At 34.0% G+C, this 57,671-nt stretch carries 58 protein-coding genes and 1 riboswitch (1 of these 59 running past the window's edge); of the genes, 46 read left to right on the top strand and 12 right to left on the bottom strand.

What is annotated here, in order from left to right:
* Window positions 1–175 precede the first annotated feature (175 nt).
* Window positions 176–1,066, top strand: coding sequence for a DUF1002 domain-containing protein (locus J2Z80_RS08600; RefSeq protein WP_209454018.1), 891 nt, complete (start codon window positions 176–178; stop codon window positions 1,064–1,066).
* A 46-nt stretch (window positions 1,067–1,112) separates the two neighbouring features.
* Here J2Z80_RS08600 and J2Z80_RS08605 read toward each other — a convergent pair whose 3' ends face one another.
* The gene (locus J2Z80_RS08605) at window positions 1,113–2,339 is read right to left on the bottom strand and encodes a M48 family metallopeptidase (protein WP_245301234.1); all 1,227 of its coding nucleotides are present in this window, start codon (window positions 2,337–2,339) and stop codon (window positions 1,113–1,115) included.
* 134 nt (window positions 2,340–2,473) lie between these two features.
* Here J2Z80_RS08605 and J2Z80_RS08610 point away from each other — a divergent pair, with 134 nt between their 5' ends.
* From J2Z80_RS08610 to J2Z80_RS08625, 4 genes are all read left to right on the top strand, one after another.
* The gene (locus J2Z80_RS08610) at window positions 2,474–4,153 is read left to right on the top strand and encodes a B12-binding domain-containing radical SAM protein (RefSeq protein WP_209454019.1); all 1,680 of its coding nucleotides are present in this window, start codon (window positions 2,474–2,476) and stop codon (window positions 4,151–4,153) included.
* A gap of 13 nt (window positions 4,154–4,166) precedes the next feature.
* Complete coding sequence (locus J2Z80_RS08615; protein ID WP_209454020.1) at window positions 4,167–4,901, top strand: glycerophosphodiester phosphodiesterase; 735 nt, start codon at window positions 4,167–4,169, stop codon at window positions 4,899–4,901.
* 30 nt (window positions 4,902–4,931) lie between these two features.
* Window positions 4,932–5,582: an ABC transporter substrate-binding protein gene (locus J2Z80_RS08620; protein ID WP_209454021.1), complete on the top strand. Its 651-nt coding sequence runs from the start codon at window positions 4,932–4,934 to the stop codon at window positions 5,580–5,582.
* 67 nt (window positions 5,583–5,649) lie between these two features.
* Window positions 5,650–6,171, top strand: a complete 522-nt coding sequence (locus J2Z80_RS08625) for an O-acetyl-ADP-ribose deacetylase (protein ID WP_209454022.1) — start codon at window positions 5,650–5,652, stop codon at window positions 6,169–6,171.
* A 49-nt stretch (window positions 6,172–6,220) separates the two neighbouring features.
* Here J2Z80_RS08625 and J2Z80_RS08630 read toward each other — a convergent pair whose 3' ends face one another.
* Window positions 6,221–7,027 (bottom strand): undecaprenyl-diphosphate phosphatase, encoded by an 807-nt coding sequence (locus J2Z80_RS08630; RefSeq protein ID WP_209454023.1) that lies wholly within the window; start codon window positions 7,025–7,027, stop codon window positions 6,221–6,223.
* Window positions 7,028–7,170: 143 nt separating this feature from the next.
* On the opposite strand from J2Z80_RS08630, the gene J2Z80_RS08635 reads away from it, so the two are divergent.
* The gene (locus tag J2Z80_RS08635; protein WP_209454024.1) at window positions 7,171–7,443 is read left to right on the top strand and encodes a pro-sigmaK processing inhibitor BofA family protein; all 273 of its coding nucleotides are present in this window, start codon (window positions 7,171–7,173) and stop codon (window positions 7,441–7,443) included.
* A gap of 83 nt (window positions 7,444–7,526) precedes the next feature.
* Window positions 7,527–7,727 carry a small acid-soluble spore protein SspI gene (gene sspI / locus J2Z80_RS08640; RefSeq protein ID WP_013298120.1) on the top strand — a complete coding sequence of 67 codons (201 nt, stop codon included), beginning with the start codon at window positions 7,527–7,529 and terminating at the stop codon, window positions 7,725–7,727.
* Between the two features lie 25 nt (window positions 7,728–7,752).
* On the opposite strand, the gene J2Z80_RS08645 is transcribed toward sspI, so the two are convergent.
* Entirely contained in the window at window positions 7,753–9,105 is a 1,353-nt protein-coding gene (locus tag J2Z80_RS08645) for a hypothetical protein (RefSeq protein ID WP_209454025.1), read from the bottom strand.
* A 136-nt stretch (window positions 9,106–9,241) separates the two neighbouring features.
* On the opposite strand from J2Z80_RS08645, the gene J2Z80_RS08650 reads away from it, so the two are divergent.
* From J2Z80_RS08650 to J2Z80_RS08765, 24 genes are all read left to right on the top strand, one after another.
* Entirely contained in the window at window positions 9,242–10,420 is a 1,179-nt protein-coding gene (locus J2Z80_RS08650) for an FprA family A-type flavoprotein (RefSeq protein WP_209454026.1), read from the top strand.
* A gap of 54 nt (window positions 10,421–10,474) precedes the next feature.
* Window positions 10,475–11,920: a menaquinone biosynthesis decarboxylase gene (locus J2Z80_RS08655; RefSeq protein ID WP_209454027.1), complete on the top strand. Its 1,446-nt coding sequence runs from the start codon at window positions 10,475–10,477 to the stop codon at window positions 11,918–11,920.
* Window positions 11,910–12,770: a UbiA-like polyprenyltransferase gene (locus J2Z80_RS08660; RefSeq protein ID WP_209454028.1), complete on the top strand. Its 861-nt coding sequence runs from the start codon at window positions 11,910–11,912 to the stop codon at window positions 12,768–12,770. Before J2Z80_RS08655 ends, J2Z80_RS08660 begins: the two co-directional genes overlap by 11 nt.
* A 4-nt stretch (window positions 12,771–12,774) precedes the next feature.
* Window positions 12,775–13,347 (top strand): UbiX family flavin prenyltransferase, encoded by a 573-nt coding sequence (locus J2Z80_RS08665; protein WP_209454029.1) that lies wholly within the window; start codon window positions 12,775–12,777, stop codon window positions 13,345–13,347.
* Between the two features lie 25 nt (window positions 13,348–13,372).
* A complete protein-coding gene (locus J2Z80_RS08670; protein ID WP_209454030.1) occupies window positions 13,373–14,314 on the top strand; it encodes an ABC transporter substrate-binding protein in 942 nt (313 codons plus the stop codon).
* Between the two features lie 32 nt (window positions 14,315–14,346).
* The gene (locus J2Z80_RS08675) at window positions 14,347–15,099 is read left to right on the top strand and encodes an ABC transporter ATP-binding protein (RefSeq protein ID WP_209454031.1); all 753 of its coding nucleotides are present in this window, start codon (window positions 14,347–14,349) and stop codon (window positions 15,097–15,099) included.
* Between the two features lie 77 nt (window positions 15,100–15,176).
* Window positions 15,177–15,833: an ABC transporter permease gene (locus tag J2Z80_RS08680; protein ID WP_432422711.1), complete on the top strand. Its 657-nt coding sequence runs from the start codon at window positions 15,177–15,179 to the stop codon at window positions 15,831–15,833.
* 77 nt (window positions 15,834–15,910) lie between these two features.
* A complete protein-coding gene (locus J2Z80_RS08685; RefSeq protein WP_209454033.1) occupies window positions 15,911–16,222 on the top strand; it encodes a hypothetical protein in 312 nt (103 codons plus the stop codon).
* A 302-nt stretch (window positions 16,223–16,524) separates the two neighbouring features.
* Window positions 16,525–18,003 carry a glucose-6-phosphate dehydrogenase gene (gene zwf, locus J2Z80_RS08690; protein WP_209454077.1) on the top strand — a complete coding sequence of 493 codons (1,479 nt, stop codon included), beginning with the start codon at window positions 16,525–16,527 and terminating at the stop codon, window positions 18,001–18,003.
* Window positions 17,990–18,619, top strand: coding sequence for a cyclase family protein (locus J2Z80_RS08695; protein WP_209454034.1), 630 nt, complete (start codon window positions 17,990–17,992; stop codon window positions 18,617–18,619). The genes zwf and J2Z80_RS08695 overlap by 14 nt, the downstream gene beginning before the upstream one ends.
* Window positions 18,616–18,843 carry a hypothetical protein gene (locus J2Z80_RS08700; RefSeq protein ID WP_209454035.1) on the top strand — a complete coding sequence of 76 codons (228 nt, stop codon included), beginning with the start codon at window positions 18,616–18,618 and terminating at the stop codon, window positions 18,841–18,843. Before J2Z80_RS08695 ends, J2Z80_RS08700 begins: the two co-directional genes overlap by 4 nt.
* A gap of 12 nt (window positions 18,844–18,855) precedes the next feature.
* Window positions 18,856–20,655 (top strand): oligoendopeptidase F, encoded by a 1,800-nt coding sequence (gene pepF / locus J2Z80_RS08705; protein ID WP_209454036.1) that lies wholly within the window; start codon window positions 18,856–18,858, stop codon window positions 20,653–20,655.
* Window positions 20,655–21,341 (top strand): L-serine ammonia-lyase, iron-sulfur-dependent subunit beta, encoded by a 687-nt coding sequence (gene sdaAB / locus J2Z80_RS08710; protein ID WP_245301235.1) that lies wholly within the window; start codon window positions 20,655–20,657, stop codon window positions 21,339–21,341. The genes pepF and sdaAB overlap by 1 nt, the downstream gene beginning before the upstream one ends.
* 10 nt (window positions 21,342–21,351) lie before the next feature.
* Window positions 21,352–22,230: an L-serine ammonia-lyase, iron-sulfur-dependent, subunit alpha gene (sdaAA, locus tag J2Z80_RS08715; protein WP_209454079.1), complete on the top strand. Its 879-nt coding sequence runs from the start codon at window positions 21,352–21,354 to the stop codon at window positions 22,228–22,230.
* A gap of 167 nt (window positions 22,231–22,397) precedes the next feature.
* A complete protein-coding gene (aroB, locus tag J2Z80_RS08720; protein WP_209454037.1) occupies window positions 22,398–23,468 on the top strand; it encodes a 3-dehydroquinate synthase in 1,071 nt (356 codons plus the stop codon).
* Between the two features lie 87 nt (window positions 23,469–23,555).
* Complete coding sequence (locus J2Z80_RS08725; protein ID WP_209454038.1) at window positions 23,556–25,247, top strand: AMP-binding protein; 1,692 nt, start codon at window positions 23,556–23,558, stop codon at window positions 25,245–25,247.
* A 52-nt stretch (window positions 25,248–25,299) separates the two neighbouring features.
* Window positions 25,300–26,124 (top strand): prephenate dehydratase, encoded by an 825-nt coding sequence (pheA, locus tag J2Z80_RS08730; RefSeq protein WP_209454039.1) that lies wholly within the window; start codon window positions 25,300–25,302, stop codon window positions 26,122–26,124.
* Between the two features lie 24 nt (window positions 26,125–26,148).
* Window positions 26,149–27,165 carry a 3-deoxy-7-phosphoheptulonate synthase gene (gene aroF, locus J2Z80_RS08735; RefSeq protein ID WP_209454040.1) on the top strand — a complete coding sequence of 339 codons (1,017 nt, stop codon included), beginning with the start codon at window positions 26,149–26,151 and terminating at the stop codon, window positions 27,163–27,165.
* Complete coding sequence (locus tag J2Z80_RS08740) at window positions 27,162–28,007, top strand: prephenate dehydrogenase (RefSeq protein ID WP_209454041.1); 846 nt, start codon at window positions 27,162–27,164, stop codon at window positions 28,005–28,007. The genes aroF and J2Z80_RS08740 overlap by 4 nt, the downstream gene beginning before the upstream one ends.
* A gap of 26 nt (window positions 28,008–28,033) precedes the next feature.
* Complete coding sequence (gene aroA / locus J2Z80_RS08745; protein ID WP_209454042.1) at window positions 28,034–29,305, top strand: 3-phosphoshikimate 1-carboxyvinyltransferase; 1,272 nt, start codon at window positions 28,034–28,036, stop codon at window positions 29,303–29,305.
* An 18-nt stretch (window positions 29,306–29,323) separates the two neighbouring features.
* Window positions 29,324–30,010, top strand: a complete 687-nt coding sequence (locus J2Z80_RS08750; protein WP_209454043.1) for a response regulator transcription factor — start codon at window positions 29,324–29,326, stop codon at window positions 30,008–30,010.
* Window positions 30,000–31,370: a sensor histidine kinase gene (locus J2Z80_RS08755; protein ID WP_209454044.1), complete on the top strand. Its 1,371-nt coding sequence runs from the start codon at window positions 30,000–30,002 to the stop codon at window positions 31,368–31,370. Before J2Z80_RS08750 ends, J2Z80_RS08755 begins: the two co-directional genes overlap by 11 nt.
* Window positions 31,371–31,461: 91 nt before the next feature.
* Window positions 31,462–31,608: a hypothetical protein gene (locus J2Z80_RS08760; protein ID WP_209454045.1), complete on the top strand. Its 147-nt coding sequence runs from the start codon at window positions 31,462–31,464 to the stop codon at window positions 31,606–31,608.
* A gap of 59 nt (window positions 31,609–31,667) precedes the next feature.
* Window positions 31,668–31,794: riboswitch (cyclic di-AMP (ydaO/yuaA leader) on the top strand.
* Window positions 31,794–32,612: a cell wall hydrolase gene (locus tag J2Z80_RS08765; protein WP_209454046.1), complete on the top strand. Its 819-nt coding sequence runs from the start codon at window positions 31,794–31,796 to the stop codon at window positions 32,610–32,612. It overlaps the preceding riboswitch by 1 nt.
* Before the next feature lie 64 nt (window positions 32,613–32,676).
* Here J2Z80_RS08765 and J2Z80_RS08770 read toward each other — a convergent pair whose 3' ends face one another.
* Window positions 32,677–33,240 carry a TMEM165/GDT1 family protein gene (locus J2Z80_RS08770; protein ID WP_209454047.1) on the bottom strand — a complete coding sequence of 188 codons (564 nt, stop codon included), beginning with the start codon at window positions 33,238–33,240 and terminating at the stop codon, window positions 32,677–32,679.
* Between the two features lie 392 nt (window positions 33,241–33,632).
* Window positions 33,633–34,544, bottom strand: a complete 912-nt coding sequence (locus J2Z80_RS08775) for a LysR family transcriptional regulator (protein WP_209454048.1) — start codon at window positions 34,542–34,544, stop codon at window positions 33,633–33,635.
* A gap of 245 nt (window positions 34,545–34,789) precedes the next feature.
* Here J2Z80_RS08775 and J2Z80_RS08780 point away from each other — a divergent pair, with 245 nt between their 5' ends.
* Both J2Z80_RS08780 and J2Z80_RS08785 read left to right on the top strand, forming a co-directional pair.
* On the top strand, window positions 34,790–36,754 hold the full coding sequence (locus tag J2Z80_RS08780) for an oxidoreductase (RefSeq protein WP_209454049.1): 1,965 nt from the start codon (window positions 34,790–34,792) through the stop codon (window positions 36,752–36,754).
* Window positions 36,687–37,925 (top strand): iron-containing alcohol dehydrogenase, encoded by a 1,239-nt coding sequence (locus tag J2Z80_RS08785; protein ID WP_245301236.1) that lies wholly within the window; start codon window positions 36,687–36,689, stop codon window positions 37,923–37,925. Before J2Z80_RS08780 ends, J2Z80_RS08785 begins: the two co-directional genes overlap by 68 nt.
* A gap of 150 nt (window positions 37,926–38,075) precedes the next feature.
* On the opposite strand, the gene J2Z80_RS08790 is transcribed toward J2Z80_RS08785, so the two are convergent.
* The 4 genes from J2Z80_RS08790 to J2Z80_RS08805 form a co-directional block, all read right to left on the bottom strand.
* Window positions 38,076–38,405 (bottom strand): hypothetical protein, encoded by a 330-nt coding sequence (locus tag J2Z80_RS08790; protein ID WP_209454050.1) that lies wholly within the window; start codon window positions 38,403–38,405, stop codon window positions 38,076–38,078.
* Between the two features lie 86 nt (window positions 38,406–38,491).
* On the bottom strand, window positions 38,492–39,157 hold the full coding sequence (locus J2Z80_RS08795; RefSeq protein WP_209454051.1) for a hypothetical protein: 666 nt from the start codon (window positions 39,155–39,157) through the stop codon (window positions 38,492–38,494).
* 56 nt (window positions 39,158–39,213) lie between these two features.
* Window positions 39,214–39,639 carry a hypothetical protein gene (locus J2Z80_RS08800; RefSeq protein ID WP_209454052.1) on the bottom strand — a complete coding sequence of 142 codons (426 nt, stop codon included), beginning with the start codon at window positions 39,637–39,639 and terminating at the stop codon, window positions 39,214–39,216.
* A gap of 91 nt (window positions 39,640–39,730) precedes the next feature.
* Window positions 39,731–40,159 carry a hypothetical protein gene (locus tag J2Z80_RS08805; protein WP_245301237.1) on the bottom strand — a complete coding sequence of 143 codons (429 nt, stop codon included), beginning with the start codon at window positions 40,157–40,159 and terminating at the stop codon, window positions 39,731–39,733.
* A gap of 163 nt (window positions 40,160–40,322) precedes the next feature.
* On the opposite strand from J2Z80_RS08805, the gene J2Z80_RS08810 reads away from it, so the two are divergent.
* The 8 genes from J2Z80_RS08810 to J2Z80_RS08845 all read left to right on the top strand — a co-directional run bounded on the left by J2Z80_RS08810 (window position 40,323) and on the right by J2Z80_RS08845 (window position 46,461).
* Window positions 40,323–41,471 (top strand): ROK family transcriptional regulator, encoded by a 1,149-nt coding sequence (locus J2Z80_RS08810; protein WP_209454053.1) that lies wholly within the window; start codon window positions 40,323–40,325, stop codon window positions 41,469–41,471.
* Between the two features lie 19 nt (window positions 41,472–41,490).
* A complete protein-coding gene (gene nagB, locus J2Z80_RS08815) occupies window positions 41,491–42,261 on the top strand; it encodes a glucosamine-6-phosphate deaminase (protein ID WP_209454054.1) in 771 nt (256 codons plus the stop codon).
* A 90-nt stretch (window positions 42,262–42,351) separates the two neighbouring features.
* Entirely contained in the window at window positions 42,352–43,014 is a 663-nt protein-coding gene (locus J2Z80_RS08820) for a cytochrome c biogenesis CcdA family protein (protein ID WP_209454055.1), read from the top strand.
* 5 nt (window positions 43,015–43,019) lie between these two features.
* A complete protein-coding gene (locus J2Z80_RS08825) occupies window positions 43,020–43,610 on the top strand; it encodes a peroxiredoxin family protein (RefSeq protein WP_209454056.1) in 591 nt (196 codons plus the stop codon).
* 84 nt (window positions 43,611–43,694) lie between these two features.
* Window positions 43,695–44,027: a thioredoxin gene (trxA, locus tag J2Z80_RS08830; RefSeq protein WP_085112110.1), complete on the top strand. Its 333-nt coding sequence runs from the start codon at window positions 43,695–43,697 to the stop codon at window positions 44,025–44,027.
* 103 nt (window positions 44,028–44,130) lie between these two features.
* Complete coding sequence (locus J2Z80_RS08835; protein WP_209454057.1) at window positions 44,131–44,820, top strand: response regulator transcription factor; 690 nt, start codon at window positions 44,131–44,133, stop codon at window positions 44,818–44,820.
* Window positions 44,813–46,171 carry a sensor histidine kinase gene (locus J2Z80_RS08840; RefSeq protein WP_432422712.1) on the top strand — a complete coding sequence of 453 codons (1,359 nt, stop codon included), beginning with the start codon at window positions 44,813–44,815 and terminating at the stop codon, window positions 46,169–46,171. Before J2Z80_RS08835 ends, J2Z80_RS08840 begins: the two co-directional genes overlap by 8 nt.
* 47 nt (window positions 46,172–46,218) lie before the next feature.
* The gene (locus tag J2Z80_RS08845; RefSeq protein ID WP_209454059.1) at window positions 46,219–46,461 is read left to right on the top strand and encodes an SHOCT domain-containing protein; all 243 of its coding nucleotides are present in this window, start codon (window positions 46,219–46,221) and stop codon (window positions 46,459–46,461) included.
* Between the two features lie 35 nt (window positions 46,462–46,496).
* Here J2Z80_RS08845 and J2Z80_RS08850 read toward each other — a convergent pair whose 3' ends face one another.
* Window positions 46,497–47,984, bottom strand: a complete 1,488-nt coding sequence (locus tag J2Z80_RS08850) for an aminotransferase class I/II-fold pyridoxal phosphate-dependent enzyme (protein WP_209454060.1) — start codon at window positions 47,982–47,984, stop codon at window positions 46,497–46,499.
* Between the two features lie 346 nt (window positions 47,985–48,330).
* Here J2Z80_RS08850 and J2Z80_RS08855 point away from each other — a divergent pair, with 346 nt between their 5' ends.
* The gene (locus tag J2Z80_RS08855; RefSeq protein ID WP_209454061.1) at window positions 48,331–52,098 is read left to right on the top strand and encodes a phosphoribosylformylglycinamidine synthase; all 3,768 of its coding nucleotides are present in this window, start codon (window positions 48,331–48,333) and stop codon (window positions 52,096–52,098) included.
* A 31-nt stretch (window positions 52,099–52,129) separates the two neighbouring features.
* On the opposite strand, the gene J2Z80_RS08860 is transcribed toward J2Z80_RS08855, so the two are convergent.
* Both J2Z80_RS08860 and J2Z80_RS08865 read right to left on the bottom strand, forming a co-directional pair.
* Window positions 52,130–53,584: an MFS transporter gene (locus J2Z80_RS08860; protein ID WP_209454062.1), complete on the bottom strand. Its 1,455-nt coding sequence runs from the start codon at window positions 53,582–53,584 to the stop codon at window positions 52,130–52,132.
* Complete coding sequence (locus tag J2Z80_RS08865) at window positions 53,581–54,003, bottom strand: MerR family transcriptional regulator (protein WP_209454063.1); 423 nt, start codon at window positions 54,001–54,003, stop codon at window positions 53,581–53,583. Before J2Z80_RS08865 ends, J2Z80_RS08860 begins: the two co-directional genes overlap by 4 nt.
* Window positions 54,004–54,162: 159 nt before the next feature.
* On the opposite strand from J2Z80_RS08865, the gene amrA reads away from it, so the two are divergent.
* The 4 genes from amrA to J2Z80_RS08885 all read left to right on the top strand — a co-directional run.
* On the top strand, window positions 54,163–55,569 hold the full coding sequence (gene amrA, locus J2Z80_RS08870; RefSeq protein WP_209454064.1) for an AmmeMemoRadiSam system protein A: 1,407 nt from the start codon (window positions 54,163–54,165) through the stop codon (window positions 55,567–55,569).
* Window positions 55,566–56,546: an AmmeMemoRadiSam system radical SAM enzyme gene (gene amrS, locus J2Z80_RS08875; RefSeq protein WP_209454065.1), complete on the top strand. Its 981-nt coding sequence runs from the start codon at window positions 55,566–55,568 to the stop codon at window positions 56,544–56,546. Before amrA ends, amrS begins: the two co-directional genes overlap by 4 nt.
* Window positions 56,547–56,925: 379 nt before the next feature.
* Window positions 56,926–57,246, top strand: a complete 321-nt coding sequence (locus J2Z80_RS08880) for a PadR family transcriptional regulator (RefSeq protein ID WP_015311792.1) — start codon at window positions 56,926–56,928, stop codon at window positions 57,244–57,246.
* A 5-nt stretch (window positions 57,247–57,251) separates the two neighbouring features.
* On the top strand, window positions 57,252–57,671 hold the 5' portion of the coding sequence (locus J2Z80_RS08885; protein WP_209454066.1) for a DUF2812 domain-containing protein. Its footprint extends 168 nt past the window's final position; only the first 420 of its 588 coding nucleotides appear in the window; the start codon lies at window positions 57,252–57,254; its stop codon lies off the right edge, out of view.

A 57,671-nucleotide genomic window follows, 5' to 3' on the forward strand; every position in this document is an offset into this window, starting at 1 on the left:
GAGTAAAAACAATTGCATGAAAATTCACAATACATTAAACATTATGTGAATAAAATTTGAAGAAAAAAATTTGCCAACAACTACTTGACACAAACTTGTTTTAGATTAAATTTGAAAAAAATAAATAAAATGATTATAATTTTAGGGAAGTAAAATTTAGGAGGAGATGTAGCTGATGTTGAAATTTATGAAGCATCTTAAGATCACAGTAACAATATTACTAGTTTTTACAACATTTTTCACCGTCGCATTTGCTGATACAAGTCCAGGTACTCGGTATTTGACTTTTGGACATGATCTTACAAATGACCAGAGAAATCAGATTCTTAAAGATTTTAATCTAAGTGACACAAATGGATTACATATTATAGAAGTTACTAATCAGGAGGAATATAAATATTTAGGTGGTAGTTTGCCTGCAAATGTTATAGGTTCTAAAGCAATATCATCGTCATTAATCACATTTAGAGAAAAAGGTTCGGGTTTAAGCGTGACTACACATAATATAACATGGGTTACTAGTGATATGTACAAAAATGCTCTGATAACAGCAGGTGTAGAAGATGCAGATATAAAAGTTTCAGCTCCATATCCTGTTTCAGGAACAGCAGCCCTTACGGGGATAATCAAAGCTTATGAGGAAGCAACAGGAAAACCTATAAGCGATGATGTCAAGAAAATTGCGAATGCAGAGATGGTAACTACAGGGCAGATTGGGGATAAGATTGGCGATAAAGAAAAGGCAGTAGAGCTTTTAAAAAGGCTAAAAGAAGAAATGGCTAATCAGACTAGCAAGCTTTCTGATGATGAGCTTAAAAGCTTAATACAGAATACTGCAAATAGTCTAGGAATAACTTTGACGCAAGACGAAATAAACAGTTTGGTTTCACTGCTTCGAAAATTACAAAATGCCAATATAAATTGGGATAAAGTCAAAAGTGGACTTGACAATCTTACTACATCATTTAAAGACTTTGTAAATAAAAATCCCGAATCAAAGTCCATAATAAAGGTAATTCTTCAGTTTTTTCAAAATATCATTAATAAACTGTTAAGCTTGCTGTAAATATTGATTAAAGTAAAATAAGGATGATGACCATCCTTATTTTACTTTATAGCTTTGACTTTTCGATGGCTCTTATCCTATTTATAGTGCTGGGATGGGTGTAAGAAAACCACTCTATAAATTTTGGTGGTTCAATGTCAGACAAGCTTTTTTCCGCAAGGTCAACTTGAAGCTTAATGACGACATCTTTATCATGCAGATATTGGACTGAAAGCAGATCTGCCTGTCTTTCCATTTGACGAGAGATATAATTTTGAATTGGATTTGTATCAAAGTTAATCAAAAGCAAAAATAGATAAAGTAAGGATATGATAAAAGGTCCGTACTTGCTGTTGTGTGTTTGTACTACACTTGTTTTCAATAAGATGTTAAACATGAAAAACATTATGAAAATTCCTATTGAGCCTATTAAGATGCTTTTTAAAACGTGATTTTCTTTCCAGTGAGCGGCTTCATGGGCTATTACAGCTTTTATCTCATCTTGAGGATATTTTTTCAATAATGTATCATAAAGAACGATCTTGCTTGTGCTGCCAAAACCATAGAAATATGCATTTGCTAGTGTAGTCCTCCTGCTAGCATCCATTTCTTCAACTCTGTCTATTTTTATTCCTGCGTTTTTTGATACATCATTTACCATATTTAAAATAACAGGATCAGTAACAGGTGTAAATTTATTAAACATAGGAGCGATAAATGATGGCCATATAAAGTTTTGCAAAAAAAGCATTGCTGTAAGAAAGATAGATGCTAATATCCACCAGGTTCTGTAATATTTATTTATCGCAAAGAATAATAGTATTATTCCGATTCCAGATAGTACAATATCGATGGCTGAGCTTTTTATATAATCCATCCACCAAGATTGAACCGTTTGTACTGAAAATCCCCATTTTACCTGTAGCTTAAATGAATACAAACTGAAAGGCAATGATAAAACTTTTAAGATCGCCCACAATACAATGAAGAACATGAAGATGCCTACATAGTAATTTCCTCCGCTAAGTCTTTCACACGTTTTTGAAAGCCGCAAAGCAAATCCTCCAAAGACGAACCATAATAGAAATATTAATTGGACTAAAAATGAAGTGATATTTATTATTCTATTTGCTTTGTGATATGGTATAGATTTTTCTACTGTGTAATGAGAAAAAAACTTGTAAACATCAGGTGAAACAGTGTTTGGTGATAATGTGTAATATAGGTATAATGAAGAAAACAACAATGCTATAAAAGTTAGCAAAAACCATATTTTGTTAAACTTTACGCTCAATATTATCTCATCCCTTCTTCAAAAATTACTATGAATATATTATATTATATGCGTATCGAAAATTAAATTATTTATTGCTTTATTTTGATTTCCATATGCTATAATTATATTAGATTATTGGTAGAGGTGTAGAAATGAAGACATTATTAGTTGGGCTAAATGCTAAATACTATCATACAAATTTGGCCATAAGAAATATCAAGTGGTACTGTAAGCCAATGGAGATAGAGATATTAGAAATGACAATAAATGATGACACTGATTATGTATTATATGAAATATTAAAAAAGATGCCTGATGTGGTTGGCTTTTCATGCTATATATGGAACATAGAAAAGGTTTTAAAGCTATGTGAATATATAAAAAAAGTAAAAAAAGAAATAATCGTAGTTCTGGGCGGACCAGAAGTATCATATGACGCAGAGAACTTACTGAAATCTGGCTATATAGATTTTGTTGTCTTAGGTGAGGGTGAAATAACTTTTAAAAGGCTTTTAGAAAGAATTTATAATAGTAGAAGTATAGATGATTTAGATGGCATAGTTTATAGGAAGAATGAAGATATAATAGTTAAGATAAAAACTGATTATGTTAGTTTGGATGATATTCCATTTCCTTATATAGATGAAGAAATTTCAGACAAGCTTGTATACTATGAGACGTCAAGGGGATGCCCTTTTAGATGTTCATATTGTCTGTCATCGCTTGACAATAAACTGAGATATGCAACAATTGAAAAAGTAAAAGCTGACTTGAATGAATTATCAAAAATGGGTGCAAAGATTGTAAAGCTTATTGATAGGTCTTTTGACAGCAATATAAAGAGGGCGATAGAGATATTGAACATAATAAGAGGATTGAAAGGCGATACAGTATTTCACTGTGAAGTTAATCCCGAATTAATTAATAAAGAGTTTATAGACAGCTTAAAAGGCATAAAGGATAGGATTCAATTTGAAGTTGGCATTCAAACGACAAATAGAAATACGCTTATAAATGTATCGAGAAATCCAGATGTAGATGGTGCATTAAAGGGTATAAAGCTTATTGTGGACGCCGGTATAAAGGTACATGTTGATTTGATTGCGGGACTGCCAGGTGACAGCTTTAAATCAGTTGCGAATTCATTTAATGATGTTTACAAATTAAATCCAGATGAGATTCAGTTGGGATTTTTAAAGCTTTTAAAAGGAACTGATTTAAGAAAAAATGCAGATAAATACTGTATAGAATTTAGAAGTGATACACCATATGAGGTTTTAAAGACGAGTACAATGTCGTATTATGAACTTTACGAATTAAAAAGTATAGCTTTTTTAGTAGATAAGTATTACAACTCTGGAAGGTTTAACAAAACATTGAATTTCTTATTAAGCTTTTATGATGAACCTTTTGACTTATATAAATCGATGTACGATTATTGGGAGAGTTACAATTTATTTAACAGAAGACATTCTTTAAATGATTTATTTGACATAATGTACAAATTCGCTGTTTCTAAAAGAATAGATTCTGAACTGTTAGAGGACTATTTGCGATATGATTACATGTACTCAACAAACAATAAAGCTTATCCGGATTGTTTAAAAGATTTGCATCAGAAAATACCTGACAATGTAAAATCGCTATTACACAATGATGAATGGTTGCAAAATAATTTGCCTTTGGCGAAAAATATGTCTAGCATAGAGAAAGGCAAAAGTATCTCAATAGGTTTTTTTAAACATGATATTTTGGGGGAAAGCAATAAAAGCGTATATATTGTTTTTTTGCATTTGAAAGACAGAACGTATTGTGCAAAAATTTATGTTTAAGGAGATTGATATTATGCCTGAAACACTAGTCATAGCCCATCGTGGTGATTCCAAGAATGCACCAGAAAATACATTGTCGGCTTTCAAAAGAGCTGTTGAGATCGGCTCAGATGGTATTGAGCTTGATGTTCAGCTTAGCAAAGATGGTCATTTGGTCGTTATACATGATGAGAGAGTTGACAGAACTACTGATGGAATAGGATATGTCAAAGATTATACGCTAAGTGAATTAAAAAGATTAAGTGCAGGGATAAAGTTCAGCAAAAGGTTTGCTGGTGAAAAGATTCCTACTCTGCCAGAGGTTTTTGAACTTTTAAAAAATAAAGATGTTTTATTGAATATAGAGATAAAAAGCGGTATAATCTTGTACACTGGGATTGAAGAAAAATTAGTGAATTGTATATTTGATTACGATTTTGAGGATAGGGTAGTTATATCATCCTTCAATCATTACAGTGTTAAGACTGTGAAAGAGATTGAGCCAAGGCTAAATATAGGTCTTTTATATGAATGCGGTCTTGTGGAGCCATGGCATATAGCAAATAGGATGCATGCTTATTCACTTCATCCCTTTTACTTTAATATAATACCTGAGGTTGTGAAGGGTTGCAAATCAAATAATGTTAAACTATTTCCTTGGACAGTCGATAGTGTAGAGTCAATGGAGAAAATGTTAAGATTTGGTGTTGATGGAATCATTACAAATGATCCACTAAAACTTATAGACTTAAAAAAGGTGATAAATTAGTCTTATATTTTCACGATAGGGGGTTACTATATGAAGCCAAACAAGTGGATGAAAGACATGACATTTAAAGAAAAGGTAGAGTACATATGGGATTATTATAAGATACATATAATTGTTGGTGTTGTTGTAATTGCAATAATAGCATCATTTGTCAATTCAATTATAACAAACAAAGATTATGTTTTTGATTTTTCATTAATAGGCACGTCAATAAACTTTGATAAAGAGATGAGCTTCCAAAGTACTGTAACTAGGGAGTTGCTAGGTACAGATAAGGGTAAGAAACAAGCATTGGTTGAATTTTATATGTTAACAAAAGGTAGTGATGGGAAATATCAACTTGATCCAACATCTGTACAGAAACTTATGGTAAAAATATCTGCGCAGGAAGTTAATGTCATAGCCCTTGACAAGGACAATTTTAATGTATTAGCAAAACAAGGTGCATTTATGAATCTTGATTCTATAAAAGAATTGGATTTAAGCGGTTTTAAAACAGAAAAATTGTCTTCTTTAAAAGATGTTAAGGCTGGTACGTACGGAATTGATTTAAATAAGGAAAACAAGTACCTTGATGAAATAGGATATGATTACCGCGACAAAGTAATAGCGATTGTGTCTAATTCACAGAATAAAGATTTGTCAATTAAATTTCTTAAATGGATTCTTGATATGAAGTAGTTTTTCATGTATACTATGATTGTAATTTTCAAAACTTGCTTATGGTGAATTTTGACGAGGTGATAATGTGAAAGAAAAAATAAAGCTTTTAAAAGGAGATATAACAGAGCAAGAAGTTGATGCAATTGTAAATGCCGCAAATTCTGGACTTCTAGGTGGCGGTGGGGTTGATGGTGCTATACATAGAGCAGGTGGAAAAGTAATCGAGGAAGAATGTAGAGAAATAAGAGATAGAGAAGGTGGTTGTCCAACCGGAAAAGCAGTAATAACCCATGGCGGTAATCTAAAAGCAAGCTACGTGATACATGCGGTTGGTCCAATATGGAAGGATGGAAATAGTGACGAAGACAACTTATTAGCAAGTGCATACATAGAGAGCTTAAAGATAGCAGATAAGAACAATTTAAAGACGATAGCATTTCCGTCTATTAGCACTGGAGCATATGGTTTTCCAGTTGATAGAGCTGCAAAGATAGCACTGAGGGCTGTATCAGATTATCTTGATAAAAGTGACATAAAAGAAGTTAGATTTGTATTATTTAGCGACCATGATTACGATGTTTATTCAAAGGCGTATGATGAATTATAGATAAAATAAAAAGCAGACCAAATATTGGCCTGCTAATAATAAATTTTTATTATTTAACTACGTTCGTTAAGACAAGCCCTATCATGATTATTCCGACAATCAACCTGTAATAAGCAAAAGGTCTCAGCGGATGGCTTTTAAGGTAAGAAAGGAATTTATCAACGACTATCAGTGCGACTATAAATGACATTATAAAACCTACTGCCAATGCTTCCCACTCTAACGCAGTCATTGAAGCTATCCCTTTATGAAGGGAGACGGCTGTTGCACCAAACATCGTTGGTATAGCTAGGAAGAAAGAAAATTCAGCGGCTGCTTTTACAGATAGACCAGCCATCATTCCCCCCATTATCGTTGAAGCTGACCTTGACATACCTGGGAAAAGCGACATACACTGTGCAACACCGATCCAAAAAGACTTTTTGGTGCTTACTTTGTCCATGTCATCAATCTTATAATTAGAAAAGGCATTTTCAACAATTAGCATCATTATTGCACCTATTACAAGTGCTATTGATACGGTGAAAGATGAAAACAAGTGTTTATCAATAAAATCATTCAGAAGAAGACCTAAAATTGCAGATGGTATAAAAGCGACGACAATCTTAAACCATAATCTAAATCCCCATTTGTTTGGAGCCAGATTTTTAAGAGAATTCCATATTTTTTCTCTGTAGTAATAGACGATGGCCAGAATAGCGCCAAGCTGTATTACTACTTCAAACATTGTGGCATATGCACCTCTAAAATTTAATAGGTTACCTACTATTATGAGGTGTCCTGTGGATGAAACAGGTAAAAACTCAGTTAAACCTTCCACGATACCAAGTATAAATGCTTTAACCAAAAGAACCATAAAGTACCGACTCCTTACCATTAATATGTTAAACACTATTTAATTTTATATTAATATTGTTTATAATTCAACATATCTTTTAGTGTTTTAATCTTTTTTTAATGTGATATAATAGGTGTATAAATATGTGGTGAGGTGGTTTTGTGCTTTTACCGGGATTTTTTTCATTTGCAATCGGCATCATAATAATTGCATTTATAGTTTGGCTTTTTGGAAAATCAGTTAAAATATTATTTAAGTTTGTACTAAATTCAATAATAGGTTATGTTTTTCTCTTAATTTTCAATTTTTTTGGTTCTATTTTTGGGCTAACATTGCAGATTAATCTTATAAACGCTTTTATAGCAGGTGTCTTTGGAATACCAGGTATAGTTGTTTTACTTGCTTTAAAGTATATATTTAAGATCGTCATATAAACCCTATTGGGTTTATTTTTTATGTCTAATATTGTTGCTTTAATATGGAATAATAATAGTAAATATGAATGGAGGTATAAAATATGGATATAAGAAGAATAGTGCTTGATAATTTAAAAAATCGCTCAAAGGATGAAATAAAAGGCTTTATACAGGATGCTGTAGATACTAAGGAAGAAAATGCAATTCCCGGTCTAGGTATAATATTTGAAGCAGCATGGGAAAAAATGAACGATGCGGAGAAAAACAATATGATGGATTATGTCATGAGAGGAATATCATAAAAGGGTATCTTAAGGTACCCTTTATTTATAATAGCAGAACAGTAACGATATATCCGCAAATTAATCCGATGATTACAGGAAGTAGATTTCTTCTGACTATTGAGTCGGGGTCGACTTTTATGATTGCTGTCACTGCTACTACGCTCCAAGGGATTATTGTACCACCACCAACCCATATACAAGTGATTTCACCCAATGATGCCAGCAATGATGAATTGATATTAAGTGTGTGTGCAAAAGTTTTAGATAGTGCACCAACTAATGGCAGTCCTGAAAATCCTGAACCTGATAATCCTGTCAATATTCCGACTAAAAGTTGCATTAAAGCTACAGTATATTTATTTAAAGGAATGTGCTTTGAAAGATATAGTCCAAGGTCCATTAGATATCCTTTAGCGTTAGGTCCAATTACTTGCTTGGCAGTTGTCAACTCTCCAAGAAAAAAGAATGCACTTATAAGTATAATCGGAGCGAAAGTCCTAATGCCAGACAAAAAACCGCTTTTTAAATATTCTCCTGTCTTATTTAAGAAATCTTTCTGCACTATCGATGATGCTAAAAGTATAATCACTGCAGAGCCACCGATTAGCGCTGTTGCTGCGTTTCCTCTTATTTTTAGAACGTACATTAAAAAAGTATCGACAGCAAAAAATATAACACTGACAATAGATATGATGTAACTTTCTTTATATATTTTCTTTTTACCTACATTGTTGTCAGTTTTATCATTATTTTTTTTACTTTTAAGTTCTTTCATTGTTACAAAGTAAAAAATAATTATTGTAACTAATGATGTTACACACCAAACAGGCAGACTGCTTAAAATCAACTTTGACGTGGAAATACCCAGCGTTTTAGCTGTTACAGACGGAACTCCTTGTATGAAAAAGTCTCCTGATAAAGCGACCCCGAAGCCAAATATAGTTACTAGTGATGCAAAACTTAGTTCATCAAAACCGGATTTTAATACAGGGCCAATCAAGACAGCACCTATCAATCCTACAGCAGGTGACGGCCATAAGAAAAAAGATAAAAGCATCATAAGTAAACCAATGATCCAAAACGATTTACTTGGCGTGTTCAGAAAACGCAAAAATGGCTTTGTTATAACTACATCAGCTCCGATATCATCAAGAGCACGGGACATGGCTATTATCAAAGATATTATTAATATTACTTGCCATAATTCTTTGCCTGATACAAATATAGCTGTATATAGTATTTCTATTGATTTTAATATATTTTTTGTCTGTGACGCTGCTACAGCTAAAATGCCCAGTATGCACGGAAATATGATATCTTTGCGCAAAAGCATAAATATAAAAATGACAAAAATTGAAATTAAATATACAATATGCGTGCCAGTTATCTCAACCATTGTAACACCTCATTTTTAATTAGATTTTGCAGATTGTAATGTCTTTATACTTTTATTTTTTTACATATTTTGCATATTACTTGGAAAAATTATTAAGGATGTGTTAAAATAATAATTAAATGAGGAGGTAATCAAAATGAAACCAATGAAAATTAAAGATGGTGTAACAAAACTTGGAGCTGTACATTTTGAAAGAAGATTGTTTGATTCACTTATTCCACTGCCTGCTGGGACAAGCTATAATGCATATCTTGTTGAAGGCAGTGAAAAGATAGCATTGATAGATACTGTTGATCCAATGAAATTAGATGTATTAATGGAGCAGCTAAATGATGTTCCTAAGATTGACTATGTTGTATCAAATCACTCTGAGCAAGACCACTCGGGAAGTATTCCATTTGTCCTTGAAAAATATCCAGAGGCTAAAGTTATATGCACCCCAAAAGCAAAGACATTTTTGATGGATCTTTTACATATTCCTGAAGACAAGATAGATACAGTTGAGGACGATGAGAGGATATCACTTGGAGACAAAACCCTTAGGTTTATTCATGCCCCTTGGGTGCACTGGCCTGAGACCATGTTTACATATCTTGAGGAAGATAATATAATTTTTACATGTGACTTTCTCGGCTCACATTTAGCCACATCAGAGCTTTTTGCGGAAGATGAATGTCTTGTCTATAATTCGGCAAAAAGATATTATGCAGAAATAATGATGCCGTTTAGGAATTTTATAGAAAAGAATATTGATAAGATCAAAAGCTTAAAAATAGATTACATAGCACCTTCTCACGGACCGGTTTACAATAAACCTCAATTCATATTTGATGCGTACAATAGCTGGGTATACGACGAACCGAAGAATATAGTTGTTATACCGTATGTTACAATGCACGGTTCTGTAAAAGCTATGGTGGATTATTTGACTGCTGTGCTTTCACAAAAAGGTGTCGTTGTAAAACCGTTTGATTTGACAGTTACTGATTTAGGAGAACTTGCTATGTCATTAGTTGATGCTGCGACAATAGTCGTAGGTACGCCGACGGTTTTGGCTGGGGCACACCCACAGGTGATTTATGCTACATATCTCGCAAATGCCTTAAAGCCAAAAACTAAATTTTTATCAATTGTTGGGTCATACAGTTGGGGCGGAAAAACTATTGACCAATTGTCCAGCATGATTACAAACCTAAAAGTTGAAGTGATACCGCCAGTATTTATAAAAGGTCTTCCAAAAGAAGAAGATTATAAGCTTTTAGATGAATTAGTAGATAATATAGTTAAAAAACATAAAGAAGCAAACATTAAATAAGAGCGTTATTGCTCTTATTTAATGTTCAGATAATCTTTGAAAAGAGGTTATATGATGCACTATGAAGATATACAGGATTTTATGGAAGCTTTAGAGAAAAAAGGTCTTTTAAAAAGGATTAAAACTGAAGTCGATTCTAATTTGGAAATCACTGAGATTGTAGATAGAGTAGTTAAAAGCAATGGGCCTGCTCTTTTGTTTGAAAATGTTAAAAATTCATCATATCCTGTCCTTATTAATATATTTGGCAGTTATGAGAGACTTAATATGGCATTGGGAATTTCAAATACAGACGACATAGCTAATATAATATACGATATAATTGATATGTCAAAGTACATAAAGTACATAGGACTTGTAAATAAAATCAAATCAATACCAAAGCTATCAAGACTTCTTAAGGTATTTCCGAGAAAGGTGAAGGAAGCTCCATGTCAAGAAGTTGTTGAAGAACCTGATCTTGATAAACTACCTATTTTGAAATGTTGGCCAAAAGACGGAGGCCGTTTTATAACGTTGCCACTTGTCATAACGAAGGATCCTGAGACTAACATGCAGAATATGGGGATGTACAGGATGCAGGTGTTTGACAAAAAAACGACTGGCATGCACTGGCATATACACAAAGATGGGCGAGAGATATATCTTAAATATAAGAAAATGGGAGGAAAAATGCCGGTTTCGGTCGCAATTGGCTCTGATCCGGCGACGATTTATTCGGCTACAGCGCCATTGCCTAAAGAAATTGACGAAATGTTGTTTTCGGGCTTTATAAGAAATAGTCCTGTTGATATTGTTAAATGTAAAACAAACGACTTGTACGTTCCAGCTAATTCAGAATTTGTCCTTGAAGGTTATGTAGATGTAAATGAAATGAGGGAGGAAGGACCATTTGGCGATCATACAGGGTATTATTCTTTGAAGGATTTATATCCGGTATTTCATGTAGAGTGCATTACACGCAAGAAAAATCCAGTATATCCTGCTACTGTTGTTGGGAAACCCCCAATGGAAGATTGCTATCTTGGGAAAGCTACTGAGAGGATTTTTCTACCATTTATTAAAATGATTTGTCCAGAAGTAATCGATATAGACTTCCCTCTTGAAGGTGTATTTCATAATTGCTTGATAGTATCTATAAATAAAGAATACCCTGGGCAGGCTAAAAAAGTGATGAATGCATTGTGGGGAATGGGACAAATGATGTACACAAAATTGATAATAGTCGTCGATAAAAATGTAAATCCTCACGATTATTCAACTGTTGCATGGAAGGTTTTTAATAATATTGATGCTGCAAGAGATATAGTTATTACGGAAGGACCTCTTGATGCCCTCGACCATGCGTCACCACTGCCTTTTTACGGTCATAAATTAGGAATCGATGCTACAAAAAAGTGGAAATCAGAAGGGCACAGTCGAGATTGGCCAGATGATATAGAGATGACAGAAGAAATAAAAGAATTGGTTGATAGGAAGTGGAATGAATATGGTATTTAAAAAGATAAAGCAGTACGCAGATCTTGTAATGTTTTCCCATACTCTATTTTCCATGCCTTTTGCAATGGTTTCGATGTTATGGGCTGCTAATGGTTTGCCAAAGATGAGGGTATTTTTTTGGATAATCATTGCACTTATTGGTGCTAGAACAGGTGCGAATGCGTTAAACAGACTTGTTGATAAGGATATAGATGCTAAAAATCCCAGGACGGCAGGAAGGCATTTGCCATTAGGGATAGTTAAAAGTTCTGAAGTTCTTTTGATTGTAGTATTTAGCTTTGCACTGTTGGTGCTGGCAGCCTATGAGCTGAATCCACTGTGTCTTAAGTTATTGCCAGTGGCTCTGTTTTTATTTATCATATATTCATACACAAAGCGATTTACATGGGCTTGTCATATAATATTAGGAATAGCTTGTGGAGGTGCACCTGTTGGAGCATGGATCGCAGTTACAGGTAAAATAGGCTGGCCTTCATTAGTTTTAGGCGCAGTTGTTACTCTTTGGGTGGCAGGCTTTGATATAATATATGGTACACAAGATTACGATTTTGATAAAAACAACGGTTTGTTTTCTATACCTGTTAAATTCGGCATTAAAAATGCACTTCTCATATCGACATTTTTTCATGTAATAGCATTACTGCTTCTTTTGTATTTATATTTTTATATGAAAATGGGTTGGCTGTATTTGATAGGGCTTATAATAATAGGGTATTTATTGTATAAAGAACATTCTATAGTCAAGCCTGACAATTTAAAGCACGTTACAATAGCGTCGTATGATATTAATCAAATCGTTAGCGTTTTGTTTTTTGTCTTTACAACCTTAGATTTATTTTTAGTGAGGTGATCTTTTGAGAGAATATATAATTTCAATAACTGGTGCTAGTGGAAGCATTCTAGGCTTGAGATTGATTGAAGAGCTTTTAAAAAGCGACTGTAAGGTGCATTTTTTGATAAGTAAAAACGGATGCAGTGTCATGAAGTATGAGACAGGGTTTACTTTTGATGATGTAGTGCAGCACTTTAAAAAAATTAGTGAAAAAATTAACATCTACGATGTAGATGATATGTTTGCACCTATCGCAAGTGGATCATATAAATCAGATGGAATGGTTGTAATTCCATGTTCTATGGGGACTCTTTCAAGCATTGCATGTGGCATTTCAATCAACCTTATACATAGATCAGCAGATGTATGCTTAAAAGAAAAAAGAAAATTGATAATTGTGCCACGAGAAACTCCATTTAACCTGATACATTTAAAAAATATGGCTTTATTAAGTGAAATGGGAGCATATATTCTTCCGGCAGTAATGACTTTTTATAATAAACCATCATCTGTAGATGATATGGTAAACTTCATAGTTGGAAGAGTCCTTGATGTACTAGGAATAGAAAATGATTTATATAATCGCTGGAATTAAAAATTTAAAGGAAGGATGGATATTTATGAAAAAAATAGTTTCTGTTATGCTTTTAATAATCATGATATTTACAATAAGTTCTTGCAGCAAAGAAAAAGAGACAAGCAGTGAAAAATTGCAAACTTTAAATATTGGAATACTTCAAGATACGGATTCAATTCCAATTTTAATAGCGAAAGAACAAGGGTATTTCAAGGATGAGAATTTGGACGTCAATATAGAGCAATTCAAAAGCGCGCAAGAGAGGGATAGTGCACTTCAAAGCGGAAAAATTGACGGTGCAATATCTGATATAATGGCTGCTGCGTTTGCGAATGATGGTGGATTTAACGTCAAGATTACATCATTGACAAATGGTACGTATGATTTGCTTGTTAATAAGGATGAAAATATTAATAGCCTTCAGGATTTAAAAGGGAAAAGTATCGCCATATCTAAAAATACTTTGATAGAATATGTGACAGATATGATTTTAAAAAAGGCTGGATTGACAGATAAAGATATTAATAAAGTATCTATACCACAAATGCCTACGAGGTTGGAAATGCTACAAAATGGAAAAGTAGATGCAGCAACACTTCCTAATGCACTTGCGACAGTAGCCATGATGAATGGTTCTAAGATGCTTGACAATTCCAACAATCTTGGTATAAATCCAGGAGTGTTGCTTTTTACAAGCAGTGCCGTAGACTCGAAAAAAAGCGAGATAAAAGCCTTTTATATCGCTTATAACAAAGCAGTCGATTATTTAAACAAAGAGCCTAAGTCAGCTTACATAGATAAAGTAATTGAAGATGGAGGATTTCCAAAAGAAATAAAAGATGCTTTAAAATTGCCTGTTTATCAAAAGGCGGCATTGCCAGATAAAAAAGACTTTGACGACGTGATAAAGTGGCTTACAGATAAAGGTCTAATCAAAAATAATTACAACTATAGCGATTTGGTTACAGATGAATTTATCAAGTGATTTTTTGATTTAATAAAGAGGAGAAATCACAAATGGTGAAAGTTGAAGGGTTGACAGTGCGGTATAGGACTAATGAAGGCTATTTTACAGTTTTAAAGAATATAAATTTAGATATTTATGATGGGGACGTTTTGGCATTAGTTGGTCCATCAGGCTGTGGAAAGTCAACTCTCTTACATGTTTTGTCAGGCATAATCAATACATATGATGGCAAAGTTACTATCAATGGAGAAGGAATTAATACAAAGAAGCACAAAATAGGGTTAGTACTTCAGGATTATGGATTGCTTCCTTGGAAAAGCGTGTACGAAAATGCTGTACTAGGACTTAAAATAAAGTCAATGTTGACTAGTGATGACAGAGATTACGCTTTATTCATTTTAGATAGATTAGGGTTAAAAGAATTTGTTAGAAGGTATCCACAAAAATTAAGCGGCGGACAGAGGCAGAGAGTCGCAATAGCAAGAGCGCTTATTTTAAAACCAGATATTTTGCTTATGGATGAGCCATTTTCAGCCCTTGATGAGATAACTAGAGAAGAGATGCAGGAACTATTCATAGAGATTCAAAAAGAATACAAAGTCTCAACTGTATTTGTCACCCACAGCGTAGAAGAAGCTGTTTATATTGGTAAAAGGATAGCTATAATGTCTAAATCACCAGGAACTATTAAACAAATTATTCATAATGAAACGTATGGTTTGAAAGATAAAAGGCTTTGCAGAGAATTTTATGATTTGATGATAAAAATCAGGAAAGATATTAAAGAGGAATGGTCAACTTGAAATTTAATAGAAAAGCTTTTGAATATTTTTATGCTTTACTTATAATATTTTTATTGTGGTATATGATATCGCAAATAGTGAATATCAATCTAATTCCTTCCCCTATATTGGTCATAGAAAATTTATCAAAAACATTTAAAAGTAAATTAATGATTCATGTAGAGTACAGCTTATTTAGAATTTTGATGGGTATTTTATTATCCTTAATAATTGGGGTTCCTACTGGCATTATAATGGGATACTTTAGTAAAATAGACAAATTGTTATCGCCAATTGTATATTTAATTTATCCCATACCTAAAATTGCTTTTCTTCCGATTGTCATGCTTTTATTTGGACTTGGGGAAATGTCAAAAATTTTTATGATTACAGTCATTGTTGTATTTCAAGTCATTGTTTCATTGAGAGATGCTGTTAAGGGTATACCTGAAAACATATATTACTCTATATATTCTTTAGGCGGTTCATGGTTTCAAATTTTAAAAGAAATTATAATACCTGCCTCTTTAATAAACATCTTGACTTCTATAAGGGTAGCTTTGGGCACAGCGATATCTGTGCTGTTTTTTACAGAGACATTTGGGACAGAGTATGGTATTGGCTACTTCATAATGGATTCGTGGACGAGAGTAAATTACATAGACATGTATTCAGGGATAATAGTTTTAAGTTTAATGGGAATTATCCTTTTTTCAACAATCGATTTTTTAGGAATTATTTTTTGCAGATGGTAAAAAATTTATCAAATGATAAACTTTTGAGAAGAATATCTTTGTTTAAAGATGTATAGAATATCCTGTGAGGTGATTTCATGATTAATTTAAACGGGCAAAACACTATAGCTCCAGGGATTATAAGTGCATTTGAAATTTATGATGGAGATTTGACTTTGAAAAAATCACAGGATGCATTAAATGTGTATGTAAATGGAGATTTAATTGGCGAAAAAGTGCTTGTTGCGCAGGGAGATGACGGATTAAATTCAGTGAGAGATTATCTTTTGAACAAAGGATTTTCTGATTTTAAGTATAAAGTAGATGGAAATAACATAATCATTGATACAGATGATAGTATTTCTGAAGAAGTAAAAAATCATTTGAAAATTTATTTAAACATCAGGTAGGGAGCTTATCAAAGCTCCTTTTTTAGACATTGTTTTTTTAACAGAATTTTGGGGAATCTATTACCATGAAGCTTACTTTTGTACTTTTGTAAATTGTGAATTTTTTATTTTATTTGAATCACTTGGCAAAAGTAGTATAATAATAATCAAGAAAATATATCAATAGAAAGAGATTATTAAAAAGAGTTTGGGGAAAATATATTTTCTGTTGAGAAATATATTTTAAAAATTTCTGTTTATGAGTTATTATAGTGTATAGAAGTAGTTTATACTTAAGACATGGAATGGAAGAAGGTGGTACTATGGCAGTCTTGAATGTATCTGGAATAATGGTTATATTTGGTGGCACAGGAGATCTAACACATAGGAAGTTGATGCCTGCTCTTTATAATTTGCTGTATGAAAAGAACCTTCCTGAGAATTTTTGCGTAGTTTCTGTTGGTCGCCGTGACAAGACTGATGATGTATATCGAAACGAAGTTTATGAATCAATAAGAAAGTATTCGAGAATAAAGCTGGATGAAAACCTTTGGAAAATCCTGAGAAACAAGATATACTATCAAAAGTTTGATTTTCACGATGATGCTGGATATACAAGATTAAAAGGATTTTTAAATGAGCTTGATGAAAATTATAAAACAGATGGAAATAGAATATTTTACTTAGCAGTTGCTCCAGAGTATTTTGAGCTTATTGTTGAAAAACTGTATGAACATGGGATGGTAGAAAATAGTAAATCGTGGCAAAGGGTGATGATTGAGAAGCCATTTGGAAAAGATTTTAATTCTGCAGTTTATTTAAACAAAAAGATAACTGACGTTTTTAGTGAAAAAAACACGTATCGCATAGACCATTATTTAGGAAAAGAAATGTTGCAGAACATAATGGTAATCAGGTTTGCTAATGTGTTTTTTGAACCAGTCTGGAACAACAAATACATAGACAATGTTCAGATATCGTCAAGTGAAACGGTCGGTATTGAAAATAGAGGCGGTTACTATGAAAAGGCCGGTGCTTTAAGAGATATGATACAAAACCACATGCTTCAGCTTTTAACATTGACTGCTATGGAGCCGCCTGTTGATCTTACTACTGATTCAATTCATGATGAAAAAGTAAAGGTATTAAAATCATTACAGGAATTGACTCCAGAGCTTGTTTTAAAAAATGCTGTAAGAGGACAATACGAAGGGTATAGAAATGAAGATAGAGTATCACCTGATTCTGATACTGAGACATTTGCCGCACTAAAAGTGTTTGTCGATAATTTTAGATGGGCTGGTGTTCCGTTTTATATTAGAACAGGCAAAAAGCTTCCAGTAAAATCAACAGAGATAATAATACAATTCAAGCCTTTACCTGGTATATTGTATTTTAAAGAATATGGTGGGCTTATGCCAAATTTATTAGTAATAAAGATACAGCCAGAAGAAGGAGTATTTTTACAGTTTAATGCAAAAAAACCTGGAACATTGAATAAGTTGATACCTGTAAAGATGGACTTCTGTCAAAACTGTCAAGTTGGCATGAATTCACCTGAGGCATATGAGAGACTTATTTACGATGCATTAAGAGGTGATTCAACGCTTTTTACCAGATGGGATGAAGTTGAATATTCATGGAAGTATGTTGACAAGATTGCCGATGTTTGGAGAAACGAAAAGCCTGATTTTCCAAACTACAAACCGGGGACTTGGGGTCCTAGGGATGCTGACAATTTATTGTCAAAAGATAATTTTAAATGGTGGAATATAGGAGGTTTTTATGATGAAAATATATGATATATCAATGAATATTAATAAAGATATGCCGGTTTATAAGAATAAGCCAGAAAAAAGACCTGAATTAACTGTGACAAGTGATTTTCCCAATGATAGTGTTCATGAGTCAAGAATAAGCATGGATATGCATACGGGTACGCATTTTGATGCACCTCTTCACATGATACAAGGAGGGGATACGATTGACCATTTTGATATAACAAAAGCTGTTTCAAAATGCAAAGTCCTTGATCTTACCAACGTAGATGATAAGATAACCGCAGAAGATTTGAAAAATAAAGACATAGTAAGTGGTGAATTTGTCCTATTAAAGACGAAAAATTCATACGATGACAGCTTTAATTTTAACTTTGTCTATCTCGATTCAAGTGGTGCAGAGTATCTGAAAGAAAAGAAGATAATAGGAGTGGGAACAGATGGGCTTGGCATAGAAAGAGCACAGCCTAACCATGAGACCCATAAGACATTGTTGGGGAATGGGATAACTATAATTGAAGGGTTAAGATTAAAAGATGTTGATGAAGGCGAGTATACATTGATAGCTGCGCCATTAAAAATAGATGGTGCTGAAGCCGCTCCTGCCAGAGCATTGTTAATTGAGGAAGATAAAAAATGAAGGTGAACATGTACAGTGTAGGAAATTGCATAATTGGCAATTCTGAAGTCAATATAGACGATGTACATGAAATATTAAACTTATTGATTGAAAAGTACGGAGAAGACACGATGATAGAATTTATTAAAAACTATAAAAATGGCCAAAATCTTTCAGATGCTTTTAAAAATGCTTTATCCAGTAAGAATATGTTGAGGAAGTTGAAATTTAAGAAAAGTATTTAATGGAGGTTAATGATGGATAAGAAGTTAAAAGATAGAAAAGAAATAGATGATAAATACAAATGGAGAGTTGAAGATATATATGAAAGTGATGAAAAGTGGAACGACGATTTTGATAAAGCAAAAAAATTGATGAGCCAGCTGTCAAATTTTAGAGGAAAGGTAAAGGACGAAAAATCTCTTTTAGATGTGCTTAAGTTAGATGAAGACCTCAGCATGATAACCGAGAGGCTGTTTGTTTTTGCAAGAATGAAGAGGGATGAGGATAACACTAATGGTAAATATCAGGCATTAGCTGATAAAGCCATGAGGCTTAATATAGAATCTTCCAGCGCTGCTTCATTTATTGTGCCTGCGATTTTATCAATGGATGAGGGGATTATTAGAGGTTGTATAGAAAAGAATAAGGATTTTGAGGATTACCGTCACTTCCTTGAAGATCTTTTAAGGTATAAGCCACATACCCTTACAGAAAGAGAAGAGATGATTTTGGCAGAAAGTGCTGTTATGGCACAGGCTCCGGGAAATATATTTAAAATGTTGGATAATGCTGATATAAGATTTCCTGCGATAGAAGATGAAAATGGCGATTATGCGGAGCTAACTCATGGTAATTTTATAAAGTTTATGAGCAGCAGTGACAGAAACGTAAGGAAAAGGGCGTTTCAATCATTGTACGGTGTATATAAAAGTTTCGTTAATACATATGCATCAACGACAGATTCAAATGTAAAAAAGGATATTTTTTATTCGAAGATGAGAAATTATAAGACTTCTTTGGAAGCTTCGCTTTTTGATGACAATGTACCTGTTGATGTATATAATAATTTGATAGGTGCGATTCATGAAAGAATCGATTTGCTTCACAGATATGTTTCTCTTAGAAAAAGAATGTTGAATCTTGATGAGCTACACATGTACGATCTGTATGTGCCGCTTGTTGAGAATTATGATAAGGAGTACGATTATGAAGAAGCCAAGAATATTGTCCTTAAAGGTTTGGAGCCATTGGGTGATGAGTACATCAATATATTAAAAGAAGGTTTTAACAATCGTTGGATAGATGTTTATGAAAACAGAGGCAAGACATCTGGAGCATATTCGTGGGGGACATATGGTGTGCATCCATACGTGCTTCTTAATTTTCAAGGTAAACTGGATGATGTCTTCACTATTGCCCATGAGATGGGACATTCATTGCATACTTATTATTCTGACAAAGCTCAGAAATACATTAACTCCCAATATAAGATATTTGTTGCGGAAGTGGCCTCAACATGCAATGAAGCGATCTTGATAGACTATTTGATAAAAAATGCAAAAGATAAGAATGAAAAACTCTATTTATTAAATCACTACTTAGAACAATTTAAAGGAACAATCTACAGGCAAGTTATGTTTGCAGAATTTGAAAAATTTACGCATGAAGAAGTAGAAAAGGGGGAATCATTGACACCTGAAAAATTGTGTAGAAAATATCATGAACTAAATAAATTTTATTACGGCGATGACATTGTAATAGATGATGAGATTGATTATGAGTGGGAAAGGATACCACATTTTTACACAAGTTTTTATGTGTACAAGTACGCCACTGGATTTTCTGCAGCAATTGCTTTATCGCGGATGATTTTAAATGAAGGCAATGCAGCAGTAAAAAGGTATAAGGAATTTTTGAAAAGCGGTGGTTCTGATTACCCACTTAATATCCTAAAAAAAGCTGGCGTCGACCTTACGACAAAGAAACCTATCTTAGATGCTTTGGGTGTTTTTGAATCAATACTGGATGAAATGGATAGCTTATTAAACAGGTGATGAATTTGAGAGAATACAGTGTATTTGATATTATGGGGCCTATAATGGTAGGACCAAGCAGTTCTCATACGGCAGGTGCTGCTCGTTTAGGGAAGATTGCAAGGCAAATAGCTGGAGATGATATAAAAGACGTTCAGTTTATGCTTTATGATTCATTTGCAAGTACTTACAAGGGGCATGGTACAGATAAAGCACTTGTTGCAGGTATCTTAGGCCTTGATCCAGATGATGACAGACTGCCACGCTCTTTTGAACTTGCAAAAGAGCAGAATATATCCGTTTCATTTATGAAAAGCGATAAAGATGCACAGCATCCTAATACAGTTAGAATAATTATAAAGAATACATCTGGTGATGTAACTGATGTTTTAGGTTCATCAATAGGCGGTGGCAATGTCGTATTAAAGGAAATCAACGGTATGAATGTTGAATTTACAGGAGAATATGAGACATTGATAACAGAGCATATTGATAAGCCGGGAATTATTGCTATGGTAACAAAAGTTCTTGCAGAATATAAGATAAATATTGCATTTATGAGAGTATATAGACAATTAAAGGGTGATAATGCTATTATGGTAATAGAATCTGATCAAGTCATACCAGAAGATGTAAGTATTAGCATAGAGAGGATAAATGGCATCGAAAAAGCCATTGTCATAAACAGCATAAAAAATACATACTGAGGTGAAGATCTTGTACCAGTTTAATAGTGGATTTGAATTGCTTGAACTTACAAGAAAATACAACATGCCCATATCTGAGGTTGTGATAAACTATGAACATGAGATGACAGGCAATGACAGAGAGATAATCATTAACAAAATGAAAGCAAATTTAGATGTCATGAGGAAAGCGATTGAAAAAGGTTTAAAAGATGATATAAAGTCAGTAGGTGGATTTATCGGCGGCGATGCAAAAAGACTTTATGATAAGATTATCAATAATTTTACAATAAGCGGAGAGACGGTTTCAAAGGCTGTTGCATCTGCAATTGCAGTATCAGAAGTAAATGCATCGATGGGCAAAATAGTAGCTGCACCTACTGCTGGTTCCAGCGGTGTCATTCCTGGGGCGTTAATAACTATAGCAAGGAAATTTGGTAAAAGTGATGATGAACTGATACGATCGTTATTTACATCATCAGGTATTGGAATAATAATTGCTAAGAATTCCACATTGTCAGGTGCAGAAGGCGGTTGCCAAGCAGAAGTAGGTTCGGCATCTGCAATGGCAGCAGCTGCTTTAGTTGAATTAATGGGTGGTTCTCCGGATGAGTCTCTTAATGCAGCATCTTTTGCAATTATGAATCTTTTGGGATTAGTATGTGATCCTGTTGCAGGTTTAGTTGAAGTTCCGTGTGTGACGCGAAATGCTATTGGTACCGCTAATGCGCTGATATGTGCTGATTTAGCACTATCCGGCATGAAAAGTATTATTCCATTTGATGATGTGATAAGCGCTATGGATAGCGTTGGGAAAATGATGCCTTGCGCATTGAAAGAGACGGCAGAAGGCGGACTTGCTAATACAACAACAGGCATAAAATTTAAAATGAATTTTTCAGAAGATTAATTTATATGGCTTTACGGTGAAGACCGTAAAGCCTTTTTTCCATAAAGACCGATTTTTTAATCGGTAATTACCTCGAAGAGAGGTTGAAACTGTTTAAATTTATTTAATTTTCTATTATAATATATTCATATATTATGATGTTGATACAAATCAAAGGAGATGAAAAAATGGAAATCGTGAATGTTGATTTGAAGGATTATTCATATCCCATATACATATCAAATGGGATTCTAAAAGATATTGGACTATATTTAAAAAAGCATTTGAGAAGCAATATGGTATTGATTATAACTGATTCAAATGTTTCTGAGTTGTATCTTTCTAGGCTTGAAAATTCTTTATTAAATAATGGATTTATAGTTAATCATTCTATTATAAAAGCCGGAGAAGAAAGCAAAAACTTGGATACAGTAAAACGTCTATTGGAAGAGTGTTTTAAATTTGGTTTATTGAGAGACAGTGCAATTGTAGCATTAGGTGGTGGAGTAGTAGGGGATATAGCAGGACTTGTATCAGCATTGTTTATGAGAGGAATAGATTTTATACAAGTTCCAACTACATTGCTAGCACAGGTTGATAGCAGCGTCGGTGGCAAAGTTGGAGTAAATTTAAAAGAAGGGAAAAATATGGCTGGTGCTTTTTATCAGCCAAAGGCTGTTTTTGTAGATACAGATGTATTGAAAAGTTTAGATAAAAGGGAAATCAGAGGTGGCATATCTGAGATAATCAAATATGGAATAATTAAAGATGAATCTTTATTTAATTTTATTGAAAGCAATATAAAAGAAATATTAGATCTAGACGATGAGAAAGTAAGACATCTTATTAAAAGGTCGTGTGAAATAAAAAGCGATGTTGTATCAAAAGATGAAAAAGAAAGCAGTATAAGAGCTGTTTTAAATTATGGACATACGATAGGACACGCTATAGAATCGCTTACGAAGTATAAAAAATACATACATGGTGAAGCCGTTGCAATTGGAATGTATTACGCTGCAAAAATTGCACTAAATAGAAAGTACATTGATATAGATTATTTATCTCGAATCAGATCACTTTTAGTTGCATCAGAGCTTCCTGTGGATTATGGAAATCTGGACAAATATGAAATATTAGAAGGCATAAAGCACGACAAAAAAAATCGGGAAGGCAAAATAAAATTTGTATTGCCGGTCGGTTATGGTGACGCAGACATTTTCGATGTATCAGAAGAAGAAATATTGAATGTTTTAAATTGAAGGGATTTTTACATCTCTTTTTTTTTGCCTTTAAAAAGCTTTAAAATTATTTAATAAAAATTAAAAATTTTAGGCTTTAATTATTTTATGATAAAGTGCTATAATATATTATTAGTACCAGCTACTAACTATTTAAATGGAGATGATATTGTGATTGAAATGACTATTGGTCAGTATCTTGACTATATTTCAGAAAAATATCCAAACCATGACGCTCTTATTGTATCAGATAAGGTAAGATATACCTACAGAGATTTGAAATTTATGGCTAATAAATTGGCAAAAGGTTTATTAAACATAGGTATTAAGAAAGGAGATCACATAGCTATATGGGCTTCTAATGTTCCAGAATGGGTAATAACGCTTTTTGCTACTGCAAAGATTGGTTGTCCTATTGTCCCAATGAATACAGAATACAGAGAAAATGAATTACAGTATGTTTTAAAGCAGTCTGACGCAAAAGCTTTAATATTGATTGACGGGTATAAAGATTTAGACTATGTTAAAACAATATACAATCTCATTCCAAGTTTGCAAAAAACTGATAAAGAAAACTTACATTCAAATGAGTTTCCAAATCTTAAATATGTTATTAATATAGGAGAAAAATGCAATCCAGGAATGTACAGTTTTAATGAAATATTAATGATGGGTGAACAATATGATGACGATATGGTATACGAAATACAAAATTCTTTAAAACCAGATGAGGTAATTGATATTCAATATACATCAGGAACAACAGACTTTCCAAAAGGTGCCATGCTTACACACTATGGACTTTTAAACAATGGCGATGCCATAGCGACTCGAATGAAATTTACAGAAAATGATAAACTTTGCATTACGGTACCGCTTTTTCACTGCTTCGGATATACGCTTTCAGTTATGGCATGTTTATCAAAAGGTGCTACAATGGTATTAGTAGATCACTTTAATCCAGTTAAAGTTATGGAGGCTATTGACAAAGAAAAATGTACTGCATTTAATGGCGTTCCTACTATGTTTATAACTATGCTTAATCATCCAGACTTTGATAAATTTGATTTTTCTACTTTAAGGACAGGTATAATGGCAGGTTCGGTATGTCCTAAGAAAGTGATGGAAGCAGTAGTGGAAAAAATGAATATGAGAGAGATAACAAGTGTCTATGGACTTACAGAAGCATCACCGGGTATTACGCAGACTAGTGTTGATGATTCTTTAGAGGATAGGGTTTCAACTGTTGGATATGTCTTTCCTGGAGTTGATATAAAAATTGTAGATCCTAAGACATTAAAAGAAGTTCCAATAGGCTCAGAAGGAGAAATAATGGCTAGAGGTTACAATGTAATGAAAGGGTATTACAAGATGAAAGAAGAAACAGAAAAAGCCATAGAAAAAGACGGATGGCTTCATACGGGAGATATCGGTAAGCTTGATGATAGAGGGTATTTAAAAATTACAGGTAGATTAAAAGACATAATAATAAGGGGTGGCGAAAATATTTCACCTACAGAAATAGAGGAATGTTTATATCACCATCCAGGTGTAAAAGATGTTCAAATTGTTGGAGTTCCTGATGAAAAATATGGGGAAGAAATTATGGCTTATATAATACCGAAAGAGGGATATCACATTGAAGCTGAAGATATCAGGGAATATGCTAGAAAGAAGCTGGCTAGATTTAAGGTGCCCAAGTACGTCAAGATAATTGACGAATTTCCAAAAACAGCAAGCGGCAAGATTCAAAAATACCGCTTAAGAGAAATGGCTATGTCTGAGCTAAATTTGTCTTGACTTCACTAAAACAAAGTATTAAAATATCAGAAAAAGCTTAAGGGGGTGTCAAATGAATATATACTATCTTGGCCCTAGAGGCACTTTTTCTGAGCAAGCTCTTCTTAATTATCTTAAACAAAAGGATGGATATTGCGTAGAAGAATTAAAGACAATACCCGACATTGTTACAAGGTTGAGAGCAAACAAAGGTGATGAAGGATTAGTTCCTGTGGAAAACTCCATAGAAGGCACTGTGAATGTAACACTGGATATGCTGATAAACGATGCGGAAGGGCTTAAAATAAAGGAAGAAATAGTCATACCCATTTCTCATTGTCTTATTGCAGATGAAATAATTGATTTTGAGGATATAAAAACAATTATTTCTCATCCGCAGGCATTAGCACAATGCAGAGAATATATAAGAAAAAATTTGCCAAATGCTACGGTTATAAATACTGATAGCACAGCAAAAGCGGTTGAAGAAATAAAAAATAAATGTGATGCTGCAGCTATAGGCAATGCAAGGGCAGCAGAAATATATAATGCAAAGATAATTGATAGAGACATACAGGATGTAAAAAATAATTTTACGAGATTTATTGTGCTTGCTCATGAAGATTCTCAATATACTGGCTGTGATAAGACAACTTTAGTATTTTCTGTGCCAAATAAACCAGGTAGTCTTCATAATATACTCGGAGTTTTTGCTGATGAAAATATAAACATGACGAAGATCGAGTCAAGACCTTCAAGAAAAAAAATAGGTGAATATGTTTTTTGGGTTGACATTGAAGGTCATAGATGCGATAATCGTATTATTAAAGCATTAGAAGCTTTGAATGGTAAAACGGAATTTTTAAAGGTTTTAGGGTCATATCCTAAATACAAGTAAAACGGTAGAACGGAGGATTATTGTATGGTAATTGTAATGAAGCCAAACGCTACAGAAAAACAAATTTCTGATGTATCAAATCTTTTATTGTCCCTCGATTTAAAACCACATATATCAAGAGGAGAAGAGCGGGTTGTAATAGGTGTAATTGGAGACAAGAAAAAGCTTAAAGAAAAAAATGTTGAGCTAATGGAAGGCGTAGAAAAAGTTATACCTATAGTAGAATCATATAAACTTGCAAGTCGAACATTCAATCCTGTGTCGACAATTGTGGATGTGGATGGTGTATCAGTAGGTGGTAAAAATATAGTTATTATGGCTGGTCCATGTGCTGTAGAGAGCAAAGAACAGCTTTTTGAAAGCGCTGAAGCAGTTAAGAAATTCGGTGCTAAATTTTTACGCGGTGGTGCATATAAACCTCGCACGTCTCCATATTCCTTTCAAGGTCTTGAAAAAGAAGGACTAGAAATGCTTTATGAAGCAAAAAAATACACTGGACTTAAAATTGTGACAGAGGTAATGGATATCCATTCGATAGAAATTGTTTCTAAATATGCAGATGTATTGCAGATTGGAGCAAGGAATATGCAAAATTTTTCGCTTCTTAAAGAAGTTGGAAGATCCAACAGGCCTGTTCTTTTAAAGAGAGGCATTGCCGCAACAATAGAGGAGTGGCTTAACGCGGCTGAATACATTTTAAGTGAAGGCAACAAAAATGTGATACTTTGTGAAAGGGGCATAAGGACTTTTGAGCAGTATACGAGAAATACTTTAGATTTAAGCGCAGTGCCTGTCATTAAAAAATTAAGCCACTTACCCATAATAGTAGATCCAAGTCATGGAACTGGTAAATCATTTTTAGTTAGTCCAATGGCAAAAGCTGCAATAGCTGCTGGTGCTGACGGCCTTATCATTGAAGTTCACCCGGATCCTAAAAATGCACTGTCTGATGGTGCTCAGTCCTTGACTCCTAAGGAATTTGAGGTCTTAACGAAAGAAATATCAAAAGTAGCAAATGCTGTAGGGCGTGATTTTATATGATTGAAAAGGTAGCAGTTGTAGGTCTGGGACTTATTGGCGGTTCTTTGGCAAAAGCTATAAAAAAATGCACAGACTTAAGAATAATAGGTGTCGATGTAAGAAATGATTATATAGATGAAGCATTAAGTAAAGGAATAATTGATGAAGGCTTTAAAAAGATCGAATCGAAAATAGATGCCGATGTCGTGTTTATATGTACACCTGTCGGAGCGGTTATAAGTTGCATTGAAGAAATACTGCCGTATTTAAAAGATGGCTGTATAATAACTGATGTTGGAAGTACAAAAAGAACAATAATGAATGCCATAAATGAGATAATACCTGAAAACATGTTTTTTATCGGCGGACATCCAATGACAGGTTCTGAGAAGTTCGGCTTTTTTGCAAGCAATTCTGAACTTTTTAATGGGAATAATTATTTTATCGTTCCAGGTAAAAATACACCAGTAGAAATTGTCGATGTATTTATAAATGAGATCGTCAAAAAATTAGGAGCTAAACCCATATTAATAGACAGCGATTCCCATGATAAAATAGTTGGCATTGTGAGTCATGTGCCACACATATTGTCGGCCACCTTGACTAATTTTGTCTACAAGGAAGATGCTGATTCTATAAAGTTTGCTGCTGGTGGCTTTAAAGATACCACAAGGATCTCCATGTCTCAAACAGAGATGTGGAAAGACATAATTTTAAACAATAAAGAAGTAATAAAAAATTTACTTTTAGACTATGAGAATCTATTAAATGAATTTTTGTTTTACTTAGAACACGATGATATAGAATCGTTGTGCAAATTTTTTGATTCAGCTAGAGAAATCAGGAAAAGCATAGCTTCTTAACTTTAGAAAGGAATGAATATTTTTCTATGGATATAGAAATCACTAAAAAGAGGAATGTAAAAGGGGTTGTAAATGTTCCTGGCGATAAGTCCATATCTCATAGGGCTATAATGTTCGGTTCTATTGCTGAAGGAGATACTATTATTGAAGGATTCTTAAAAAGTGATGATTGCTTTTCGACAATAAATTGTATGAGAAAATTAGGTGTAAATATTGATATAGATAAAGATGATGTCTATGTTAAAGGAAATGGCATGTACCTTCGTGAATGCCCTGATATTTTAGATGCTGGCAATTCTGGCACAACGATGCGACTTTTATCAGGTATTCTTGCTGGCCAGAAATTTACTTCAACTATAACTGGTGATGAGTCTTTAAGAAAAAGGCCTATGAAACGCATAATAAAGCCATTGAATATGATGGGGGCAGAAATAACTGCTATTGATGACAATTATGCGCCGCTTATTATAAAAGGTAATGTCCTTAAGGGAATAAATTATAAGACAGAAGTGGCAAGTGCACAAGTAAAATCGTGTATAATGCTTGCCAGCTTATATGCTGATGATGAGACAATAATAGAGGAGCCGTTTTTATCTCGTAATCACAGTGAGCTTATGCTGAATTATTTTGGCGGCAATTTTGAATCTTATGAAAACAGGATTGTGTGCCATCCTGTTGAAAGATTGCATGGCTGTAAGATTTGTGTTCCCGGAGACATATCATCTGCTGCTTATTTTATAGTAGCTGCAAGTATTTTGCCTCAGTCAGAGATTTTAATAAAGAATGTCAATGTAAATCATACGAGAACAGGAATAATAGATGTTATAAAGAAAATGGGTGGAAATATTGAGATAAAAGATGAAAGGGTTTTAAACAATGAACCTGTTGCAGATATAATAGTAAAGTCTTCTTGCCTTAAAGGGATTGAGATTGGCGGTGAAATTATACCGAGGCTAATTGATGAGATACCTATCATAGCAGTAGCAGCGTCTTACGCTGATGGAGAAACAGTTATTAAAGATGCTGAAGAACTTAAAGTGAAAGAAAGCAATCGAATAGATACGATGGTAAGCGAATTAAAAAAGATGGGTGCTGATATCGAAGCTACCAGTGACGGCATGATAATTCACGGAAAAGAAACTTTAAATGGTGCACTAGTTGATAGCTACAATGATCATAGGGTTGCTATGTCATTAAGCATTGCTGCGCTAAAAGCTGAAGGCAGTACAAAAATAAAAAATGCAGAATGTGTGAATATTTCATTTCCTGATTTTTATAGTGTGCTTAATGTGTTATAATAACAATTGGTGATTTTAATGGTAGAAAACATACTCATAATTGAAGATGAGAAAAAAATTGCGAGATTTTTGCAAATGGAGCTTGAACATGAAGGTTATAATGTTGTAATAGAATACAGCGGCGATAAGGGCTTAAGAAGAGCTTTAGATGGTAATTACGATTTGATAATCTTAGACTTGATGCTCCCTGGTATGGATGGCTTCTCAGTTTTAAAGGAAATACGAAAGAAATCATCAATTCCCGTCATAATTTTAAGCGCTAAAGATGAAATAAAAGACAAGGTAATGGGGCTTGACATAGGTGCAGATGACTATTTGACGAAACCGTTCTCGATTGAAGAGTTGATGGCAAGAATAAGAAATGCTCTTAGAAAAAATATCAAAGCAAATACTAAAAAAATAAGCTATGATGGAATAACGATGGATTTGTCTACGTATGAAGTCAAAAGAGATGGAGTAAAAATCGAGTTAACAAAAAAAGAGTTTGATCTTTTAAAATATTTGATAATAAATTCTGAAATAGTGTTAACAAGGGAGAATATACTGGAAAATGTATGGGGATACAATTATATTGGTGAGACAAACATAGTAGATGTGTACATAAGGTACTTGCGCAGTAAAATTGATGAACCATTTAGTGATAAGTTAATACAGACGATAAGAGGTGTGGGATATTCTCTAAGGAAAGAAAAAAATGAGAATTAGAAATTTTAGATTATCGATAAAATTGAGAATCGCATTGCTTTATGCGATAATATTTTCTTTTATATTGATAGTGTTAAATGCGTCTGTTTTATACGGTCTTAAATACTACCTTATATATCAGGCATTTAGCGATATACAAAATCAATCAGATGTAATAATGGAAAAATTAAAAGAGATTGATGGGGTCATAGGAAATATTGATAAGGATTTGTTATTCGCATCATCAACTGGTGAAAACATGTATTTTAAAATTACGGATAAGCATGGGAATATTGTGTACAGATCTTCATCACATATGATTGATATTCCATATGATAAAAATTTAAATAGCCTTACGAAAATAGAAAGAGATGAAACCCACATTGCATATCTTAATAGAAAATACGTTGAAGGTGGCAGTGTGCTATATATTCAAGTGGCTGAAAATTTAAAGAGCCAGTACTTTTTTTTGAAACTGCTATTTTTGTTGATGGCTATATCAGATGCCATGGGAGTTTTGGTATCTTTTTTTGCAGGATATTTTATAACAGGTAGAGCACTAAGGCCTGTTGATTATATGGTGAGAGAAGTTCATGCAATCGACGAGAAAAAATTAAATAAAAGATTGAGCATTAGCGGAAATAATGATGAACTGTCTAAGCTCGCTGCTACGTTTAATGACATGCTGGACAGGCTGGAAGACTATTTTAAAAGGCAGAATGCATTTATATCAAATGTTTCCCATGAGCTTAGGACACCTTTGTCTATCTTGAAAGGATATATAGAACTTATAGACAGGTGGGGGAAGGACAACAAAGATGTACTGGAAGAGTCTATAGGCGCTTTAAAAAAAGAAGAGCAAGAAATGGAGATATTGATTGAAAGGCTTTTGATGTTGGCAAGAGGAGATAACAAGACACTTAATATAAATAAGAAATTATTTAATGTTTATGAATTGATTGCAGAAATAGTCAGGGATGCCAAAGTGATTTTTAATGAAAAAAACATAGAAATTTTTTGCGATAAAAATTTAGAAGTAAATGCAGACAGGAACCTTATAAAAGAGCTTCTAAGAATAATTCTTGACAATGCATTAAAGTATACAGATGTAGACGGCTATATAAAAATTTCGGTGGAAGAAGTAGATAAAAATGTAGCCATAATAATAAAAGATAATGGTATTGGTATACCTCAGGAGGATATTCCTTATATATTCGATAGGTTTTACAGGGTTGATAAGGCTAGAAACAAAGAAACTGGCGGAATGGGATTAGGGCTATCTATTGCAAAGCTTATTGTTGAGCTGCATGGTGGAAGTATTGAAGTAAGAAGTAAATTAAATGAAGGATCTGAATTTAAAATAACGATCCCGAAAGTTTGATGGATGGGATTGTTATTTTATTTTTAGTGACATACTCCACAATATATGGTATAATATATTTATAAAATCACTATATATTGGAGGGTATAAAATGTTACAAAAAGAAGCGACGAAAAATCAGCAGATGGAAGTAAAAAATTCTTCTAAAGAATATACATGCCCTGACTGTGGTGCACAGTTAGTTCCTGAGAGTGGATGTATTTACTGCCCTTTCTGCGGCTACAGTGAATGCCACTAATTGCCTATATTCCCATCAGTTTAATATGGACACATGGACATATTCCCCTTATAATAAAAAAGTAAAATATGCCGAATCCCCGAAAAGGGGTACGGGGGATCTTTTTTGGGGTGAATCCACTGAGTGGTAGGGTGTCCCTTTGCCCGAACCCGTCAACTAACCTCGGAGGCAAAAGGGGGATTTTTATGTTAAAAAAATGTATTAAGGTAAAGCCTCTCATTGCATCGTTAGCAGCGGCTCTTTTATTTTCTCAGTCTGCATTTGCGGCAACATATACTGTGAAGCATGGTGATAGCTTATACAAAATAGGCTTAAAATATGGCACAACATACAATCAAATCATGAAGCTGAACAATTTATATGATACAGTAATATATCCGGGGCAAGTATTAGTTGTACCTGGCAGTGACAACACATATACAGTTCAAAAAGGTGACAGCTTATACTTAATTGCCATGAAGTATGGTACTACTGTAGATGCTTTAAAAAATGTAAATGGTTTAACAGGCGATATGATTTATCCAGGGCAAGTTTTTGTCATACCTTCATCTGGTACAACATCAACTTCTTCAAGTATAAGAAACAGCGTAAATGTTAACAGGGGCTCTATAAATAGAGGTGTAATTTCATACACAAATGATGATTTGGACCTTCTGGCAAGACTTATAAATGCGGAAGCTGGTGGTGAACCACATCAAGCAAAAGTTGCAGTCGGTGCCGTGATAGTAAATAGAGTAAAAAGCGGTATATTTCCTAACTCTATAAAAGGTGTAATATACCAAGTCGACAGCAATGGCTACTATCAATTTACGCCTGTTGAGAATGGTTGGATAAATGTGCCTGCTACACCAGATTCAATAAGTGCTGCAAGAGATGCCTTAAACGGTGTAGATCCTACAAATGGTGCACTTTATTACTTTGACAACAGTAATACTAATCAGTGGCTTTGGTCATTGCCTGTTGCATTAAGAGTAGGCAATATGGTATTTTCTTATGCAAGATAATATTGATGCGAAATGAGAGGCTAAGAGGAGTAAAATGGATACCGAAAGGTATCCATTTTGCTTTCTATAATGTTTTTGCTTCGTACAAAGTGATAAAGCCAAATATTATAAAAATGAACGCTGATATGTAGTGTAAAAGTTTTGTTGGCAATTTCTTACCTAAATACACACCCAATATGATTCCAATTACGTCAGCCATAAAAATTCCTGCAGTAGCGCCTAACAGGACAAATATTGGACTTTTGTATGTAGCAGTAAGTGCCAATGTTGATAGCTGTGTTTTATCTCCAAATTCTGAAATAAAATATGTACTTATTATCGTGAAAGCTGGACCGTATTTAGACTTTCTGATTTTTTCATGTCCTTCGTGGCCATTTTTTAACGTCATTAAGCCAAAAATTAAAAAAGATATGGCAGCCAACAGCTTGACATATTTTATTGGTATGTACTCTGTAATAAATGAGCCAAACAAAACTGCAATACCCATATTTAAAAGGGCAGCAATCAAAATGCTAATTAAGACAGTTCTGGCTTTAATGAATGTGGCAAATGCCATAGCCATAAACTGTGATTTATCACCCATTTCAGATGCAAAAACGAGAATAAAAGACGATATTAAAGCATTCATCAAATCTGCCTCCTTGTAATTAGTATGCCAAAAAAATAAAACCTATTACATAATATGTATCACATATTACATAAAGGTCTCATTCTTTAAGGCAAAGCCAGGTTAAAACCAGCATGTTGACTTTGCCACATATTTATATATGTGAACTACTCCCCTTTATATACTATCGATATAACTTTTTCAAACAAAAAACATTTACTTCATTATATATAAGATGAAAAAATATGTCAATATCTTTCCTTCAATTCAATATGTGAAATAGTCTAGGCACTAAAAATGTATTTGAACAAAAGAATGTAATTAACAACGAATGGAACTATGGAAACTTTGACATGCCCTTTAGCAATTGCCGAAGGAATGGCTGGGATATCTACGGTTACAATGAAGGTGAATTATATAGAATTCGTTTGACTCAAGTCCTTATTATACTTATTGAGAAAATAGTTCATAAACTTTTTTGTGGATTTATTTGGCTGAGCATCCCTTTTTACTATAAATCCAGCATCCCAGAAGGCGGTAGGATCGTCTATTGGTATTGAACATATATTGCTATATTCTTCTATGTGTGTAAGCTTGTCCACAAAAACAAATATGCCCTTGTTTAACTCGACAAAATCGTAGGCGATTTTTAAATCATGGCTGGATTTAAAGTAAATGTTTGGGACAACTCCTGCTTTGTTAAAATGTTCAAGGATAACCGGCTGAATACGGAATGTATCGGTGAGAAGAATAAATCTTTCATCTTTAAGGTCCTCAAATTTCACGCTTTTTCTGGACGCGAGAGGATTTTTTTTGTTTATTATGACGACAAGTTTTTCTCTTATTAAGTGATAATATATAAAGCTATTAATGTCATTCGGTTTCACAGTTAAGGCTAAATCCAGATTGCCATTTAAAACATTTGCTTCGCAGTCTACATCAGAAAATTCCGCTATATCAATGTTTATATCATTGTATTTTTGCTCGAAATCAATTATTTCTTTAGCACCTAAAATCTGTAAAGTCCCCGGAGCAAAGCCTATTTTTATCTTTGATTTTTCCATGTTGACTTTATTGTTTATTTCAATAATAAGGTTATCGTAGGTTTTAACCAAAGCTTTCGCTTTCGGGAGGATATATTTGCCAAGTTCTGTTAGGTCAACTCCCTTGGAGTTTCTGTTGAAAAGGGGCGCTCCGATCTCCTTTTCTAATTTTTTTATCCTTTTGCTCAAAGCTTGCTGAGTGATAAAAAGTTCTTTAGCTGTTTTAGTGAAGCTATTATTTTGACATATCTTTACGAAATATTTAAAAGAATTTATATCCATAAAATCCTCCCTATCTGTTAGAAAATTATCTAACAAGAGATTTAGTCTTCACAATAATGGTACACGATTTGACGAAAAAAGGCAATATTCTAATTATATTTGCAGAGTACAAAGCGTTGTCATAAAGGTTGTGGCTGACACAAAAGTTTGGTGTTATACAAATGGTGTATGAATTGCTAAAATATAAGATGAGAAGTTAAAGTGTTTACTTTAACAAGTCTATAAAAAGAAGGAGGAGAAAAAGATTGTTTGACGGATTATTATCAAAAGGAAAAATCGGTACAATGGAAACTAGGAACAGGATAGTTATGACAGCTATGGGAAATGCCTTGGCTAACAATGATGGAACGGTATCGCAACGGGATATCAATTTTTATGGAGCCAGGGCGAAAGGCGGGGTAGGCCTAATCATTACAGAATGTACAATTGTTGACGAAAGAGGTAAAGGAAACACAAAGCAGATATGTGTTTACGATGATAGGTTTATACCCGGCCTTAAAGCGTTGGCTGAGGAAGTTCACAAATACGATGGAAAAATAGTAGTCCAGATTTATCATCCTGGGAGGCAAGGGATCTCCGCTATTAACGGAAACTTACCCATGATGGCTCCCAGTGATGTAGAATGCAAGGTGGTACGACAGCCTGTACAGGCCATGAGTATCCAGCAGATAGAGGAAATGGTGAACAAATTTGTAGATGCTGCGGTGAGAATTAAAAATGCTGGCATAGATGGGGTAGAGGTTCACGGAGCACATGGATACTTGATAAATCAGTTTTTGAGCCCTTATACGAACAAAAGAACGGATAAATACGGTGGAAATCTTGAAAATAGGATGAGGTTTTTAGAAGAGATTGTTGTCGGTATTAAAGAAAAGTGCGGCAAGGATTTTCCATTGCTGGTGAGGTTGTCGGTTGATGAGTTTTTGGAGATGGTAGGGCTGCCAAATGAAGGTCTTCATATTGATGAGAGTGTAAAAATCGCAAAAAGGCTGGAAGAACTAGGGGTTGATGCCCTAGATATAAGCTGTGGTATATATGAGACTATGAACGTGGCATGGGAGCCTTCTTCCTACGAGCAAGGTTGGAAGGTACATTTGGCAGAAACAATAAAAAAATCGGTAAACATACCCGTGATAGGTGTATCAGTCTATAGAGATCCTGAATTTGCCAACAGAATGATTGAGGAAGGAAAGATTGATTTTGTCGGCTCAGCAAGGCAGCATTTTGCAGATCCTGAATGGGCCAACAAGGCAAAGGAAGGCAAATTAGATGAAATAAGAAAATGTATCTCGTGCCTATACTGCATGGAAAGCCTGATGAGTGCTGATATAACTGGTGCATCAGCCCAATGCAGCATTAATATTCAAAGCGGAAGAGAAGGGGAGCTGAACGACTTTAAGGAGGATGGAGCTAAAAGGGTCGTAGCGATAATAGGTGCTGGGCCTGCAGGGCTAGAGGCGGCAAGGATTTTGGCAAAAAGAAGATTTAAACCTCTGATATTTGAAAAGTCGGATAAACTGGGCGGCCAGTTGCAGTTTGCTAATAAGCCTCCAAAGAAGGAGAAAATAAATTGGTTGATAGATTACCTGAAAACACAGATAGAAAAAGCAGGAATTGAAGTAAGATACAATACTGCGCCCACTGTCGAGATTTTGAAAAAGCTCAATCCTTATGCGATATTCCTAGCACAAGGTTCAAATCCGATTATGCCGAAATCTATTCGTGGAATAGACAGGAAAAATGTTCTGGTAGCAGAAGATATACTGAGTGGCAAAGTAAGGCTTAACGGCAAAAAAGTGGCGGTTGTAGGATCTGGAATGACAGGGTTGGAGACTGCCCATTATCTGGCTGTCGATGGAAATGATGTAAGTGTATTTGAAATGGCCGATGAAATTGGACCGGGACTTTTCTTCCAGAATTTAATCGATATATTGGGACATCTTGGCCCTTTCAAAGTAAAACTGTATCCGAAGCATAAGCTAGTTGAGATAGGTGAAGACAAAGTAATTTTCGAAAATACCGAAACTAAAGAAAACATTTATCAGGTATTTGATTATGTTGTGCTGTCTCTTGGAAGAACCCCCAATACGGAACTTATTGATGAAATAAAGGCGGCTTTCGACAATGTTGTTGTGCTTGGGGATGCCAAGCAAGCCGGGAAAATACGAAATGCCATGGAATCTGGCTTTATGGCAGCATACAACCTATAAAACAAAAGGAGAGGAAAATATGGAAAATATTTCTAGATACGCTCAGCTTTGCCCGATAATTTACGGCATTGGAAGTGCAAGCTTATTGGGCGAAGAGGTTAAAAAGCTCGGATGTTCTAAAGTCTTGGTAGTATCCGATGAAAATGTGTCGAAAATCGAATTTTATGAAAAGTGCAAGAAAAGTCTGCTTGATGCTGGGATAGAATTGGTCGAATTTGACGAAGTGCTGCCAGACCCGCCTGATTATATTGTAAACCGGGGAGGAGAAATTGCCAGGACGGAAAAGATAGGGGCAATAGTTGCTATAGGCGGAGGCAGCGTCATGGATGCTGCAAAGGCAATAAATATTTTGATAAATAACCCTCCACCGATAAACCAATACTTTGGAAATCCCGCTTATAAACCCGGTGTGCCAGTAGTGATGGTGGTGACAACAGCTGGGACAGGCAGCGAAAGTACGATTGTTGCTGTTATAACAGATACTGCAAACGGCGTCAAAAACTCGGTGCTGGGAGCAGCTACACTAGGCATATTGGATCCTGAGGCGACTGTTACTCTCACATCTGAAGATACGGCCCACACTGGAATGGATGCGCTTGCTCATGCTGCAGAAGCCATTACGGCAAAACTTCCAAATCCAAAATCTGAGCTATTGGCTTCGGACGCGATAAAAAAAATAATGAAATATCTACCTATGGCGTTTGAAGACGGTACGAACATGGAGGCAAGGGGCAACCTGCTATTGGCAAGCAACTTTGCCGGCATAGCCTTCAACGATGCCTTGGTTCACTTGGGCCATGCCATAGCACATTCTATAGGGGCGAAATTTCACGTAACCCACGGCGAGGCATGTGCACTGGCTCTGCCAGAAGTAATGAAATATGCTGCAGAAATCGATGCTTCTAAGGTTAAGGTTGTAGGTGAAGCAATGGGAATATCTTTTGTCGGGAATGAAAGCAGCGAAGAGATAGGAGAAATTGTTGCCGAAGCGATAAGAAAATTTAGTAAAAGCATGAAAATAAAATCTTTAAAGCAGCTTGGAATATCAAAGGAAGATTTACTAAATACTGCTGACATGATTTTCAAAGATCCTTGCTATTTATTTGTTCCTAGAGAATTAGACAGGGAAGAAGTTATTAAGATATTGGAGAATATGTACGAAAACTATTAAGCCTCAGCTAGTCTCAAAAAGTAATATATTCTAAAAAACATCATATAAAATTCTTGGTCATAGCATATTAAGTGAATTTCTGTAACAAAAGTTTAAGAGTCGCGGAAAAATTCCTCGACTCTTAAAGCTTAAATGTCATAGATTCATCTATCACATCTTCTTGTTAATCTGATTCTTTTTCATATTTATTAATTTTATAATTCCTCCGTAAATGAGAGAAAAACCAATTATAGCTGGTATTATAAATGCTATTATATTTAGCACATCTGTCTTATCGATTATGGCGATTATCATGGGAATCAGTATTATAAAACCAATAATTATTTGTATAAAAGGATATTTGCCAACTCCTTTTATGGGTTCGGGAATTTTTCCTGTTCCAATATAATAGCCAGGGTTGTACTGGTTTTCCTCCCATTCTTTTAGGTCATTTAATTGCTTCTCAAATTCATTTTTTTTATTTGGCTCATTATTTTTCATAAAAAACACTCCTAATTATAAAATATTAACATGCAGTATGTGCTGAGAGATTTTGAACTTTAGAATTATTATACAACTTTAAGTTATTAATTCAATATGAAGCCGGGTGACCAATGGATTTTATTCTTGTAGTCTACAATATCGTTAATTAGTTTTTTCCACAACGGATTTTTTATAGCATTCGAAGGAGTAAAATCAGCATTATTTTCTATCCCATATGTTGTTAGTCCTTTCACATCCTTTTTTACAATTTCCACTAATTTATCATTTATGTCTTTCATCTTAGTAAACTCAGCCAATTGTTCTTTATTTAATTTAATAATTTCGTCTTTGTTGTATGCATAAATGTCAAATGATTGAGGAGGTCTATTCAATATTCGGCTTATGTACAATGAAAATTCCTCTGGAATGTAAGATATAATGTTACCCATAGGTATTTCTTCCATTGCATTATGTACGTATATATCTACCAAATCAAAAATATCATTGCTCTGATTTAAAAATTCATTTCCCAGAATGTTAGCATTACCGACTGTAATTTGTTTATTATGCAAAGAATCATTTAATATTTGATCGGTTTTTAAGACTGATGATGCGAAACCAGAGGTGTCTTCAAAAACTCTCCTTGAAAGATAATTGTTTATATTTGCCGATTTTAAATATAATAGAAGATTAGAGATAGACGAAACCAGTAATAATGCAATCAAGCCAATGAATATAAAAATCCATAAATTTTTATGTTTGATTGTCATAAATACTCCTTTCCAGACCATTTAGTCTAAAATTTATTTGCAGAGAAATGAATATCTTATATTTTATCCATACCAGTCATATGCTTAAAATGAGGTAGAGGTCTGATTTCTTGATGAACATAAATAGTTTTAGAAAATCCCAATAGAATTTGAAAATTAACAGTTGCTGTAGCATCTAAAACAGTATCTAAATCTGAATCTAAAACTACACTGGTAACCTTGCATAAAGGAAAACTTTCATCTTGATTTAAGTTTATCAAAAGATCTTTATATACTATTATCCATAGTGATTGGTTATTTCCATTTGGCACATAATAAAACGATTGGTTATTTTCATTTTGTATATAATCATTACCATAACTTCCATTAGCATTTACCTTGGTACGAGGTGCATTAAGCAAAAAGTCATTCAATCCAGCATTAAGTCCAGATTTTACTTTTGATATGACCATATTTGTTTCAGAAGTCACGTCAGATATCACTAAAAAAATTAAAATACATAACATTATAAATACACTAATAATGATATATAGCTTACGAACATGCAATTTTTTCAATCTCCTTTCAAATTTTTTAATGGATTAAACGCTTGTTAATTGCTTTAATATAATGATTTTTGGATATTTCTACTGCAATTGCATCTTTTGTGCTAACATTTGGAATAGAGTATAAATTAGTGCCAACTTTATAATAGTTTGAAAAAATCGTATCATTTATATTTGTCTCGCCAGTTGAAAAGTATTTAATAGTACCAATTTTCTTGTCAATAGAAGTGACATCATCAGATGTACCAACATAAGTCTCGCCATTTAAAATGATAATTTTAGAAAATGCCCAGCTTTTTTCTTCATGATCATTTGAGCTATTTTTTGAACAACCTGCTGTAAAAGTCAAAGTAAATGTTAATATTGTTATTAATAGGCTTTTTACTATAAAATTTATTTTTTTATTCATAGCTATATTTACCTCTTTTGTCTTTTTGCTTGTATAATTATAAAGCATATATTCTACAAAAATTTAGAAATTCCTCCTAAATCGTATGTAAAAATTATTTACAAAAGCACATTATTGATGGTATAATATTATTAGATAAAAGTTCGAGACTCGAACTAATTTTTTTAAAGATATTTAGTTCGGACTAAGAACTAATTTGGGAGGTGATAGATTGACGCAGTATCGAAAGGGCACCAATTATCTTATCAAAAATATGAACACGGCAAATGTTTTGGATGTCATTAAAAAAATGCAGCCTATCTCCCGCATTAAAATCTCTAAAATCCTTAATATGAGCAAATCTACTGTATCTGGAATAGTAGATGAATTAATAAAGGAGGGGCTTGTAAGTGAAGAAGGGTATGGCAATACTACATCAGCGGGTAGAAAGCCTATAGAGCTTACTTTTAATCCTAATGCAAAGTTTTCCATAGGCATCGATATAGAATCGACAAATACAATTGGAGTGCTTACAAATTTGGAAGGGAAAATAATAAAAAAGATAAAAAGGCCTACAGGAATAAAAGAAAAAGCTTTCCTAAATACAGTCAAAATCATTAAGGAATTATTAGAATATCAAGATGATATTGCAGGAATAGGAGTTGGAGCTCCTGGTATAACAAATATAGAAAAAGGGACAGTGTACGCGCCGGGGCTTTCGTGGGTTGACTTTAACCTTCTTTCTAAGTTGAAAGAAGTGTTTGACTATGACATATTTATAGACAACAGCGTTAATTACGCAGCATTAGGTGAAAGATGGATCGGTTCATGTAAGGATGTCAACAATTTTGTGCTCGTAACGATAGGAAACGGCATTGGTTCTGGAATATATATTAACGGAAAACTGGTCAGAGGTCATAAATACTCAGCAGGAGAAGTTGGATACATGGCTATAGGCAGAGATGTTTTAGGTAAAAAGTATTTATACGAAGAATATGGATACTTTGAAAGCAAAGCATCGCTTTTAGGACTTATTTCGGCGCTAAAATATATGTCAAATGGAAAATTTAATACGATGGAAGACTTTATTAATGGCTATTTGGCGGAAGATGAAATTTGCATTAAAGCTTTTGACGAATTCATAGAAAATTTAAGCATGGGTTTTGCCAACATTATTAGCATATTAAATCCGGAGCTAATAGTAATAGCAGGCGATGTGATAAATTTAGGCATCGATATAGTAGATAGCATAAAAAAGCTTGTTGAGAAAATGGTTCCTTTTGATGTAAAAATCATATATACAAAGTTAAACGAAGATGCCGCCGCAATAGGTGCATCTGCTGACGTTCTTCTTAAGACAAATTACTTAATATTAATATAAAATTGAAAGGATGATTCTTGTGAAAGTAATAATAACAAATGACTATGATGAAATGAGCAGAACTGCAGCGGAGATCATAAAAGAACAGGTAAACAGAAAGGCAAACTCTGTATTAGGTCTTGCCACAGGTTCTACACCGCTTGGAACTTATAAAGAGCTAATTAATATGTACAAGAATGGAGAAATTGATTTTTCCTACGTCATAACATTTAACCTTGATGAATATGTAGGACTGCCTGATGACCATCCTCAAAGTTATCACTACTTTATGTATGAAAATTTATTCAACCATATTAATATAAAAAAGGAAAACATTCATATTCCAAATGGCGTTTCGGATGATTTTGATAGAGATTGTAGGTTGTACGATGGAGCGATAGAAAAGTTTGGAGAAATTGATCTTCAATTATTAGGTTTAGGTGTTAATGGGCACATTGGTTTTAATGAGCCTGATGACTATATAAATACAAAGACGCACATAGTAGATCTGGCGGAAGAAACTATAAATGCAAATAAGAGGTTTTTTAAAAGCATTGACGAAGTTCCGAGAAAGGCAGTCACGATGGGGCTTGGCACCATAATGAAATCGAAGAAAATTTTACTTCTGGCATCTGGTAAAAATAAAGCAAAAGCTATAAAAGAAACTTTAAATGGCTATCTTACAACAGAAGTTCCATCAACTGTTTTATCATTACATCCTGATGTCACAATTGTAATAGACAGTGATGCCTCATCTTTGATAGATTTAGAAAAAGCAAGAGAGAATGTCGATATCATTTCAAAGCTATAGACAATCGTTTATAGCTTTATTTGTTTTTAAAAATTCCATATAGTATAATTAAGATAAACAACCCCTCTATAGGGGGTAAGGGGGATTTAAGTGTCTTTATTTGCAGCGTTTTTGGGTGGTATTGTTTCGTTCTTTTCGCCATGCATTTTACCGCTAATACCAGTTTATGTGACGTATATTTTCGGCGGTAAGAAGAAAAATTTTTTCAACTTATTTTTATTTGTGTTAGGCTTTAGCATCGTTTTTGTCCTTATGGGAGCTACAGCCAGTCAATTGGGAAAATTTTTTGTTTCATACAAAGTTCTATTTAGAAAAGCCAGTGGCATAATAATATTATTATTTGGACTTTATATGATGGGTGTCATAAAGCCGGCTTTTCTGAGCAGAGAAGTGAAACTCAATATTTCCAGCAAAAAGGAGGGGTATTTTAGCAGTTTCGTTTTTGGCATAGCATTTGCATCTGGTTGGACACCATGCGTTGGTCCTATACTTGCGACTATTCTTTTATATGCAGGTGAACAAAACACTGTGTATGTTGGGGTTCTTCTGCTGTTTGCTTACTCATTAGGAATTGGAATTCCTTTTATAATTACTGCTATACTAATTGATAGATTTAAAGCATTTTACAAAAAGATAAATTTTATTATGCCGTATATTGAAAAAATTGGCGGCTTATTTTTGATAATTTTTGGAGTTTTGATGTATTTTAATCTCATTATAAGGTTTGAAAGCTACATTAATATTTTGAGGTGATTTAAGTGAAATCAAATAAGAAGAAGTCAAAAGGCGACAACAAAAATGTAATATTGACTGTTTCAATAGTTTTAGTTTTGATACTGGGAATATCAATTTACTTTTTGAACAATTACGTAGTGTCAAGCCAAACAAAGAATCAAAGTGCGGATAATGTCATCAAAAATGCTCAAGTAGGCATCGAAAAAGGCGATTTAGCACCAGATTTTACGCTAAAAGATGTAAATGGAAAAACAGTAACATTATCAAAGCTAAGAGGGAAAAAGGTCATATTAAATTTCTGGGCTACAACATGTCCGTATTGTAAGATTGAGATGCCTGAATTAAACAAGTTTTATGAGAATAACAAAAATGATGTTGTCCTATTAGCGATAGACATAGGTGAAGATAAATCTGTTGTGGAAAATTATCTTGAAGGAAAAGGGTATAGCTTTGATGTTCTTTTAGATAGTGATGCGAAAGTTGCTATGGATTATAAAGTTCAGTTTATACCTATGTCATTTTTCATTGATGAAAAGGGCATAATAAGATCTATAAGCAATGGTGCCATGACGTACGACGAGGTAGATCAGTATTTTAAGACAATATCTCAATAATTATTGACAATTTGTTAAAAAGGTGGTATATTTAATTTAGCGATAACCCATATACCGGGGGTATAGTATAAAGGAGGGATAGTGATGAAACCTATCAACGTAACAGATATGAACTTTGATACTGAGGTGTATAATTCCGATAAGCCAGTTTTGGTGGACTTTTGGGCGGCTTGGTGTGGACCCTGCAGAATGATGGCACCTGTATTGGAAGAATTTGCAGAGGAATATTCTGATAAAATAAAGGTTGTAAAGTTAAATGTTGACGAGAATCCTTTGATTGCATCGCAATATAGGATAATGAGCATTCCGACATTAGGTGTTTTTCAAAATGGACAATTAGTTGACAAAGTTATCGGATTTATGCCAAAAGAACAATTAGAATACAGGCTTGCAAGATATATAGATGCACAGGTATAAGTTTGTGAAAGATCTATAAAAAGATACCATAATTTAGATTGTGGTATCTTTTTTCATTTATTCTTCACAATTGTAATGTATAATATATATGAGGTGTTTTGTGATGAAAATACTGGCAATAGATGATGAGGAGAAAATCCTGGATGTTATAAAAGCGTATCTTGAAAAGGAAGGGTACACCGTATTAACTGAGACTAATGGTGCCAATGCTTTAAATGCTTTTAAAACTGTAAATCCAGATTTGGTTATATTAGATTTAATGCTGCCGGGTATGTCTGGCGAAGAAATATGCAGCAAAATAAGAGCTTTATCAAAGGTACCCATTTTAATGCTTACTGCTAAAGTAAGTGAAGATGATAAGGTATATGGTTTTACAATTGGTGCAGATGATTACTTAACGAAGCCATTTAGCCCTCGAGAGTTGACAATGAGAGTCAAAGCCATACTTAGAAGGGCAAAGAATGATCTGCCATTAAATGATATATTTATGTTTAATGATGGCGATCTTGTAATTGACACAAGATCATACGAGGTGAAGAAGAAAGGTAGGATTGTCAATTTAACGCCAAATGAGTACAAGTTGTTGACTGTGATGGCGCAAAATCCAAACAAAGTATTTACGAGAAGTGAACTTATTGAAAAGGCTTTTGGCTATGATTTTGATGGTTTCGATAGGACGATAGACGCCCATATAAAAAACTTGAGGCAAAAGATAGAAGATGATCCTAAAAATCCGAGATATATAAAAACTGTGTATGGGGCAGGTTATAAATTTGGTGAAGAAAATGATTAAAAATGATATAAGGACTAAAACTGCTGCATCGTTTATATCTATTGCTTTATTATCGATAGTCGTATTCAGCATTACCATAAATATTTTAATAATAAATAATTTTGGAATTTACATTAAACAGTCAGCAAATGTGCAGTTTGACAACATTGCTTCATCAATCGCTGAAACGTACAAGGAGACGGGCAGTTGGAATGAGACAGGTAGCAGAATGGCACATACTCTAATGATGAGTGGGTATGACATTGTGGTTAGGGATTTGAAAGGCAATATAGTCATTAAGACGCCATCAATGCTTTCAATGATGGGCATGGCAAGTAGTAGCAAAATGTCAACCCAAACCCTCCCGATAGTTGTAGATGGCAAAAAGGTTGCCTATGTTGATATAACGTATAGCGGCACTATGCCTATGAGCAAACTGGATTATAAGTTTTTGTACGATGTGAATAAATATATCGCATTAATAACAATATTGACGATTGCATTGGTGCTAATAATAAGCATATATGTTGCAAAATATCTTACAAAGCCTATTTTGAATATAGCAAAAGTAGCTGGTAAATTAGAAAGTGGAGATTACGACGTTAGAGTAGAAGAAATACCAAAAGAGGAGGAATTGCTTGCATTAACTGCTGCCATAAATCATCTTGGCGCATCATTAAAAAGTCAAGGGATGCTAAGAGCACAGTTGACGCAAAACATCGCTCATGAATTGAGGACTCCTTTATCAACACTTAGAAGCCATTTAGAGGCTATAATTGACGGCGTTTGGGAACCGTCTAAAGAAAGGATTGAAAGCCTTTATGAAGAAGTTGTGAGATTATCCAATCTCATAAATGATATTGAATTATTGAATAAGATAGAAATTGACAATTTAAAAATAAATAAAGCCAGGTTCAATCTATCGGAATTGATTAAAAGTTTACTGATAAATTACGAAAGCATTTTTATCAATAAAAATCAGCATTTGGAGAAAAATATTGAAGATGACATTTTTGTTAATGCAGACAAAGATAGATTATCAGAGGTATTGATCAATTTGCTTACAAATGCTAATAAATACACAGGTGAAGGTGGAAACATAAAAGTAAGACTGTGTAGAGAAGGACAGTATGCTGTGATTACAGTTTCTGATAATGGCATAGGCATATCGAAAGAAGACTTGCCGTTTATATATGAAAGGTTTTACAGAAGTGAAAAATCACGAAGCAGGGATTATGGAGGCAGTGGTTTAGGGCTTTCAATTACAAAAGCTATAGTAAAAGCTCATAATGGCACAATAAATGTTGAAAGTATTTTAAATGAAGGAACAAAATTCACTGTAAAATTGCCTCTCTATCAGCAAAATTCATGAATTCTTCACAATTTTATTATATAATAAATTTAAAGGAGGATGATATTATGATGTGGGGATTAATGAATGGTTGGGGTTACGGTGGAGGCATAATTTTTGGCCTCATCTGGATGATACTTCAAGTCGTAATAGTAGTAGGCGCTATATATTTTATTGTTTCGCTGTTTCAGAACAAAAAAGGTTCAAATAGAAGTAGTGATGCACTTGAGATCTTAAAAGAGAGGTATGCAAGAGGAGAAATAAGCGAAGAAGAATATAAAGAGCGCAAAAGAAACTTGGAAGAAAAATAATTCATAAAAAAGAGCTCTACTTGTTGTAGGGCTCTTTATGCTGTTATATTCAATATCTGCAAATCGTTGACTACTTTTATATATTCAACATTTGGATCTTCTGTTCCTTGAATGCTTAGCTTGGCATTTTTCATTTCAATTACATATTCTATGATTTCTCTGGTTATCCTTTCGCCAGGACATAATATTGGGATACCGGGCGGATATGCCATCAAAAATTCCGAGCTGATCTGTCCGATGCTTTCTTCCAAAGGCAATGCGATATTAGAGCATTCAAATGCATATCTAGGAGATAATACCATTTCTGGTATCTCTGGTATATCTAAAGCTTTCGACATTTCCACATTGTCTTTGTACAGTGTCTCACTGATTTCCCTCAATGCCCTTATAAGGTAATCTACATTTTCTTTTGTGTCGCCTATGGAAAATACACACAATGTATTGTACATATCGGCTAATTCTGGTTGAATGTAGTATTTTTTTGCCAGTATATCTTCTAATTCATGACCTGTTATGCCAAGGCCTTTAGCAGTAATAGTGATTTTTGTCGGGTCAAAATCATACGCTCCATCTCGCCCTACAATTTCGTTTCCGAAACAATAAAGTCCATTTATGTTGTTGATCTCTCGACGAGCGTATTCTGCAAGTTCAATTGTCCTGTCCAACAATTCTTTTCCTTCTGTTACCATCTGCATTCTTGCAACATCAAGTGATGCTAATAAAATATATGAGGGACTTGTAGTCTGCAGAAGGCTCATAACTTGCTTCACTCTGTTTATATCAATTCTTTTCGATTTGACGTGTAACATAGAGCTTTGCGTCATAGAGCCTATTATCTTATGAGTGCTTTGTGCGCAGATGTCAGCACCTGCTTCCATTGCTGAAATAGGAAGTTTTTCATTGAATTTTAGGTGTGGCCCATGGGCTTCATCCACCATCAGTATAGCTCCGTAGTCATGGACTATTTCAGCAATTTTTACAATGTCTGCAGAAACACCATAGTAAGTCGGATTTATAATTAAAACAGCCTTTGCATCAGGATTGTTTCTTAATGCTTCCTCTACAGTTTCAGGAGTCACATTAAGAGCAACGCCTACATTTTTATCAACTTCTGGTTGCATATAAACTGGGATAGCACCACTTAAGATAATACCTGATGTAACAGATTTGTGAATGTTTCTTGGAACAATTATTTTTTCATTTTCTCCCATAACACTTAGGATCATAGCCTGAATAGCTCCCGATGTCCCATGGATGCAAAAAAATGTAGCATCGGCACCAAAAGCATCGGCAGCTAATTCCTGAGCTTTCTTAATGGGACCGGTAGGCTTGTGAAGGCTGTCAACTTGTTCAAACACAGTAACATCCATCGATAATACATTTTTTCCTACGAAATCAAAAAACTTTTTAGCCATTCCATTACCTTTTTTATGACCTGGGACATGAAATGGTATGGTGTTGTTGTTGACGTACTCCATCAACGCATCAAATAATGGAGTCTCAAAATGATTTAGCCTTTCCAACTTGATAAACACCCTCTTTCATAAGTTTGGCTCCCAGAATAAAAGCCTGAACCTCGTTGCAATTGGTTCGGGCCTTTGCAGAGCGAAAATACTTTATTATGTTTTCAATTTATTATAAGATATATTTTTTTAGATTTCAATATAAAATTTTTCTTTTTTTTAAGATTTTTGTTATATAATATGCAGCAGTATTAAAAAAGTTATACCATTAATTATGTAAACAAAATCAAAAAAATATTCTTTAATGTTCGTTTTTCTAATATGAAAAAGCTGTTGATTTAAGAAATATTATATATTATAATAATACAAAGTTCGTAATTTTAGTAAATATCGGGGGAGATTGTTTGTGAGTGAGGTAAAAAGAATTTTTGTTGAGAAAAAACCGTCTTTTAACATTGAAGCGCAGAAACTATTTTGTGATTTAAAGAACAATTTGAATATTAAAGGCTTAAAAAATGTACGAGTTTTAAACAGATATGATGTTTCTCATTTGTCTGAAGATGTTTTTTCACAGGCAGTTAAAACTGTCTTTTCAGAACCTAATCTTGATGACGTCTATATTGAAAATATTGTTTTTGACAAAAACGACAAAGTTTTTGCTGTTGAATATTTGCCTGGCCAGTACGATCAGAGAGCTGACTCTGCTGAGCAATGTATTCAAATACTTACAAATGGTCTGAAACCAACTGTATCGACTGCAAAAGTGATAGTCTTAAGCGGTGACATAACGGAAGATGAATTTATAAAAATAAAGAATTACTGCATAAATACAGTTGATTCACGGGAAGCTTCGCTTTTGAAACCAGAAAATCTCGACATAGAGATTGAATATCCAGAAGAAGTTGAGATACTGGAAGGTTTCATTGAGTTTGATGACGTAAAGTTGAAAAATACCTATGATAAGCTTGGACTTGCCATGAGCTTAGAAGACTTTAAATTCTGCCATTCGTATTTTAAAGATGTAGAGAAGAGGAACCCAACAATAACGGAGATAAGAGTTATTGATACCTATTGGTCTGATCACTGTCGCCATACTACATTTCTTACAAAAATCAATGATGTCAAAATTTCTGATGGAAAATACAATAAGCCTATTTTAAAAGCATATGAAGAATACAAAAACTCAAGAGATTTTGTGTACGGTGAAAACAAAAAATCGCTGTGCCTTATGGATATTGCGACGATTGGCATGAAAGAGCTAAAGAAAAAAGGCCTTCTAGATGATTTGGATGAATCTGATGAAAATAACGCATGTAGCATTATCGTTGATGCAGATGTAAATGGCAAAAAAGAAAAATGGCTTATAATGTTTAAAAACGAAACACATAACCATCCGACAGAAATAGAGCCGTACGGAGGTGCAGCAACTTGCCTTGGAGGAGCAATAAGAGATCCTTTATCTGGACGAGCTTATGTTTATCAAGCGATGCGAGTGACAGGTTCGGGAGATCCTAGAACGCCTATTGAAAAGACTATGAAAGGAAAGCTTCCTCAGAGGAAAATAACTGTAGAAGCGGCACATGGATACAGTTCATACGGAAATCAAATAGGACTTTCCACAGGCCAAGTTACTGAAATATATGATGAAGGCTATGTTGCAAAAAGGATGGAAATCGGTGCTGTAATAGGTGCTGTGCCTCAAAAGCATGTTTATAGAGATAAACCTTCTTGCGGTGATGTGATTATTCTTTTAGGTGGCAGAACAGGAAGAGACGGTTGTGGTGGTGCTACAGGGTCTTCAAAAGAGCATACACAGGAATCTATATATACATGTGGTGCAGAGGTTCAAAAAGGCAATCCTATAACAGAGAGGAAAATACAGAGGCTTTTTAGAAATCCGCAAGTTATAAAAATGATAAAGAAGTGCAATGATTTTGGAGCCGGTGGCGTTTCTGTTGCGATAGGAGAGTTAAGTGATGGACTTGAAATAAACCTTGATGCAATTCCTAAAAAGTATGAAGGCCTAGACGGCACGGAACTTGCTATTTCGGAATCGCAAGAAAGAATGGCAGTATTAGTCGATTCTAAAGATGCTGACAAGTTTATTGAACTTGCAAGGACAGAAAACTTAGAAGCTACAAAAGTTGCTATTGTGACAAGTGACATGAGGATCAAGATGACATGGAGAGGGAAAACTATAGTAGATATTAGCAGGGAGTTTTTGAATACAAATGGTGTTACTCAAGTAACAAACGTTGTAGTAGATAAGATAAGCGATGAAAGTTATTTTGATAATATATATAAGAGATTGTCAGGGAAAGACACAAAAGAATTATGGCTTCAAAATCTTGAGGATTTGAATGTTTGCAGTCAAAAAGGACTTGCGGAAAGGTTTGATTCAACAATTGGTTCATCTACTGTTTTAATGCCGTTTGGCGGAGCGTATCAGATGACACCTGAAGAAGGTATGGTGGCTAAAATACCTGTATTAGAGGGTGACACCAGCACATCTACAATGATGACATTTGGATATAATCCTAAATTATCAAAATGGAGTCCGTTTCATGGTGCAGTGTATGCAATTATTGAGGCAGTTTCTAAAATAGTTGCAATGGGTGGCGATTATAAAAAGATTAGACTTACACTGCAGGAATATTTTGAAAAGTTGGGTATGGATTCTAAAAAATGGGGCAAACCATTTAGTTCCCTATTGGGTGCGCTGTATACTCAAAAAGCTTTGAATATACCGGCTATAGGTGGAAAGGATAGCATGTCGGGAACATTTATGGATATGAATGTTCCTCCAACACTGGTGGCGTTTGCTGTAGCTGTAGCTGATGCCAACAAAGTAATATCTTCAGAATTTAAAAAGAGCGGTGATAAAGTAATACTCATCAAAGCAAAGAGAGATGAGTATGATTTGCCTGATTTTGATGTTCTAAAACGAAATTTTGAAAAAATTAATGAGTTAATTGATAAAAATTTGATATATGCATCATCATCTATTAAATACGGTGGTCTTGCAGAGTGTATAACAAAAATGGCCTTTGGCAACATGATTGGTTTTAAATTTCAAGCAAAGATGAACGATGAAGAATTGTTTATATCTGATTATGGCTCAATTGTAATAGAAGTTGATGGTGATTTTGATGTAAGTAAATATTTAAAAGGTATCGAGTATAAAATTTTGGGAGAGACTGTGGTTGATCCGGCGATATACATTGATGATTTTGAAATCAGCTTAAATGAAGCAATAGACCATTGGGAAAGACCGCTTAAAAATATATTCCCTTCTGTTGTAAAAGACAGCAGAAAAAATCCGTTGGAGATAAAATACGATAAAAAAATTTTATACAAACCATCTGCAAAATTTGCGAAGCCAAGAGTTCTCATACCGGTTTTTCCAGGGACAAATTGTGAATATGATAGCAAGAAAGCTTTTGAAAAAGCAGGTGCGTCTGTCGAAACATATGTTTTTAAGAATCTAACAGCAGACGATATTAGGGAATCTATTGATGAACTTACAAAAGCCATAAAAAATTCTCAGATAATTATGCTTCCCGGTGGTTTTAGTGCTGGAGATGAGCCTGATGGTTCTGGAAAGTTCATAGCTACTGTCTTTAGAAATCCAAAGATAAAAGATGCAGTTATGGATTTTTTGAAAAACCGCGACGGTTTAATGTTAGGAATATGCAACGGATTTCAGGCACTGATAAAGTTAGGGTTGCTGCCTTACGGCGAAATACGTGATATTAATGAAAATGATCCGACGCTGACATTTAATACAATAGGAAGGCACGTATCCTGTTTTGTCAGGACGAAAATTACGTCTGTTCTTTCGCCATGGTTTAATAATGTTAAATGCGGTGACATTCATTTGGTTGCAGTGTCACATGGTGAAGGAAGGTTTATAGCAAATGAAGATGTTTTGAATACATTGAAACAGAATGGGCAAATTGCCACACAGTATGTAGATATGAATGGAAATCCAACAATGGAAATGCCTTACAACCCTAATGGCTCTTACTGGGCTATTGAAGGTATTACAAGTCCTGATGGTAGGGTACTGGGGAAAATGGGCCATTCTGAAAGGATTGGCACAAATGTAGCTAAAAATATTGAAGGAAATAAGGATCAAAAGATATTTGAAGCAGGTGTCGAATATTTTAAATGAGACATAAAAAGGTTACTAAATGTAACCTTTTTTATGTCTCTTCTGTTTTAATTTTATGCGGGTTTTCACTCCAATTTGGTTTTGGACCTCTTAAGTATGATATAAATGACGCTATTAAGCTAAATATCATAGATATTAAAAATGCCTCTCTTAGTCCTGATATAAACTGAGCTATGGCTATGCCCTTTGAACCAACTTGTGTACCGACAAAAAGAGCCTGCATAGCTTCTGGAGTTATGCTTGATGATACTATTGCCATTGATAAAGCTATGCTTATTACCTGTCCAGCATTATTCATCATTGTTCTTGTTCCAGCAGCGATACCTCTTCTATCAGGTGGAACAGAGCCCATTATCTCACTGGTGTTAGGCGAGAAAAACATTCCGGATCCAAATCCCATAATAAGCATCCAAATAATAAGCTCAGTTAGAGAAGTTTTTGGTGATATTCTTACAAATCCTAGTAAGCCAATGGCAGAAATTAAAAGGCCGATAGAACTTAAGCCTCTTGCACCATATTTATCAGACAAAAATCCACTTATAGGAGAGACGAACATCATTGACAATGCAAACGGTGCTAAAAATATTCCAGCTTTTAATGGATCCATAGCTTTTAAGCCTTGTAGATAAAATATAAGCAGAAAAGTTACTGCACCTCTTGCGATGCCATTAAGCAGTGTACTGCCATATGCAAATGCCAGTATTCTTGTTTTAAATAATCTCAAATCCAGCATAGGTTGTTCAACACTGTTTTCAACATGAATAAATACTAGCATCATTATTATAGATATAATGAACAGTATTATAATTGACTTGTTATTCCAGCCTACAAAACCTCCGAAAGATAAAGCAATTAAAAACAGCAGTAAACCAATAGTAAATAGCAAAGTGCCTTTTAAATCAAATTTTTGGCCTTCAGGTATTTTGTCAAGCTCTTTTAACTGAATCAATGCCCATAGAGTACCTATAATTCCAAATGGCACATTTATATAGAAGATATACCTCCATCCTAAACTCGTCAAAAAGCCTCCTAATATTGGACCTATTACTGACGCTATGCTGACAACCATGCTGTTAATGCCAAGAGCTTTGCCTAGCTCGTTTTTTGGGAACGCATCTGCCACAATTGCAGTGCTGTTGGCTACCATTAATGAGCCACCTACCGATTGTACTATTCGATATATCAAAAGTTGCAAACCTGTATTTGAGAGTCCGCACAACAGTGAACCTAGTGTAAATATTGCAAATCCTGACACGTACAATTTTTTTCTGCCAAACATATCGGCTATTCTGCCGATTGCTGGTACTAATATTGTCAATGAAAGCATATATCCCATTACGATCCACATGATTATGCCCATGTTGGTATTTAAACCCTTCATAATGTCAGGAAGTGATATTAAAAGCATACTACCATTTAATACGGAAAAAAGAGCTCCAAGTGTAGTACAGGATAAAGCTATCCATTTGTAACTAATATTTTTCATATTGTGTCTGCCTCCTTGAATTGGTCTTTTAACTTGTTTAATTTTAGCAAAAGTTCTTCAAATCTTTGCTTTGCTGTTAATAGTTTGTTACTTTTTTCATTAATCAATTTAATTTGCTCTTTTATCATATCGATGTAGTTATCAATTGTTGTTATGTCAGCAGATTCACCTGATAATATATTTTTGACATTTTTATCAAGCTCAAGTGCTGCTTTTATTTCAGCGAGACTGAAACCAAGAGATTCTTTTAATGAAATGATCTTTTGAATTTTATCAATATCTTCATCGGTATATAACCTATAACCAGAATCAGTTCTTTTAGGTGCAATAAGATTTAAGTCTTCATAATATCGTATCGCTCTTTTTGTCAAACCTGTTTTTATTGAAACATCTTCTATTTTGTAATATTTTTTTTCCATCATAAACCCTCCAGCGAATAATTTTACTACTAGTTAACATTAACGTCAAGGTTAATGTAAAATAATTTGATAATTTTCATAAGAAAAAACTTTAAAACACGGTATTTGAGGTATAATATATACTTGAAAGGTAATTATAACCAATATGGAGGTAATAATATGGGTAAATTATTGTCAACATATTTAATGCCACATCCACCTATTATAGTGCATGAGGTGGGACGAGGTGAAGAACATAAAATACAAAAGACAATAGATTCTTTTGATACAGCATCCCGCAATATAGAAATTCAAAAGCCAGATACCATAATAATTATTTCGCCCCACGCATATGTTTTTAGTGATGCTGTTTCAATTGATTTTAGAGAAAAAATAGAAGGCGATTTGGGACAATTTGGCGCTTATAATGTGAAAATGGAGTTTCAGACTGATTTATCATTAGCCAATGACATAGTTAAAAATACAGAAATTGAAAAAATACCTATAGCAAAGATAGATGACAAAATGATAAGTAGATTTAAGCTTTCAAAAAAACTTGACCACGGATGCATCGTTCCATTATATTTTGTAAAAAAACATTTCGAAACTTTTGAACTTATAAGAATGTCCTATGGATTTTTGTCATTTGAAGATTTGTATAATTTTGGCGTTCAAATAGGGAAGTCCATCAGAGAAAGCGATAGAAATGTGGTATTTATTGCAAGTGGTGATTTATCACACAAATTAACGCCAAACAGTCCTAATGGATATACACCGAAAGGAAAAGTTTTTGATGAGAAATTGTTGAACTTGCTAAAAGATTTTAAAGTGAAAGAAGTAATCAATATGGATAAAGAACTTATAAGTGATGCTGCGGAATGTGGGTTTAGATCCGTTTGCGTCATGTTGGGTGTATTGGATGGCTACAAGGTAAAATCTAACATTTTATCTTATGAAGGTCCTTTTGGCGTTGGATACGGTGTTGCCGAATTCATCCCCGAAAGTTACACAGGAATGGGATTATTAGATGAACTGTATAAAATAAAAAAAGAGAGAATAGATAATATAAGGAAATCAGAAGATGTTTATGTGAAGTTAGCGAGAGAAAGCCTTGAGTATTATTTGAAAAACAACAGTATAATGGATGTACCGGATAATTTGCCAGATGAACTGATAAAAAATAAAGCAGGAGTATTTGTATCATTGCATAAAGATGGAGAATTAAGAGGGTGTATAGGCACCATATATCCTTCAAAGAATAATATCGCAGAAGAAATTATAAGAAATGCAGTTAGCGCTGGTACAGAAGATCCGAGGTTTTACCCTGTTGAGATAGATGAACTTGACGACATAGTGTATTCAGTTGACGTTTTGACAAAGCCTGAGAGTGTAAAATCAAAAGACGATCTGGATGCAAAAAAGTACGGCGTAATCGTAAGAAGCGGTTATAAAAGTGGGCTCTTATTACCAGATCTTGATGGGGTTGATACAGTTGATCAGCAGATATCTATCGCACTTAGAAAAGCTGGCATTGCACCGGATGAAAAGTATACTATTGAAAGATTTGAGGTTGTGAGGCATAAATGAAAGAAGCACTCTATTATGAAAAGATAGATAATGATAGTGTACACTGCTTATTGTGTCCGCAAAATTGTATAATAAACGATGGGAATTATGGTTTTTGTCGCGCTAGAAAAAATGAAGGTGGAGTGTTATACTCCGAAAATTATGGGAAAATCGCATCTATAGCTATGGACCCAATAGAAAAGAAACCTCTATATCATTTCATGCCAGGCAGCTACATACTATCTGTTGGTACGTATGGTTGTAATCTTAGGTGTTTATTTTGTCAAAATTGGGAGATATCTCAACAAAGGCTGGAAGGAGAATACCTATCGCCAAGTAAATTGGTAGAAATCGCCAAAAAACAGCAAGGAAATGTAGGAATTGCGTACACTTATAATGAACCATCCATCTGGTATGAATATGTGTTAGATTCTGCAAAAATTTCACATAATGAAGGTCTTAAGAATGTGCTAGTAACGAATGGATTTATAAATATCGATCCTTTAAAAGAGCTCTTGCAATATATTGATGCAGTAAATATAGATGTAAAAGCTTTTTCTGATGAATATTATAAAAAAATATGTCATGGAAATCTGGAAAGCGTTTTGAAAATTGTTGAAGAAGCTGTGTTAAACTGTCATGTAGAAATAACAACATTAGTGGTGACAGGAAAAAATGACGATTATAGTGAAATTGAAGAACTCTGCAAATGGATATCAAACATAAACAAAGATATCCCTATACATTTTTCTAAGTATTTTCCTCGATATAAAATGAAAAATCCAGAAACACCGATAAAAGAGCTTGAAGATATTTATGACATCGCAAAGAAACATCTTAATTATGTATATTTAGGCAATGTATCCGGATTCGACAACAATACTTATTGTCCTAATTGCGGACATCTCTTGATTAAAAGAAAAGGTTATGTTCATGTTGTTGGAATAGAAAATAATAAATGCGGTAAGTGTGGGAAAAGCTTTTATGGATACACATAATGCGGATTGTGTTATTTTAAAAGATTTCAACAATTGAGATGCTTTAAAATAAGTTATGATAAGTTATTAGTTGCATGATATAACTTATTATAACTTATTTTTAATTTACAAATTAAACTAAATTGGTTAACAAAATTTAAATAAAAAATTATTAACATCAGAGTCTGCTTAAAATTATAATAAAATATGGCAATTATAACAAGATCCATCGTTTCGAACTTGCCGTAAATACATATAGGGAGTTTACCTGAATAAGGGATGAAGTGCAGAAATGGTGGTTTTATATTGCAATTTTAAAAATATTGTTAAAAACTATTGAATTTTATTACGGTTACTGATATAATAATTATAGTAAGCGAACTAACTTGGAGGTGTAAGATTGAGAGATAACGGGAAAGGCGGTGCGCTAACAGAAGTAACTTTTTACATTTTGCTTTCCCTGTATACACCAAGGCATGGATATGCTATTATGCAGTTTATTGAAGAAAAAACAGCAGGACGACTTTCTTTAGGAGCGGGAACACTCTATGGAGCATTAAATGCTTTGCAAAAAAAAGGATGGATTGCTTTTCACGGGGACAATGAGGGGAGAAAGAAAGAATATTTAATCACAAAAGCAGGCAAGGAAATTGCAAAGAAAGAACTGCTACGACTGCAAGAACTTATTCAGGTTGCAACTGAAATCATTGGGGAGGGGTAAACTTTATGAGTAAAAAGTATCATCGCTTTTATGATGGTTTATTATCAGTGCAGGAAAATTGGCTGAACAAAATGGCGAAAAAAGGTTATCGCTTAGTTCGCACTGGTAAACTACTTTATGAATTCGAAGAATGCGCGCCGGGACAATTTGAATATCGGATTGAGTTCATAGGTCATAAATCAAAAGAGGACGTAATAGATTATTGCAATTTCTTAGAGGATTTGGGTTATAAAGTGTTTTTCAAAAACATCAATTTGAATTATTCAATTGGAAAATTACGTTATCGTCCATGGGCTGAAAAAGGTGGGCGAATAGCAACAAATTCAACAACGTTTGACCGTGAATTGCTTATTGTTGAGAAAAAAAACGATGGTAAGGAATTTGAATTGCATACTTCCTATGAGGATAAGTTGAAATACTGCAAA

Source organism: Thermoanaerobacterium butyriciformans (genome assembly GCF_017874545.1).
GTDB lineage: Bacteria > Bacillota > Thermoanaerobacteria > Thermoanaerobacterales > Thermoanaerobacteraceae > Thermoanaerobacterium > Thermoanaerobacterium butyriciformans.

Excerpts from the sequence above, each read along its gene's own strand:
- J2Z80_RS08600 (WP_209454018.1), top strand. The coding sequence starts at position 176 with ATGTTGAAATTTATGAAGCATCTTAAGATCACAGTAACAATATTACTA.
- J2Z80_RS08610 (WP_209454019.1), top strand. The coding sequence starts at position 2,474 with ATGAAGACATTATTAGTTGGGCTAAATGCTAAATACTATCATACAAAT.
- J2Z80_RS08615 (WP_209454020.1), top strand. The coding sequence starts at position 4,167 with ATGCCTGAAACACTAGTCATAGCCCATCGTGGTGATTCCAAGAATGCA.
- J2Z80_RS08620 (WP_209454021.1), top strand. The coding sequence starts at position 4,932 with ATGAAGCCAAACAAGTGGATGAAAGACATGACATTTAAAGAAAAGGTA.
- J2Z80_RS08630 (WP_209454023.1), bottom strand. The coding sequence starts at position 7,027 with ATGGTTCTTTTGGTTAAAGCATTTATACTTGGTATCGTGGAAGGTTTA.
- sspI (WP_013298120.1), top strand. The coding sequence starts at position 7,527 with ATGGATATAAGAAGAATAGTGCTTGATAATTTAAAAAATCGCTCAAAG.
- J2Z80_RS08645 (WP_209454025.1), bottom strand. The coding sequence starts at position 9,105 with ATGGTTGAGATAACTGGCACGCATATTGTATATTTAATTTCAATTTTT.
- J2Z80_RS08650 (WP_209454026.1), top strand. The coding sequence starts at position 9,242 with ATGAAACCAATGAAAATTAAAGATGGTGTAACAAAACTTGGAGCTGTA.
- J2Z80_RS08655 (WP_209454027.1), top strand. The coding sequence starts at position 10,475 with ATGCACTATGAAGATATACAGGATTTTATGGAAGCTTTAGAGAAAAAA.
- J2Z80_RS08660 (WP_209454028.1), top strand. The coding sequence starts at position 11,910 with ATGGTATTTAAAAAGATAAAGCAGTACGCAGATCTTGTAATGTTTTCC.
- J2Z80_RS08670 (WP_209454030.1), top strand. The coding sequence starts at position 13,373 with ATGAAAAAAATAGTTTCTGTTATGCTTTTAATAATCATGATATTTACA.
- J2Z80_RS08675 (WP_209454031.1), top strand. The coding sequence starts at position 14,347 with ATGGTGAAAGTTGAAGGGTTGACAGTGCGGTATAGGACTAATGAAGGC.
- J2Z80_RS08685 (WP_209454033.1), top strand. The coding sequence starts at position 15,911 with ATGATTAATTTAAACGGGCAAAACACTATAGCTCCAGGGATTATAAGT.
- zwf (WP_209454077.1), top strand. The coding sequence starts at position 16,525 with ATGGCAGTCTTGAATGTATCTGGAATAATGGTTATATTTGGTGGCACA.
- J2Z80_RS08695 (WP_209454034.1), top strand. The coding sequence starts at position 17,990 with ATGAAAATATATGATATATCAATGAATATTAATAAAGATATGCCGGTT.
- J2Z80_RS08700 (WP_209454035.1), top strand. The coding sequence starts at position 18,616 with ATGAAGGTGAACATGTACAGTGTAGGAAATTGCATAATTGGCAATTCT.
- pepF (WP_209454036.1), top strand. The coding sequence starts at position 18,856 with ATGGATAAGAAGTTAAAAGATAGAAAAGAAATAGATGATAAATACAAA.
- sdaAB (WP_245301235.1), top strand. The coding sequence starts at position 20,655 with ATGAATTTGAGAGAATACAGTGTATTTGATATTATGGGGCCTATAATG.
- aroB (WP_209454037.1), top strand. The coding sequence starts at position 22,398 with ATGGAAATCGTGAATGTTGATTTGAAGGATTATTCATATCCCATATAC.
- J2Z80_RS08725 (WP_209454038.1), top strand. The coding sequence starts at position 23,556 with ATGATAAAGTGCTATAATATATTATTAGTACCAGCTACTAACTATTTA.
- pheA (WP_209454039.1), top strand. The coding sequence starts at position 25,300 with ATGAATATATACTATCTTGGCCCTAGAGGCACTTTTTCTGAGCAAGCT.
- aroF (WP_209454040.1), top strand. The coding sequence starts at position 26,149 with ATGGTAATTGTAATGAAGCCAAACGCTACAGAAAAACAAATTTCTGAT.
- J2Z80_RS08740 (WP_209454041.1), top strand. The coding sequence starts at position 27,162 with ATGATTGAAAAGGTAGCAGTTGTAGGTCTGGGACTTATTGGCGGTTCT.
- aroA (WP_209454042.1), top strand. The coding sequence starts at position 28,034 with ATGGATATAGAAATCACTAAAAAGAGGAATGTAAAAGGGGTTGTAAAT.
- J2Z80_RS08750 (WP_209454043.1), top strand. The coding sequence starts at position 29,324 with ATGGTAGAAAACATACTCATAATTGAAGATGAGAAAAAAATTGCGAGA.
- J2Z80_RS08755 (WP_209454044.1), top strand. The coding sequence starts at position 30,000 with ATGAGAATTAGAAATTTTAGATTATCGATAAAATTGAGAATCGCATTG.
- J2Z80_RS08760 (WP_209454045.1), top strand. The coding sequence starts at position 31,462 with ATGTTACAAAAAGAAGCGACGAAAAATCAGCAGATGGAAGTAAAAAAT.
- J2Z80_RS08765 (WP_209454046.1), top strand. The coding sequence starts at position 31,794 with ATGTTAAAAAAATGTATTAAGGTAAAGCCTCTCATTGCATCGTTAGCA.
- J2Z80_RS08770 (WP_209454047.1), bottom strand. The coding sequence starts at position 33,240 with ATGAATGCTTTAATATCGTCTTTTATTCTCGTTTTTGCATCTGAAATG.
- J2Z80_RS08775 (WP_209454048.1), bottom strand. The coding sequence starts at position 34,544 with ATGGATATAAATTCTTTTAAATATTTCGTAAAGATATGTCAAAATAAT.
- J2Z80_RS08785 (WP_245301236.1), top strand. The coding sequence starts at position 36,687 with ATGCCAAGCAAGCCGGGAAAATACGAAATGCCATGGAATCTGGCTTTA.
- J2Z80_RS08790 (WP_209454050.1), bottom strand. The coding sequence starts at position 38,405 with ATGAAAAATAATGAGCCAAATAAAAAAAATGAATTTGAGAAGCAATTA.
- J2Z80_RS08795 (WP_209454051.1), bottom strand. The coding sequence starts at position 39,157 with ATGACAATCAAACATAAAAATTTATGGATTTTTATATTCATTGGCTTG.
- J2Z80_RS08805 (WP_245301237.1), bottom strand. The coding sequence starts at position 40,159 with ATGCTTTATAATTATACAAGCAAAAAGACAAAAGAGGTAAATATAGCT.
- trxA (WP_085112110.1), top strand. The coding sequence starts at position 43,695 with ATGAAACCTATCAACGTAACAGATATGAACTTTGATACTGAGGTGTAT.
- J2Z80_RS08835 (WP_209454057.1), top strand. The coding sequence starts at position 44,131 with ATGAAAATACTGGCAATAGATGATGAGGAGAAAATCCTGGATGTTATA.
- J2Z80_RS08840 (WP_432422712.1), top strand. The coding sequence starts at position 44,813 with ATGATTAAAAATGATATAAGGACTAAAACTGCTGCATCGTTTATATCT.
- J2Z80_RS08845 (WP_209454059.1), top strand. The coding sequence starts at position 46,219 with ATGATGTGGGGATTAATGAATGGTTGGGGTTACGGTGGAGGCATAATT.
- J2Z80_RS08860 (WP_209454062.1), bottom strand. The coding sequence starts at position 53,584 with ATGAAAAATATTAGTTACAAATGGATAGCTTTATCCTGTACTACACTT.
- J2Z80_RS08865 (WP_209454063.1), bottom strand. The coding sequence starts at position 54,003 with ATGGAAAAAAAATATTACAAAATAGAAGATGTTTCAATAAAAACAGGT.
- amrA (WP_209454064.1), top strand. The coding sequence starts at position 54,163 with ATGGGTAAATTATTGTCAACATATTTAATGCCACATCCACCTATTATA.
- amrS (WP_209454065.1), top strand. The coding sequence starts at position 55,566 with ATGAAAGAAGCACTCTATTATGAAAAGATAGATAATGATAGTGTACAC.